The following is a 57322-nucleotide window of genomic DNA, read 5'->3' as shown; positions in this document are numbered from 1 at the left end:
AAATGGAGGATTAGCTCAGCTGGGAGAGCATCTGCCTTACAAGCAGAGGGTCGGCGGTTCGATCCCGTCATCCTCCACCATATTTATGCCGGCCTAGCTCAATTGGTAGAGCAACTGACTTGTAATCAGTAGGTTGGGGGTTCAAGTCCTCTGGCCGGCACCACCATTTTTTTCGGTGGGGTAGCGAAGTGGCTAAACGCGGCGGACTGTAAATCCGCTCCCTCCGGGTTCGGCGGTTCGAATCCGTCCCCCACCACCATTTGAAACTTATGCATAAAGCATAAGGAAGAGAGACATACTAATAAATGTTATTGGGCTATAGCCAAGCGGTAAGGCAACGGACTTTGACTCCGTCATTCGTTGGTTCGAATCCAGCTAGCCCAGCCATGAGCCATTAGCTCAGTTGGTAGAGCATCTGACTTTTAATCAGAGGGTCGCAGGTTCGAATCCTGCATGGCTCACTCTCTAAATACAGAAGTTGTCTTGTTTATTCAAGGCTTCTTTTGTTTTTTGTGATTCTGGAGAAAACAGATAGAAATTTACAGCTTATCACCCCAATTTCTCAAAATTGGGAGAAGCAAGCAGTTCAAGGAAGCGAAGGATTGAGGGAGTGAGCGTACAACCGTACGTGACTGACCGAGAGACAGAGCTGATCCAGAGATGTGCAGCTTATCACCCAAGTTTCTTAAAATTGGGAGAGGCAAGCAGTTCAAGGAAGCGAAGGATTGAGGGAGTGAGCGTACAACCGTACGTGACCGACCGAGAGACAGAGCTGACGCAGAAATGCGCTGCTTATCACAATTTTAAGCGGAAGTAGTTCAGTGGTAGAACATCACCTTGCCAAGGTGGGGGTCGCGGGTTCGAATCCCGTCTTCCGCTCCAACATTATGGGGCCTTAGCTCAGCTGGGAGAGCGCCTGCTTTGCACGCAGGAGGTCAGCGGTTCGATCCCGCTAGGCTCCATTCTTCATGAAACCAGTATTTTGCCAATCGGCAGAGTGCTGGTTTTTTTATTTGGTAAAAATGCTGATCGCTAATCATCCCTTGCCATTTCACAGGGCAAGGGATGAAGAGAATATTAGGAAGCCGTGGATCAATGGCGATTCAACCAGCTTTCAAGAGAGTGAATCGCGAACCCTTCAAACTGTTCGCAGTCTCTAAATGAATATTGAGTTCTTTGGAGCTGTTCCTCCATATAAGCATCATTTTTCCCGGCGAATGACAGATAATCGCCTTCCAAGGATGGGGCTGTTTCTATGCCGATCCGCACTGGTTTTCCGGCTCGTTCGGAATAGCCGATTTCCTCTTCTGACAGTTTGATGATACCATTCTGTCCATTTGCTTCGTTTCGGTAGGCCATAATGGTTACTGCATCCGTTTGATCAATGAGCCATTCAGATAAGATTCCTGTTCCGTACAGGTTTGAAAAGTGCCAGTCATCAAACCAAAATGGAATATCGATGCCGAGCTGCAAGCCGAGCCTTGAGGATTCAAGAGAGGCGAGAGATATGCTCCGTTGATATTGCTTGACGATTATATCGTTTGCTGTATGCCACCGTGGGAGAAGATAGGGTTCAATATCCAGGTGGACGCCTTTAAAGCGTTCCTCTCCGTCAGAGCCCGCCTGGTAGTTCTCCAGCCAGCCAAAGAAGGATTGGATCGGTTTTGTTGAAGTTGCCCAGTTTGGAGCTCCGTCCAATGCATGCACTTCGATATTATTTTTGCTTGCTTCCCTGATGAAGTCATGATAGATGGCATCAGGAATATCCTCATTGATTTGCAGGTAGAGCGATTTTACATGATGCTCAACGAGAAATGACAGGATTCTTTCAGGCTGCTCAGCAATCTGAGAGGTGTCCCAAAGCCATGTTGTGCGCGGCAAGTCATTTTGGGCTGCCAGCAATGGTTTTTCCTTAAAACCGACTGACACGAGTAAAAGAGCGGCGGACAGTAAAAACAAGGTTGATTTTTTAGACATGAAAAGGCTCCTCACTCCCAGGAAAAATCGGTACTGCACCTTTATTATCGGCTGTTTATCCCTAAGTTACATATTCCCGTTTTACATAAGGAAAAAAGCGAGCATCGCTATGGGTGTATCGCAATTGCATAACTATACAAAGAAATGTCAAGTTGAGCCACTGCTTAGAAAACGGTTACAATGTGGGGAACAGACATATTAAATTGCTATTTTGACAGAGAGGTAGAGGGGGAGCGGGAAAAATGGATAAGCCGATTACTATACTTGGTGTGCCGATGGATCTGGGTCAGCAGCGGCGTGGTGTTGACATGGGACCAAGTGCAATCCGTTATGCGGAGTTGGTGAAAAAGCTTGAGGCACTAGAGTTTGATGTAATTGACTTGGGGGATGTTTCGGTAGAAGCTGGCGGACATGAAATCAACCTGCTGCCGCAGCTGCGCAATCTTGAAGCAATAGCCATGACAAGTGAAAAGGTGGCAAAGCAGGTCAGCGGGATTGTCGCAGACGGGAGAATGCCGCTCGTGCTCGGCGGAGATCATAGCGTGGCAATGGGAACATTGGCAGGGCTTGCGAAAAACAATCCGGATCTGGGGCTGATCTGGTATGATGCACATGGCGATCTGAATACCGATAAGACGTCGCCTTCTGGTAATATTCATGGCATGCCGCTTGCTGTAAGTCTTGGTCTTGGCCATGAACTGTTAACCAATATCGCAGGATTTGCCCCGAAAATAAAGCCGGAAAATGTCGTGCTGATTGGTGCCAGGGATTTGGATCAGGGCGAGCGCGAGCTGATACGGCAATTAAAGATCAAGACGTTTACAATGCATGAAATTGATCGTTTAGGGATGACCATGGTTATGGAGGAAACCATTGAGTACCTGAAAGAAAAAACGAATGGTGTCCATCTATCTCTGGATTTGGATGCACTGGATCCCCATGATGCACCCGGGGTGGGTACGCCGGTAATTGGGGGTCTCAGCTACAGGGAGAGCCACTTGGCAATGGAGATGCTTGCCGAGGCACGTATCGTCAAGTCACTGGAATTTGTTGAAGTGAATCCGATCCTTGATGAGAGGAATCGGACAGCTGAAGTAGCTGTTGCACTGATTGAGTCGGTGTTGGGGGATCATTTGCTATAAGGCACAAAAAAAGCAGTGCATTCATGCACTGCTGCTTTGTTGTTCAGTAATTAAAGCATGGTATTTATTTAGAAGCTTGTCCAACTTGTCGCTGACCCTAACCACCCGATCATCAACAAAAGAAGAGGCCAATCCCAGTGCTACCATTTCTGAGCGCAACTGTTCGATACGATATAGAATCTCTTCCGCATTCACAGGGGGCAAACCTCCATCCCATCCATATTTTAACTATTATATACCCCAATTCTAATAAAATCAAACCTGTTTTGTGTGATTTTTGCTACAATAAAGGAAGAGCTATTTTTAGAAAGCCTTATATTCTATTTTTACGGTTTGTACAGTAAAACCTAATACGGAGGCAAGGGAAGAAATATAAGCGGGGCGGAGAGAAAAAAATGAAACCTTTCATTTTTTGAAACGTATGGAAGGTAACCGCAATGGGGCGGAGGTATAGAGAGAAAATGGATGCGATTGTTAACCAAAGAATCAAGCAAGTGCTAAAGGGTGACCAAGATGCATTTGGGGAAATTGTGGAATTGTATAAGGATAGGGTCTTTCAATTATGTTACCGTATGCTGGGGAATCGCCATGAGGCGGAGGATATTGCCCAGGAAGCCTTTGTCCGGGCATACGTGAATATACACAGCTTTAAGCAGAACCGCAAATTTTCCACATGGATTTACAGGATTGCGACCAATCTCTGCATCGACCGGATACGGAAAAAGAAGCCGGATTATTTTCTGGATGCAGAAGTGGCAGGAACCGAAGGGCTGACCATGTACTCACAGATCGCGGCAGAAGGAAAAATGCCGCACGAAGAAGTGGAGACACTGGAGCTTCAGGAAATCGTTCAGCGCGAAATATTGCGCTTGCCGGACAAATACAGGACAGTCATTGTTCTGCGGTATATTGATGATTTGTCTTTGAATGAAATAAGTGAGGTACTCGAGTTGCCTTTGGGAACGGTTAAAACTAGAATACACAGAGGGCGTGAAGCGCTTCGAAAGCAGCTGCACAATATGTAGGAAGGGTGAAGCAAAAGTGAAGACATGTCCTGAAGAAATCGTTCTCTTCATGCAAGAATATTTGGATGGTGACTTGTCTCATGATAATGAGCAGTTGTTAAAGGAACACTTGCAGAAGTGTGAAGAGTGCCAAAAGCATTTCCAGGAGTTAAAAAGAACCGTTGCTTATATCAAAAGCAGTTCTTCTATAAAAGTTTCAGATGGTTTTACTGCCGGCGTCATGGCTAGGCTGCCAAAAGAGAAAAGCAGTATGGGGGCAAAACGCTGGATGCGCAGGCACCCTTTGCTTGCCGCTGCTTCCCTTTTCATCATTCTGATGGCAGGCAGTCTGTTCGGTATGTGGAATGAAGATCAAAAATTTGCCTTTACAAAACAGCCGGACCTTGTCGTTGAAAATGATACTGTAATTGTTCCCGAAGGAAAAGTGGTTGAAGGGGACCTTGTCGTCAAGAATGGCAATTTGCGGATCGAAGGAGAAGTAAATGGGAATGTCACTGTGATTAACGGTGATAAATATATGGCATCGGCAGGAAATGTGACAGGGAATATAGAAGAGATCGACAAAGCGTTTGAGTGGATTTGGTATAAAATCAAAACGGCAAGCAAGGATCTTGTGAAAAAGATAAATGAATAGGCAGGGGCTGCGCTTGCAGCCTCTTTGTGCTGGAAATAATGTCGGAGGTCGAAATATCGAAGCGGCAGACACTTGATGCATGCTATTGCATGAATAGGCGCGGGCGAAAAGTATATGTTATAATGTAAAGGTTATATGATTCCATTTTTACGATGGGTCCTTTGCTTTGATCAAATAAATGGAGGAAAGAAAATGCCGTTTGCAGACCTACCCCTCTTGCATTATTTGTCCCGCATAGTGGATATATTCCTCGTATGGTTTGTTATTTATAAGTTGATTATGGTAATACGCGGCACAAAAGCGATTCAACTTTTAAAAGGGATATTTGTCATTATTATCGTATGGTTAATTAGTGATTTTTTAAATTTGAATACACTGCACTGGCTGACGCAAACAGTGATCACCTGGGGGTTCCTGGCGATCATCATTGTATTTCAGCCTGAAGTCAGAAGAGCGCTGGAGCAGCTGGGACGAGGCAAGTTTTTCGCAAGGAGCGGCATCCAGGAGGAAGAAGAACGAAAACAGCGGGTCACTTCGGTCATCGATGCAGTGAACTATATGGCAAAACGGAGGATCGGTGCCCTGATCTCGATAGAAAGAGAGACGGGAATGGGCGATTACATAGAGACGGGTATTCCGTTGCAGTCACTCATTTCGTCTGAACTCCTGATCAACATCTTTATCCCGAACACTCCGCTCCATGATGGGGCAGTGATCATTCAAAAAACGCAGATTGCGGCGGCCGCATGTTATCTGCCGCTGTCCGAAAGCGCCTTTATCTCCAAGGAGCTTGGAACAAGGCATAGGGCAGCGCTCGGGATCAGTGAAGTGACGGATTGCTTGACAATTGTCGTTTCCGAGGAGACCGGAGCAGTTTCTGTCACCAAAAACGGTGAGTTATACAGAGACCTGTCCAATGAGCAATTCCATGATCTGCTGGAGAGAGAGCTTATATCAGAGAACAAAACGAAGCAGTCTTCCTCATCCAGATGGAAAAGAAGGGAGAAGGCCTGAGATGAATAAGTTTATGGACAATCCCTGGTTTATCAGGATTATTGCATTAGCCCTGTCAATCCTTTTGTTTGTCTCCATAAATGACATCGGGAAGGGCACGGAAACAAATCCGAATGGCATGGAAAGCGTTGATTCGGAGACAATTCCCAACGTGCCTGTCAGGTTATATTACGATGCTGAAAACCTTGTCGTCACCGGCATACCTGAGACGGTCGATATAAAGGTGGAGGGCCAGAGAAGATTTGTGGAGGCGGCAAAACGCCAGCGGGACTTTGAGGTATATATCGATTTATCCGATGTGGAAATTGGCAAGCACCGTGTGCCGGTTTTATATAAAGATATATCGGAAAAGCTGAAAGTTAAGGTGGAACCGGGTTATGCGGATATTTCCGTCCAGGAAAAAGTAACGGATGATTACCGCGTAGAGGCCGAGTTCAACAGGAGCATCCTGGCAGATGGATTCGAGGCGGATAGCCCGGAAATCTCTCCAAAAACGGTGAAGATCACGGGAGCAAAAGATGTGATGGATCGGATTGCCTATGTGAAAGCAACAATAGATGCGGGCGGATTAATCAGTGAAACGATTAAGAAGGATGCGCCGGTCAATGTGCTTGACAAAGAATTGAACAAGCTTGATGTAATTGTACAGCCTGGTTCGGTATCTGTGACAATACCGGTTAAAAACCCAAGGAAAACCGTTCCCGTCAAAATAAAAACGACTGGAAAGGCCAAGGATGATATGACGATCAGCAGCATGACTTCTGAAATTAAGGAAATTGTCATATTTGGCCGAACTGACACGCTGGAGGCAATCAAGGAAGTTGAAGCCGTGGTTGACATTAGCGATGTCAGCGGAGATACAGAGAAAGAGGCATCGATCAAGCTGCCGGCAGGTGTCAATAAGGCGATGCCGGAAAAAATAAAGGTCAAAATCAAAGCTGATCAAAAAACGGGAGAAACAACCCTGAACGATGTGCAGATCAAAGAAACGGGACTGGATCCCAATCTTGAAATTAAAATTCTTGATCCGGAAAGCGGGAAAGTCTCCGTTACGGTGACGGGGCAGAAGACAGACGTTGAGAAGGCGGCAGCTGCCGGAGTCTCTGTTACCATGAACGTCAGCGGGCTGGCCGCCGGAGAGCATGATGTCGATCTGGCGGTAATCAATCCGCTTGCAGGCGTCCAATACAGCCTGTCGGCGAAGAAAGCTAGAATCAGTCTGATAGAGAAGGAAAATGTCTGATACAAACTGCCATTGTCACCGCTAAGTATGGCTAGGCGCAAGCCCAGGCCTTTCAGCGTATGATATCCAAGATGATAATTGAATGATAAAAACAGATGGAAAGACAAATGAGCCGGTAGTTTGCATCAGTGACACTTGTCTGAGAAGGAGCGATAGATTCAATGGGTAAATACTTTGGAACTGACGGAGTAAGAGGGGTAGCGAATACGGAATTGACGCCGGAACTGGCTTTTAAACTTGGACGCTTCGGCGGCCATGTACTGACAAAAAATACGGAACGCCCCAAAATACTTATCGGGCGGGATACACGGATTTCAGGCCATATGCTGGAAGGTGCCCTGGTTGCCGGATTGCTGTCAACAGGAGCCGAAGTCATGCGTCTCGGTGTAATTTCGACTCCCGGTGTTGCATACTTGACCAAGGCGCTCGGCGCTAGCGCGGGTGTGATGATTTCTGCTTCCCACAATCCGGTCGAGGACAACGGCATCAAATTTTTCGGACCGGACGGATTCAAACTGTCGGATCAACAGGAAGAAGAAATAGAGGATCTGCTTGATCAGGAAGAAGACACGCTTCCGCGTCCATCCGGCGGGGATATTGGAGCTGTCAATGATTACTTCGAAGGCGGCCAGAAGTATCTGCAGTATTTGAAGCAAACTGTTGACGAAGACTTTTCCGGTATCCATGTGGCCTTGGATTGCGCCAATGGAGCGACACATGCACTCGCCACTCATGTTTTTGCCGACCTTGATGCCGACATTTCCACAATGGGATCGGCTCCGAATGGCCTGAACATCAATGACGGCGTGGGCTCCACTCATCCTGAAAAGCTTGCAGAGCTTGTAAAAGAAAAGGGAGCGAATGTCGGGTTGGCATTCGATGGTGACGGGGACCGCTTGATTGCAGTGGACGAGAACGGCGACATCGTTGACGGAGACCAAATCCTCTATATATGCGGCAAGCATTTGAAAGAGGAAGGCAGACTCAAACAGTCCACTGTCGTTTCGACTGTCATGAGCAATCTTGGGTTCTACAAAGGGCTTGAAGAATTGGGAATCAAAAGTGTGGCAACTGCTGTCGGCGACCGTTATGTTGTCGAAGAGATGAAACAGAATGGGTACAATCTCGGCGGAGAGCAATCCGGCCATATCGTATTTCTCGATTATAATACGACCGGCGACGGCATTCTTACCGGCCTGCAGCTCGTGAATATCATGAAGCTTACAGGTAAACCGCTATCTGAGCTTGCAGGCGGAATGCGGAAATATCCGCAGAAGCTTGTCAATATCCGGGTCGTGGATAAGCATCATGTAACCGATAATGAGAAGGTCAAAGAGATCATTTCCCAAGTGGAAACAGAGATGAACGGAAATGGACGTATTCTTGTCCGCCCATCCGGAACGGAACCGCTTGTCAGGGTGATGGCAGAAGCTCCCACCGCTGAAGCATGTGAAGACTATGTCCGCCGTATTGCAGAGGTAGTCGAAAAGGAAATGGGAATCGAGTAAAAAAACGCCGTGCACAGTAAAAGACTGTGCACGGCGTTTTTTTTATTTACCTGGCCCTAGGCGGTTGAAGGAGCTCGAGGACATTCTGGGCCTGCTGAAGATGGAGCCGCATCGCATACTGGCTTGCCTGAAGCAGAATTTGAGCTTTGGTCATTTCCATTATCTCCTTTGCAAGATCCGCATCGCGGATTCTCGATTCAGCCGCTGCCAGATTCTCTGACATCGACATCGCATTGGAGTTTGCGTGTTCAAGTCTGTTCATATAGGCCCCAGTTTTTGAGCGCTCGGTCGAAACATTCGAAAGGGCGTTATCCACTTTGGATATCGCTTCCGATGCTGACTCTCTTGAAAGCAGGTTTACGCCATCCAGTCCGAGATCTGTGAGATTTCCGATCGTTAACTCAATCGATTGATTGCTGTTTGCACCTGTCTGGATGGAAAACTTTCCTTTTGATCCGTCAAGCAGCGGCATGGAGTTGAACTGGTTTCCCGTTGCAATTTTACCCAACTCATCCCGCAGTTGCTCAAATTCTGATTGCAGCGATTGCCGGTCTGTGTCCGTATAGGTGTCATTGGCGGCTTGGACGCTTAACTCGCGCATGCGCTGGAGAATGGCGTGCATTTCATTCATGCCGCCTTCTGCCGTCTGCAGCAAGGAAATCCCATCCTGTATGTTTCTGCCTGCCATATTGAGACCACGGATTTGTGCCCGCATTTTCTCAGATATGGCCAGGCCTGCAGGATCATCGCTTGCCCTGTTAATACGCATGCCGGTCGATATCCTCTCCATGGATCGCTGATAAACAGAAAAATGCTGATTCATCCCCCGTAAAATCGTAAGGCCTAGAGCATTCCATTGACCAAGTACTTTTCTCACCCCCCATAGTGTCCCTATAGGCTATATCGGTAAAGTTCAGAAAGTTTAGAGGTTTACGACCTCATTATAAATGAGTTTGTCATTTTCAAGGTCGATAATCTTCAGCCGGTTTTCCTTTTTAATATAAATACTTTTGAATTTTTCCGTTCCTTGTAAATCTTCATAAAGGACAATGCGATTTCCGGGATTATCACTTTCAACGCGGCTATTCAGATTTTTTTCTCCAGCCTTTTCTTCAACAAGGGCATATTCAGGAAGGTCCGTTTCTGACGCTTGTTCTTGGCCGGCATCCGCTCTATCTTCTGACTCGGCAGTATCGACGAGGTCTTCGCTCTCCGTTTGTTCTTCTTCCATTCCGGTCTGGTCCGCAGCAGGCTCCTCTGCCGGGGTATTTTGTTCCACAGGTTGCGCCGAGTCTTTCTCTCCTTGGGCAGAGCAGGCTGCCAAGAAGACGATGCTGGCTGTAATCAATAGCCATTTCTTCATGATGAATTCTCCTTTTTTCTCAAAATAGTAAAACACACGGGTACCATTATAACCCACCTCATGGAGAGGCTCAAAGCAACAGCATGCCGGAATTTTATTTTTCAGGAGCCCGGAAATCGTATTAAGAGGGAGTCGGAATCTGCCGATAAATAAAGAAAAGTAGCATGAATGGGGAAATTGAGATGAAGCTGACATTGGGAAAGAAACTGGCAGGTGTTTTTGCAGTAATAATCGGAGTTATTTTGCTAACAAATACGGTCGGAATCGGCAGTTCTTATAGCTTGAACAAGAATGCAAAGACGATCAATGAACAAATTTTACCCAAGGTTGAAACGATCAATGATTTGCAGGCACTTACGCAAAAAGTGCAAGAGACGACTTTGCGGCATATCATGTCGAAAGATCGTTCTTTCGAGGAGAAGTATGAGCAGCAGCTTTTGAATGATAAGGCGAGGGCAGAAAAGCTATTGGGAGAGTACAAAAACATGCTCCGTACGGAAAAGGAGCAATCTGCACTTAGAAAGGTCAATGAGACATGGGAAGAGTATACCCTCCTTATCGATGAAGTCGTTAAGATGAGCATTGATGGCAACGACGGCAAAGCGGCCGAAAAAAACTTTGAGGCAATTATATTACAGGATGAAATTCAAGCCGAATTGGAGCAGTTAAGCGATAATCACCGACTAGAGGCGACCGAAATCGAAACGCAGGGAGCCGCTCTTTACAAAAAAGTGCTTGCTGTGATGGCGTTCAGCATGTTGGCAGCCATTCTTATCTCACTGTATTTCACCTGGTATTTGCGTAAGACGATACAACGTCCCATTCTTTTCTTGTCAGAGAAGCTAAAGGGCCTGGCGCAAGGGGATTTAACGATAGAACCGGCGCTCATTCGATCTAAGGATGAAATCGGTGAGTTGGGAAGTAACTTTAATCTTATGCTAGAACAGCTCCGAAAGCTGATAACTGAGCTTCATCATCATATTGAAACAGTTGCCTCGACATCATCTGAGCTTGCATCAAGCGCCGATGAGACGAGCCGTGCAGCGAGCCAAATCGCAGAATCGATTATGGAAGTGTCAGAGAGAGCGGCAGAGCAGCGGGAGAGTGCGAAGACAAGCAGCCAGGTGGCAGCTGAAATGAACGAGGGCATGAGCCAGGCGGCTGCATCGATTCATTCTGTTTCTGACTATGCAGGGGCAACGGCCGCACAAACCCAAACTGGCAAAGGCAAGATGAAAGAGACAGTCGCAAAGATGGACGAAATTTATCGTTCCTCCAGATTCAGCGTCGAAGCGATAGCATCTTTGCATGGTAAATCCGCTCAAATCAGCTCAATTGTATCGCTGATCAATAATGTCGCTAAACAGACGAATCTCCTTGCACTGAATGCAGCAATTGAAGCGGCAAGGGCGGGAGAGCATGGAAAAGGGTTTGCAGTCGTAGCCGGTGAGGTCAGCAAGCTTGCGGGGGAATCTGAAGCGGCTGCACAGAGAATTTCGGATATTATTGGAGAAATCCAGCTGCAGGTCGATGAAACAAGCACGGCAATTGAACGGTCCGGCCGGGATATATCGGGCGGTATTGAACTTGCGAAAGAATCCGGACAGCGTTTCGAGGAAATCGGAAGTATGATCAGGGAAATCTCCGGCAGAACGGAAGAAGTTACCGCCATCAGCGAAGAAGTCAGTGCCGGAACAGTGAGCATGCAGGAAATGATCGAGGCCATTGCTTCCAAGTCCGAAGAGGTGGACAGGCAAACACAGACCGTAGCCGCGGCTGCTGAACAGCAAAATGCAACAATGGAGGAAATTTCCGCATCTGCAAGCCTTTTAAGCGCGATGTCTGATAAACTGAGAGAAATGGTATCCGCCTTTAAATTATCATAGGGAGCGATTCGAGAATGGAGGCAAATGTTGATTGGCTGGAGACAAGTGATGGAACGGACATCTATGTCAGAAGCTGGACAAGTGAGGATAGACCGAAAGCGATACTGCAAATCTCCCACGGGATGGCCGAACATATCGAACGCTATGCGGAGTTTGCTGAATTCCTTGTTAGCAACGGTATCTATGTATTCGGCAATGATCATAGAGGACACGGGAAAACGGGAGAAAAGGCAGGAGTGCTCGGGTATTTTGCAGACGTGGATGGCTTTGACAAGGTTGCCGGTGATTTATGGAACGTGAACACGGTCATTCATAAGCGATATCCGGAGGTGCCGGTTTTTCTGCTCGGGCACAGTATGGGCTCTTTCCTTGCGAGGCGGTACATCCAGAAGCATGGGGAAACAATCAGCGGAGTGATCTTATCGGGTACTGGCGGCAGTCCGGGCCTTGCCGGCAAGCTAGGCAAACTGATTGCAGCATACGAGAAGAAGAAAAAGGGTGCGAAAACACCGAGCCCGCTGCTGGATAAGCTGTCGTTCGGTTCCTTTAATAAAGGGGTCTCCAATCCTGATACGCCGTTTGACTGGCTGACACGGGATCAGAAAGAAGTGGAGAAGTACAGAAACGACCCTTTTTGCGGATTCATCTGCTCATCGGGCTTCTTTCATGACCTTTTAACCGGACTTGAAAAGATTCATGATGACGGACTGATCCGCAAAGTGCCGACGCAACTGCCGATTTTGGCGGTCAGCGGAGACCGGGATCCGGTCGGTGGCTATGAGAAAGGGGTGCGAAAGGTGATTGCCCAATACGAGAGACACGGGATGCAAAACCTTGAACACCGTTTCTTTCCGGGGGCCAGGCATGAAATTCTTAATGAGACAAACAAGCTGGAAGTATATGATTTCATCTTAACCTGGCTACAAAAGCAATGATTAAAAAACCAAGCAGCCGCTTGGTTTTTTTCTATTGGAGGTATTTTGGATGAGGCCGCTCTTCCTGCTTGTCCGTAATCTCGTTGAAAATGGTGTTTGTCTCCGGCGTAATCGAAAATTGGCTGGCTTGAATCAGTTCGGCGAGCCGCATGATATCTTCTTTGGTTGCAGGCTGTTTCTCAGGTTTCAGTTCATAGCCCAGCAACCCATTCGCTTCAACAGTGGCGGTCTGGACATCTTGAATGGAAGTAATCCCCGCTTCCCGCAATCGCATTTCAAGATGATCCACCGTCAAGCGCAGCCTGGTCAGGTTTTTCACAACCAATTGGCCATTCTCGATTACCGGAACGGCTTTGCCTGTAATGACGTTTTCCATCCGATTTGATCGTAATTGGAGCCATTCCGTAAAAATAAGCGACAAAATCAATATGCCGCCAAGAAGGAATGTCGTCCAGACACTCTTGTCCGCGATGGGGGTGACAAGCAAGGTTCCGAGGCTAATCATGATAATCGTCTGCGGCATCGTCATCTGCGAAATAGATTTCCGGCCGCCGACCCTCAAAAGTACGGTCCCTGCCAAAAAGACAAGCAGTGTTTTCCAAATTAAATCTAAGTCCATGCTAACGCCTCCTTGTCTTTAATATGGACTGCAGAGAAATCGTTATGCAGCTGGAGACAAGAACGGATTCTGCTTCCATGCATATATTCATTATTGACCCCAAAAAACGTATTAGTGTATGATTGAACATGTTCAGTTTAGAAATGAAAGGAGCGAAGAGGAGAGATTGCTAGAAAAGCGCCAGGACTGATAGAAATGCGGAGCCTCCGCACGTACGTGATATCCGGCTGCAGGCGTTAGAGGCTCGAGGTCATAAGCCAAACAATGGTAAAGGCAAAAAGCGCCTTTTCCATTGCTCGTCTTATGCTTGTCGCCTCTGGGCAAACGCCTTCCGCACTTAAGATATCCGGCTGCAAGGGCCAGCCCCTCGAGGTCATAAGCCAAGCCGGGCTGAAGGCAAAAAGCGCCTTCTTCCCGTCTTGTCTTATGCTTGTCGGGGCTAAGCAGGCCCTTTCCGCACTTAAGTGATATCCGGCTCCGGCGCCTAGCCGCTCGAGGTCATAAGTCAAATGATGATGAAGGTTGGAAAGCACCTTCTTCATCATTCGCCTTATGCTTGTCGCGGCTGATCAAGGCGCCTCCGCACTTACTATCAGTCGACGAGGTGGGGGTTTATCGAGTTTTCGGCGGGTGCCCCCCGGCTGTGTCACACAGTCGTATTCCTTTTTTCAAAACATGCGAGGCGACTCGGTGGACAAAGAAAAGGGATGTGCACATCAGATCAAACTAAACAGAGATGAGGGGGCAAGTATGCCCCCGCGCTGCTTGCCCTCCATTACAGGAGGAACTGACTATGTGCGGAATTACAGGTTATATTGGAACAAATGATGCAAAGGCCATATTGCTGAACGGATTGGAAAAGCTTGAGTACAGGGGATATGATTCAGCTGGGATCGCCGTGAAAAATGTGGACGGCGTCCATGTATTCAAGGAAAAGGGCAGGATTGCCGACTTGCGCGCTGCCGTAGACGAGGATATCTTTGCTGCTGCAGGAATTGGTCATACGCGCTGGGCGACCCATGGTGTGCCGAGCAAGTTGAACGCCCACCCGCATCAAAGCGCATCGGGCCGTTTCACACTTGTCCACAACGGTGTCATTGAAAATTATTCGTTACTGAAACAGGAGTACCTGGCAGATTTGTCTCCAGTCAGCGATACGGATACAGAAATTATCGTCCAATTGGTCGAGCGGTTCGTGAACGGGGGCTTGGATGCAGAAGAAGCTTTCCGAAAAACGCTTGGGCTGCTGAAAGGATCCTATGCGATCGCCATGCTCGACAAGGAAGACAATGATACGATATTTGTTGCAAAGAATAAAAGTCCGCTGCTCGTTGGAACAGGCGAAGGGTTCAATGTGGTGGCGAGTGACGCGATGGCGATGATCCATGTCACGAAGCAATTTGTCGAGCTGATGGATAAAGAAATGGTCCTTTTGCATAGGGATGGTTTCGAGATTCAAACATTGGAAGGCGAAGCGGTGACACGTCCGGCATATGAGGCGCAACTCGATGCCGGCGATATTGAAAAAGGGACGTACCCGCATTACATGCTGAAGGAAATTGATGAGCAGCCGCTCGTCATGCGGAAAATTGTGCAGGCTTATCAGGATGTGCAGGGCAGCCTTGAGATTTCTGCTGACATTTTGGAAGCAATGCGCAGGACGGACCGGATTTATATCATCGCCTGCGGAACAAGTTATCATGCCGGTCTTGTCGGCAAACAGCTGATCGAGAACCTGGCGAAGATTCCGGTTGAGGTCCATGTGGCCAGCGAATTTGGCTACAATATGCCGCTTTTGTCGGAAAAGCCGCTATTCCTGTTTATTTCCCAAAGCGGAGAAACAGCAGACAGCCGGGCGGTGCTTGTCCGTGTGAAGCAAATGGGCCATCAGGCATTGACGATTACGAATGTGCCGGGGTCAACATTATCCAGGGAATCAGACTATACATTGCTCCTTCATGCTGGACCGGAAATTGCTGTCGCTTCGACGAAAGCCTATACGGCCCAGATTGCAGTGCTTGGCATTCTGGCGGATGCTGCTGCGAAGGACCGGGGCTTGGCAGAGGACTTTGATCTTATGCATGAACTGGGACTTGTTGCAGTCGCAATGGAAGCACTTTGCGAGTCTAAAGAAGAGTTTGAAAGAATCGCGAGCGAATACTTGCCATTCACGCGCAACTGCTTCTTTATCGGCCGTTCCATCGACTATTTCGTCTGCCTGGAAGGATCATTGAAACTGAAAGAGATCTCTTATATCCAAGCGGAAGGATTTGCCGGCGGAGAGTTGAAACACGGCACGATTGCCTTGATTGAAGACGGAACCCCGGTCATTGCACTGGCAACCCAGGAAAACGTCAACTGGAGCATCCGCGGCAATGTCAAAGAAGTGGCCGCCCGTGGAGCAAACCCATGTATCATTTCCATGAAAGGACTCGACACAGACGAAGACCGCTTCGTCCTGCCGGAAGTCCATGAATTATTAACACCTCTTCTCTCTGTTATTCCGCTCCAGCTCATCGCCTACTACGCTGCTCTTCATCGCGGATGCGATGTAGATAAGCCGCGGAATTTGGCGAAGAGCGTTACGGTGGAGTGATGGTCAAAAATTAAGTAGCAAGATTTGTGTTGTCTCTATTTAGAATTAAGGTTCCTAAAATAAAATAAATGGTTCTTAGATAAAATTAATGTGCCCAATCCGAAGGTTTCTCCGGTATTCTTCCCGGCAGGCCTTCGGTTTTTTTATGTAAAATTCGGTGGTATTCCAATCCAATCTGAGTCCAATCGTTTTTTTAAATCATGTATTCCTTCAATCTCTTGTCCAGTAAGGGTTCTAGTCTCTCGGTTGGCTTCCCCACGCTAAAAAGTTGGTACCCAATGCTTTATAGTTGGTATCCAAACAGCAAAGGAAGCGGGAATAGCAGCGGGCAGTCTATTTTGTATTCAATCTTTACTCAATCGGTTTTTTGAATGAAAACTCTAGGCTGGGTCCATTAGTGATCTAGTCTTTTTGTTTTGCAAAATTTTTGTCCAGACGCTTCTTTGCTATCAGCCAAAATTAAGTGAGACCAATATGTTCATTATTTCGTAGATAAGTAGTAAAACATATTTTATAGGAGAGATGATAATGAGAATTTTATATTCTTTGCTATTGCTTGCAGGGTTATCTTTAATTGTAGGTTGTCAAAATAGCCAAGATAATACGATGGTTCTTTTAGATGAAAAGGTTAAAGATATCAACGTATCTAAATCAGGCGGAATTGGTGACATGAATCAAGAAATTACTTTTTCAATCAAAGATGAACAAGCAATTAAAGTGTTTGAAAAGGCGATAAGAACCGCAGTTAAACAGCAATCAAATATCACTGGAACAACCCCTGACTATGATGTAATGGTTGAATATGAGGGCGGATTTCCTACTCATGCCATTCACTTATGGTTGGGAAAGGTAGATGAAAAAAGTACCCTTATGTACATGGTGGGAGAAGGTGAAACTTACGTAACATCATCGAAGACTACAAATCAACTAAGAAGATTAATAATTTCGGAACAATAAGGTGATTGTGATTTAATAGAAGTGAATTGTTTGAACTGTTGTGTAATAGTGGAGAAACAAATGATTTAAAAATAGAAGAAGATGTTGGAGCTGATCCGATTTTGGGGTAGTAGGGTGCGGTTGCAATCTTCGAATTAGAAGAAATTCCGATCTCAGAAAGATTAAAAGAGGAATTGCTTTCTTGGGCAATAAAGTATGGGGAATGGATTGATTGGAACAAAGATATATTGTTTCCTAATGGGATTGAACCGGAAGATGAATTTAATCAATTAGGTTTTCATTAACCAGGAAGGTAGAACAAGAAATTGGCTGTAGATATAATATAAAGTTCATACCATATACCAGTGTGACATGTTATGCAAATAGGAAAAACGATTTTGGATTGAGTGAGGCCAATAAAAATATGAGGTGACATTTATGAAAGAGGGAAAAGAAAAAAGGATTGCCATTGACGAATTCGGAAAAGCTTTTTGAGTGGAGAGTTTTCCACTATATATCAACAAACTCAGAGATATGCATATGATTTGGTCATTATGAAAGATGGTCAATCCTATCGTGATGCACCGACTAAAAATGACAACTATTATGCTTTCAATAAGGAAATACTCGCTCCTTGTGATGGCGAGGTAATATATAGTAATAGAAGACGTGAAGGACAATGAGCCAAGTGAAATCGATGAAAGTCAGCCAGAAGGAAATTGTGTTGTGATTAAACATTCAAATCATGAATACAGCATGCTTGCCGATTTAAAACAAAACTCGATTCTTGTTTAGATTGGAGATCATGTACAATAGGGACAAGTCATTGGATTATGTGGAAACTCCGGGAATTCCTCGGAGCCTCATTTGCACTTTCAAGTCATGGATTCGTCTGATTACTATACAGGTAAATCTATTCGTATCCAATTTGAAGGCGAATCTGAACGAATTCAAGGAGACGTTGTTTCACCATATAATTAAACTATTTAGTATAAGAACTTAATAATTTCCCTAAAAGTATAGTGAGCTGTAGTTATTAATGCGGATATCTGAGTGTTTCAAAATAATTTGCAAGTGAGGTCATAGCGAATGGATTTAAGAACACAAGAATTGGTTGAGTTTACGCAGAAAAAGTTCGGACTAAGTAACTATTATTTACATGAACAACAGTTTTATCGGAGTGTAGATATCTTCAATGAGACAATTTATACATTGTCCATGGAGTGGTTCCCCAATGATGCTGTACAAGATGATGATGGACTAAATCCAGAGGGGACAGTAAGTTTTGAACTCAACTTGAAAAGTCTAAAATTTATACGTATCTTTGCAAATGGCAAGCCTTATGCAGAAGACGGGATTACATTTAGCAATCATAATAAGGAAGCCGTTATAAAATGGATTGAGAGCGAAACAGCATTAACATATGGGGAACAATTCAAATTGATAAGAGAAGATGAAGGGGAACTTTACTTTATGTCGTGTTTTAATGGTGTTGCCGTTTCACCACCTGGATATATTGACATCAAGTTTAATGAAGAAGGGAAGCTCGCTATGTTTTCAATTTATGGTCAATTTCCTTCAAAAGAGCTAGTTAACGTAGAAAAGTATGCTCTTTCGCTTGATCGATTAGAAGATTTGGGAAAGGAACAATTGAAGTTGTTTGAATATCCTTCCTATGAACAGAAAAAATTATACCCTATATATGCAATTGAAGAGATTTTTGTTACAAATGATGGGGCAATAACGATTCCGTTTGAGGTTTTTGCAGATGAAAATTATTTGTTGAGAATCGATCAAACGATTTATTGGGATAAACCAACGGACCAACTGTTTGAACGGAAAGAAATCAAATGGATTGAAGATCTTACAGCAGAACAAGCATTTTCCTGTGAACCATCTCCTGATTCATTCCCAATTACAAAGGTAGAACAAGAGAAATGTATGATGGCAGTCAAGAATCTTTTACGCAAAGAGTATCCTAGTGATTCAGGAAATTGGAAATTAATACACCTATATCGTGATAAAGGATATATTCACGCTACATTGAAAGCGAATATTCAAGATGTTCGTGTGTTTCAGCGGAAAATAAAGGTCTTCATAGATCCAAAAAGTTTTCAAGTTGTTAATTACATGGATAGTAAACCAATGTTGGAAACCTTTGACGACTTTCAAGCACCTGACAAGGTAACATTCACAAAAGAAGAAGCCTATAAAAAACTTAAAGATTTGTTTGAGTTAAAATCTTACTATGTGTACGACTTTAAACAAAGACAATATGTTTTATGCGGGAAATTAGATTGCAAGTATGGGGTGAATGCATCAAATGGGGAAGTGATAGCGTTAGATGATTTGTAGTTTTAGAGGTTAAGGAGTTAGGGAGTGAGATTATGAAAAGAGGAAGCAGCTTTGAATTTCCAAATAAATACGGTAGTTTACTTCAAGCTGTGCAAAAACCTATTGATGTTACAGCATTTAGTTGGCGAATTGGAAACGGTGAATCCTATATCATAGTTGAATTAATGAGTTAGATAGAGAGCTATTCCCAGTGGATAAAGAAGTAATAGAAGAGAAAACAATAGGTATTAGCCTTCGCAGGCAAAGCCAGCGCCCTTGGTATAGCTGGCTTCTTGGTTTGGTACTCATGGGCGCAGAGAACATTGTGTAGTTGCATAGCAATCTTGTGTATTATGCTTTTGCAAAATACAAATGTTCCAGTCACTTAGAAAAACCCCCCCTTTAGACAAAAATGATCTAGAGAGGCATTCATCTCATCGCAACTTTATCTCAAACTACAATAATAATAAACCCTTATTGCTTTTTTTGAACTCCTTTTCAGGCAAACCCAATATGTCTGTATTTTTAGGTATATGGCCAAGTATACGCAGCATTGTAACAATTTGTCCTTTATGATGGGATTCATGAGTAATTGAATGGATTAGCAATTGACGTGGTGTTTTTCTCATAATGTTCCCTAAATGACATCCAGTTTCTCGGGCTGCCGCTTGGTTAGGGTTAGCATAATAGCAAAATAAAAAGCAGACGAGTTAGATTTGTCGGTACCGCACTTCTAATTTGCCGTCTGCCTGCACCCCGTTATATAGTAATCACCACTTTACCTTGGGCGTGACCTTCCTGAAAGTAGTTGAACGCCTCAGATATTTCATTTAACCTAAATCGCTTATCAATTATCGCTTTTACCTTACTGGTCTCAAGTAATTCTTTTACATCATTTAAGTCTTTTTGCCTGGCTCTCTGCAACAGGCTGCTAATTTTCTTGTTTCCGGTCATTGAAATAAAAGGTCCAAGAAATAATGTTTTATAAAGTTGAGATTCGGAACCTCCTACATGAACAAAATTTCCATTTGGTTTTAATACTCGTGTATAAGCTGAAAGGGAATTAGAGCCATTCACGCCAAGAACCAAATCATAATACTCCTGATGTTGAGTGAAACGCTCTTGTGAGTAATCAATGATATGGTCGGCCCCTAGCGAACGCAGTATTTCTACATTTCTTGTACTGCATACACCTGTTACTTCAGCACCGAATGCTTTAGCAATTTGTACCGCAAAAGTACCAACGCCACCAGATGCACCATAGATCAATACCTTATGTCCCGATTTAATTTTCCCTTTGTCACGGAGTCCCTGTAAGGCAGTCACACCAGCCATAGGAGCAGCAGCTGCTTCCTCAAAGGAGATGTTGTTTGGCTTTAAGGCTAAAGCATATTCCCGGACTGTTACATATTCAGCAAACCCGCCCCACCCACAACCGGAGAGGTCGCCAAATACTTCATCTCCTGCTCTAAATTGCTTAACATCTTTCCCAACGGCTTCAACCGTACCGGCGATGTCACCCCCCGGAATCAAGTATTTTGGTTTCGTCAGTCCGAAGGCAAACCGGGCTAAGAAAGGTTTGCCTTGCAAAAGAACGACGTTCCCAAAGTTTAAAGATGCTGAATGAACCTTTACCAATACTTGATTCTCGGCAGGGAAAGGTTTTTCCACCTCTTTTAACTCAAGTACATCAGGTGAACCATATTTATTGCAAACGATCGCTTTCATAAAAATCCCCCCAATTTAAAATCTTTGCTAAACAAGATACCTTATACTTCTACTTTGGAAAGCTATTGTTTCTCTATATTACCATTCCCTTGACATTAATCTGGCTCCTTATTGGCTATGTATTTAATCTTGGAAGTAATACGATTGCCGCGATTTCAGGTCCAGCTTATTTCCTTATTGCATACTTTGGAATTGGCGGGTTTAAATCACTGTATCCAGTTGCAATTGGGTTAGGAAGCACAAGGACGCAATTCCTAAAAGTGTTCTATGGTGTTGGTATACTAGGTGTTATTTTAAGTGTATTTTTTCTGAATATACTGCAGTTCGTTTTGAAAACTCTTTTCTTACACTGGGATGTCACAGCAAATATCTTACATCCAGGAGTATTATTAGTAAACCAATACCAATTCTTTACTTACTTTTGGATTGACCTCATGCTTGGATTGTTTCTGGTTGGAGCTTCTTTTTTTATGTACAGTATTAATTTTAGACTAGGAATGCGGAAGAGTCTCATCGTTCTTATGCTGTTGTCGTTTATTGGGATGACTCTTTATTATGGTGGTTTTTTGAAAAATAGTATTGAGTGGTTTTTAGGGCTGGATATAGATGTATTAAGAAAGATCCTAATTAATTTATTTGGCTTATGTGGCATTGGGGCATTGCTGTTAACCTATCCTATCATGAGAAATGCATCTCTAAAGCCTAAATCAATGAAAGAATAACGGGCTAGTAGATGAAAAAGTGTGAAAAGATTAGGAGAGGCAGGCGGTGCATTATGCTATTCCATAAACGCACCAATCCATGTAGTAATACCTTTACGTTATAAAAGGAATCTTGCCCTTCTATAGAGAATTGTGAATAAAAGGGTCTGTCGGTTTAGATTGAAATCTCATTAAGGGAGGAATTGCTGTGGAGCAAGCAAAGCAAATGATGAATGAATGGCTGCAGCACCGGAATGTGCTGGAACAATTACTTGAATCCATCGATGATGAGCATATTGATTTTAAACCATGGGAAGGTGCTATGACGCTCGGAGAACTGGCGCTGCATGTTGCTGGATGGAACGATGTATTCGTTTCGATGGTTAAGACGGAGGAGTTAACCCCGCCAGACATTCCCGAATGCAAGACGATGGAAGACGTGCGGAAAGCCGTACAGGAGTTTACGGAGAAAACAAAAGCCACATATGAATCATTGACGGATGCAGACTTAGAAGCCGAAAATAGTTCCTCTCATCCAAAACTTAAAGGTCTCAAAAAGAGATATCTTACTGCAATGTATGATCATGAAATCCACCATAAAGGCCAACTATTTATGCTCGCACGTATGGTAGGTGTAAAAGAAGTTCCGTTTTTTAGGTAGACCACCTAGTTGCCGCTCCTCTGTAATCTAATAAAACCTGTTTACTTTCCTCAATCACGCCATATAAATAGCTATATGGTATAAGTACAGTACAATCATCTTAAGTTAATAAGAAGAGGTTGATAATAGGCAGGTAAAATAAAGGGGCCCTTGTTTGTTCTGCAGGACATATAAGGGCCATAAAACTATATATGCACAGTTATAATCAATTAGAGAAGGAGAATTTTTTTGAATGTAAAGCCTGAGAACCACTTGAGGCCAGCAATGGCTGATAAACCTCATATTACTAAAGGATGGGGATATGCTGCAGCTTTTGCACTGTTGCCGTATGCGGTTTTGAAATCACTTTGGGCATGGGGATTAACAATAGGATTGACAACCGAGCAGGCTGTGCAAGATATGGCGGCGTTCAGTGATACCTTAGAGGAAGGACCAGTTTTTCTTTATCGATTATATACAGTTGGAATAGACTTCACAGCTGTCTTGGCAATACTAGCCTCGCTATTTGCTTTAGCTTTTGTGACATCCTGGGGTGAAAAACTGCCAAAATGGTTATTGATCATATCAGGATGGTCAATCGGAGTGCTGACGGTTCTCATTAGTTTCTTAACAGCCCTTCAATTTTTAGGTGTACTTCCAAAAGGATATGCTGAAGGATTGGCAATTTGGGTGTACGTAATAACCTATGGAGGATTGTTCTTTTGGGGGATAAGTGTATTTTTAGCGACTCTGTCGTTCCAGCGCCGTGTTAAAAACAAGCAGTAACATCAAAAAGTTGGTTTATAAGTCAGGTTACTTTTTAATGAAGTGAAACTAGGCGGCAAACCTTTTTTATAAAGAGGAGGACTTGAAATAAAGCGGTCCTTTATACCACTCTATCCCTTTAAAGAAAACATAAGGAGAAATAGCAATGAAAAATCCATTTGTTGATTTTAGTGTCGCAATGGTTACACCGTTCACTTCCAACGGGAATCTTAATGTGGACGTAATACCTGTGTTAATTGATTATTATAAAAAGAATCATGTACCATCATTGTTGATTAGCGGCAGTACAGGCGAACAACACTCAATGACTATAGAAGAGCGGACTATATTATTTCATAATGTAAAAAAAGCGGCGAAAGATGATCTTCTTCTTTATGGGGGAGTATCAGCAGTACAAACAAAAGATGCACTAGCACTCGCTATTTCCGTTGATGAAATTGGGTTTGATGGAATCATGTTGGGGTTTCCGCCGTATCTAAGGATTAATCAAGAGGAAGCCTTTAATTATGTAGCAAGAATTTGTTCAAATACATCTTTACCGATTATGCTTTATAATAACCCGCCTAGAACAGGGTTTAATTTAAGCGTTGACACATTAATAAGATTGGTCAATGATTTCCCGCAAATTATTGCATTAAAAGAAGCAGGCGATCCAGCTAATATAAAGGTTGTAAGAGAGCAACTTGGTCCTGAATTTATTGTATTAACTGGTTCCGATCAAACGATGGTCGAGGATGCTGCACTAGGATATAACGGGATTTCAAGTGTTATAGGGAATGTATTCCCTAGCGAAATTCATCAAATAGTTAAGCGGATAAAGTCTGGTAATTTAGATGGCGGGAAGGAACTGCATTTTAAATTGTCCCCCTATATAAAGACTATTACGGAGATTGGAGCACTTCGAACAATCAAGTATATTTTAGAAAAACAAAATATACCTGTAGGCATTTGCCGGGAGCCCATTTCAACGTTAAACAGAGAAGAGAAAAAAGAAATTGATCAACTTTTTGAAAATCGTTAAGATTGATTCGAACAAAAATGGTTAACCGGAAGTATCTGGTGATCTTATTATACGAACGGGCAGTTTCGTCGCACAAACGTCAATAGCTTTTTTGATTTCAGGTTGGATCCATTAGAGATTCGGCCTTTTTTTTTGTCCAATCATTCATCAACGCCAGGTCACCAATTGTTTAACAGTATTCTTCTGTGGGGAAAATACACAGCAAGGCCTTGCCGATAAAACAGCTGTCTGCTATGCATTCACTCATCCCATCCATACATAACTTGAACGGGGGCGTGGCATGGTTGAAGCTTCAAATACACTGTAAGCATGAGGAGATCTGCCTACCATGGAAAATAACCCATCCTATTTTTATCAGTTTCTAGAACCGGTATCCGAAGAACTTTCCCAAATGGCCAACGAGCTAGAAAAGAGTATTTATTCCAGTCCACAGACGATGTTGATGCACGCACGGACATTTGTCGAAGCGATTTTGCAACGGGTAATGAATGCAGAACACTTGTCAGGTGAGGGGAATCTTACACTCAAAGACAGGATTGATCTGCTGGAGAACAAGAGCTTGCTCAAAAAGGAAGTCATCGATGCGCTGCATCAGGTTAGGATGAACGGCAACGCGGCCGCACACGAAACGAGGGACTTCCGGTATTCAGAGGCCCTCCTTTCTTGGGAGGCGATCTATACAATCGTCCGGTGGTATGTGAAGAAATACTGTCCTCAGGATGTGGATGTGAAAGTGCCGGCTTATGAGGATCCTGAGCCAACGAAGGGCGACGAATCAGAAGTGTCCGAACTTGAAGCTAGACTGCAAAATATGGAAACCCTGATCCGTTCAAACCTTGAACAGCAGAAAGGACTTAACGAGGAACTCGAGGCAGCTGCAGGTTCAGGTACCCCCGAAGATGCATTGCCGGGTCTCGCATCGGTTCGTACGATCGTGTATAAAGACCGAAGTCTGGAAGTCCCGTATTTCCTTCGGGACGCATACCTGCTGCCGCAAAGATTTGAGAACTCGGAACGTTTTCTCGCAACGCTTGGGTCTGAACAGGAAGTGAGGATTATGAGCGAACTGCCGAATAATCTGGAGGGGCTGCATAACGATGTGGAAGATTTCAATGAAAAAAGTGATGAACTGTTATTTAAAGAATTAAAGCATTTCATTGAAGAAGAGACCGCCAGGCGTGAAGTCGAATTGGCGCATCCGGGGAAGCTCATCCTGTTCTACAGGATGGACTATATCATCGTCACCGACCAATTGGCGAATATTTCTCTGACTGAAGAGGAATTCGACGGCAGTCCAAGTCTCTTCCGGCAGCTGCACGAAGACCAGATTGAAAGGGTGGGCCAGCTTCCAAAAGACCTGGCCACCTTAACCAAATACGACAACGTTGATTTCGATACAGTAGAAAAATTGTTCGGGCAATTAAAGGAAAAATAACTTTATAGACGGAGTGTGCCTGCGAGTATGGGTACTGAGCACGTAAGCACATAAACGTGATAGGAGACCGTCCAGTTATTTTGCCGGTCTCCCTTTTTTCTTACACTTGCACTTCACTCATGAACGCATGAGTATTATCTTCTGTATCTTTAAAAAACACCATCCAAGTTTCCGTTTGTCCCATTTTTGTTACAACATGTGGTTCGTCAATAAAAGTAACTTCCTTGTCTGCTAAGCGCTTATAAGTATCTTTAATATCGTGTACATGAAAGTATATGACTGAACTCGGATGGTCAAATTCCTCTTTCTCTGGAAGTGATAACATGAGCCGCAATCCATTGCAGTCAAAGAAAGCCATACGATCTGTGTTAAATAAAAGAGAGAGACCTAACTTCTCCTTATAAAAATCTAACGCTCTATGTAGATCTTTGACAGGTACACCAACTTGTCCAACATTAGTAATCAGTCCAGCTTCCATAAAAAGATACCTCCTTCATCTTATTCTCTTATTCGTGGGTTGAGTCTCCCTGAACTTTATAATATTCTAAAAATGAACAATATTCCTCCCTTTTCATCTGCCCATCTGGCCTTATTTAACGTAAATATATAAAAATGAATCCAAGGAATTGCCCATTTACATAAAATCATCTACTTTCTTTGGTGAGAGGAGGGGTAATCAGTTCTCTAACAAATCAATTCGATAAGCCCAAAGATGAAGAATGAAGAAAAGCGTTTTATTTTTTCCAAGCTCAATTCGCTGAACTCATGGAGGGGAATTATACGGAGGTCATTATATAAAGTTATAAAAGTGAGGGATAAAGGAATGAAACACGCACTGGTTGTTGGAGGTACAGGAATGTTATCCAACACATCGCTTTGGTTGGTGAGTAAGGGCTATCATGTTTCTGTGATTGGACGTGCCCCTAATAAGATGGAGAGTTTAATAAGCAAATCAATAGATAAATCACTAGTAACACCCCTACTAGTTGATTACAGTGATGAAGTCTCATTAAAAGAGAAGTTGAAAAAGACTATAGAGCAGGATGGTCCAATTCAACTAGTCGTTGCCTGGGTTCATTCATATGCTGAAAGTGCAGTAGAGATAGTAGCGAGAGAAGTATCAAATCGAAACGATAAAACATGGAAGCTATTTCATGTATTGGGGAGCAGCAGAAATCTAATTGAGGTCAAAGAAAAGGTTAGACTGCCTGATAATACTCAATATCACCAAGTGCAACTGGGTGCCGTCATTAAAAATGGTCATTCAAGATGGCTTACAAACGAGGAAATTTCACAAGGAGTGATTGATGCTATTGAAAATGGTAAATCCATAAATATCATTGGAGAAATTCCAAGGTACCCATCTTAATCGGGTTTGAGTGTTCAACACAAAAGACACGATGAAGTATGAACAATACCATTTAAGCAGAAGGTATTTACCGGTGATTTATCGAAATAGTAACTATTCTAAAGGGGGGACTATAATGGCGGAAGTAATCATCCAGAATAAGACGATTAAAGAGCTTGGTGAATTAAAGCTCGTCGGTTTTCGCGTTTTGTGTGCAGGCGACCAATATGTAGTTGAAATACCAAAAGCGTCGATAAGGTTAGCCGAGCGTATAAGTGAAATTAAAAGGGTGATGGATCCAAACATACAAATCGGTGCATTTATTGTAGATAATCAAACGTTTGATGAAGACGGTTACTGGATTTGTGTTGAAGTCAAAGAGTATGAGGACGTTCCGATTGATATGGTGACTCTGACGATACCCCCGCAAAAATATGCTGTTCAAAGACATATAGGTCCCAATACCAAAATAGCAGAAGCATATAATGACTTACATACGTGGATTGAAGACAACAATTATAAGAGGTTGAAAAATAAATGGCATGTAGAAAGGTTTTACGAATGGAATGATGCTGAAAAAACAGATGTAGAGCTATTTGACACGATTGAATAAAAAGCGCGATTGTAAAGCAACCCAGGAAGGAATAAATGAAAGCTTACGTGGATTATCAATAATTAACTATCCTTTTTATTAATGAAAATTATAACCTGGGAGTGAGACGATGATTAACGTATTAGGTCAAGTGATGGTTTATGTGGATAATCAGGATGAGGCAGTCAAGTTTTGGACAAAGAAGGTTGGATTCAGTGTAATTGCTGAGGAAGATAACGGGCAAGGAATGAGATGGACTGAGATTGCCCCAACAAACGATACAGAAACAAGTATGATTCTGCACAACAAGGAATTTGTTGCGAGAATGTCACCTGAATTGCATCTGGGGACACCTTCTTTAATGTTTTTCTCAGAAGATCTTGATGAATTACATCGTGACCTTTCAAACAAAAATGTCACTGTTGGAGACATTGTAAATATGCCTCAAGGCCGAGTATTTAATTTTGCAGACAGTGAAGATAATTACTTTGCAGTGATGGAGAAAAGGTAAGCCCCCAATTAGCCGGGAAGGAAAGTATTTTTATTATTGTCATGGATAGGATAAAGAGCGTATGAGCAAATAAATCAATTTTATCCCTGATTAAAATAAGAAAGGTTGATGTTTCATGACAAAGGTTGGTATTTTACTTGGCAGTCTGCGAAAAGATTCTTTCTCAAAGAAACTTGCGGCTAATGTAGCTTCCTTATTCCCTGAAGGGTATAAAGCGGAATTTGTCGAAATCGGAAATTTGCCCTTATATAATCAAGATTACGATGATGAAAACAACGCTCCTGCAGAATACACTTCATTTCGTAACAAGATGAAGGAAATTGACGCAGTTTTATTTGTAACTCCTGAATATAACCGTTCTATTCCGGCTGTATTAAAGAATGCCTTGGATGTAGGCTCTCGTCCTTATGGAGCCAGTGTTTGGAATGGCAAGCCAGCTGCGATTATCAGCCAATCCCCTGGTAATTTAGGCGGCTTTGGTGTTAATCATCACTTGCGCCAGCCGCTTGTATTTTTGAATATGCCAATACTTCAACAACCGGAAGCGTACATTAGTCATGTTGCAAACCTTTTGGATGAGAACGGAAAAATTCAAAACGAGGGAACGGTTCAATTTTTACAGTCCTTCGTTGATGCGTTTGTAGAACTGATCAAGAAACATCAATAGCATTGTAAAAGGCATCGGTGTTCGCCTCATTCCGATGCCTTTTTGTATGCAATCAGGAGAAACTTTAACGACCAGTCAAATAAATAAAATAAAAAGAGGTGATTGACAACGGAATACAAAAGTAGTATTATTATCTCGAATTGAAGATAATTTAATTAAAGATAAATTGGGGGTGGGAACTGAAGAGAAAAAGTGAGGATACCCTATCTAATGTTGATTCAGCTTTCAAGGCAATGCTAATAGGTATGATACGTGAACTAATCATACGTTTGATTAGTTTTTGATAAGAGAAAGACATTAGTACAGCTTAAATTTTTTTAAAGGCATATCTCGAATTCGAGATAAAAAAACAATCTAGGAGGATTTTAAGATGATAAATATTGGTTTATTGATCATTCGTTTGGTAGTTGGAGTATTGTTTATCGGTCATGGTGCCCAAAAGCTATTTGGTTGGTTTGGTGGCCACGGGATAAAAGGTACTGGTGGATGGTTTGAATCCATTGGAGTGAAACCGGGAGCAGCCATGGCAATTATTGCAGGGTTAGCTGAATTTATTGGTGGAATATTGTTTGCATTAGGATTTTTAACTCCACTCTCTGGCATCTTGATTACAGGGACAATGGTTATGGCGATCGTCAAAGTTCACGCACCAAATGGATTATGGTCAACAGCGAATGGGTATGAATACAACCTTACTTTGCTTGCGGTTGCAATCGGTATTGCCTTGATTGGTCCTGGTCAAATTGCTTTGGATTCACTTTTATTTTAACAAACTAGGGCAAAATAACGTGCTTTGATTTTCCTTTAAGGAGTGCTGAAAATGAGTAAAAAAACAATGGGTATTCACCATATCACAGCCATTGTAGGCCATCCACAAGAGAATGTGGACTTCTATGCGGGAGTTTTGGGTTTGCGTTTGGTCAAACAAACAGTGAATTTCGATGATCCAGGGACGTACCACCTTTATTTCGGAAATGAAGGCGGAAAACCAGGAACCATTATTACATTTTTTCCATGGCCAGGAGCATATCAAGGCGCCATTGGAGATGGCCAGGTAGGGGTTACCTCCTATGTTGTTCCGACTGGAGCTTTTGAATTCTGGGGAAAAAGATTGGAAAAGTTCAATGTTCCGTATACCAAAATAGAGCGTTTTGGTGAGCGATATTTGGAGTTTGATGATCCGCACGGGCTCCATCTTGAAATTGTGGAAAGAGAAGAAGGAGAAAAAAATCCTTGGACCTCTGGTGAGGTAACACCTGAAGTGGCTATCAAGGGCTTTGGTGGAGCAACTCTTTTATCAGCCCAGCCGGAGCAAACTGCAAATCTGCTTCAAAACGTGATGGGACTGGAATTAGTCGGCAAAGAAGGAGACTTCGCTCGGTATCGTTCAATTGGTGATATCGGAAATATTATCGACGTTAAATTAACGCCGATCGGACGTGGACAAATGGGTGTTGGTACAGTACACCACATTGCATGGCGGGCAAAAGATGACGAGGACCAGCTGGATTGGAAACGGTATGTAGAAAGCAATGGATATGGCGTAACCCCGGTAAAAGACCGAAACTACTTTAATGCCATTTATTTCAGAGAACATGGAGAAATACTGTTTGAAATTGCTACTGACCCTCCAGGATTTGCTCACGATGAATCTGAAGCGACAATGGGGGAAAAATTAATGCTGCCATCACAATTTGAGCCTCATAGGGAAAAAATTGAGGAAGTGTTAGTGCCGTTTGAAGTAAGAGAACAAGACTGATTTTACAAAAGGTGAGTGAGTGCATTGCTTTCAATTGATCCAGCCACAATGTCCGAAAGAGACAATTACAAATTTCTCGTAGGCAGTATCATCCCAAGACCGATAGCCTTTGTGACAACGAAATCCAAAGAAGGTGTGCTAAACGGCGCCCCCTTTAGTTACTTCAACATCGTATCATCCAATCCACCGATGATTTCATTATCCATTCAACGGGCCTCGGGGAAACAAAAGGATACTGCCAGAAACATTATCGAGACAAAGGAATTTGTTGTCCATATGGTGGATGAAGAAAATGTTGAAAAGATCAATAAAACAGCTGCAACCCTGCCGCCCAATCAAAGTGAGATTGACTTGGCAAACTTAACTCCAGTGGAAAGTGTGAAAGTTGCCGTCCCTGGAGTTCAGGAAGCAAAAATCAGAATGGAATGTTCTCTGGAGCATTCTATGGAACTGGGCGGCCTGGATGATCCAGGGTGCGACCTGATTATAGGTAAAATTGTTCAATTCCATATCGAAAGCGATATTTATAACAATGGAAGAATCGATCCACGCGGCTTAGGAGCTGTAAGTCGATTAGCCGGCAATCATTACGCCAAAATTGGTGAGATTTTTGAAATAGAAAGACCCAAGTAGCCATTGAGAAAATAGAGGTGGAAATATGCAAAAAACTGCAGGTATTCATCATATCTCAGCGATGGTAAACGACGCCCAAAGAAATATTGATTTTTATGCTGGTGTACTTGGCTTAAGGCTAGTTAAAAAGACAATAAATTTTGACCGCCCAGAAGTGTATCATCTTTACTTCGGAAATGAAACAGGTCAACCAGGAACACTGATTACGTTCTTCCCGTGGGCTAAACAGTTAAAAGGGCGTATTGGAACGGGGCAGGTTGGTGTAACTAGCTATGTTATACCGAAGGGCTCGGTTTCATTTTGGGAGAAGCGATTACGAAAATTTGATGTGGAGTTTACAACGTCCACTCGTTTTGGTGAAAAATACATTCAATTTTTTGACCCGGACGGACTGCAACTCGAGCTGACTGAACGAGATGGTGGGCTCATAAACACTTGGAACTTGGGTGGAATTGAAGCCGAAAATGCGATAAAAGGATTTGGAGGCGCTGTTCTTCTTTCGGCCCAGCCTTTTAAGACAGCAGAAGTGCTGGAAAATACTTTAGGTCTGGAGTGCATGGGCCAAGAGAGTGAATTCTTACGATTCAAATCCGAAGGAAATATCGGAAATACCATTGATATCCACTTAAAGCCTTCCGTCCGCGGGCTTATGGGAGCAGGAACAGTCCACCACATCGCCTGGAGAGCTAAGGATGGGGAGGAACATCAAAGGTGGAGGGAACTCCTTATAGAAAAAGGATACCATCCGACTGAGATTCTGGATCGAAACTATTTCAACGCTCTTTATTTTCATGAAGGAGGAGGCATCCTTTTTGAAATCGCAACCGACCCGCCAGGCTTTACGGTGGACGAATCCGCTGAGGGACTTGGATCTAAACTAATGCTGCCGTCTTGGTTAGAGTCAAAACGAGAAGAATTGGAATCAGCTCTGCCAACTGTCGAGGTTCGAATAATGAATGGGGATAATTAAGATTGGCTGATGGTGTATTTTCTGGCAAAGATATTGGACCCATTGGATACTCAAATGGGTCCAATATAGTTTTTACTCAATTAGAATAATGCAAAAGGGGAAGAATACGATTATGGAATTTTTAGAGTTGGCGAAGGTTAGACGTTCAGCTATTAATTTTCAAAGGGATGTAAAAATTTCGGCTGCCGAATTAGAAGAAATTTTTGAAGTCGTTAAAACCCACCCTTCTTCATTCAACATCCAAACTACACATTATTATGTAGCGACCTCAGAAGAAAAGAAAGCACAAGTCAAGCAAGTATCACATGGCCAACATAAAACGCTGAGTGCCTCTGCGACGATAATTGTATGTGGGGATTCGGAGGGCTATAAGGATGCCCCGAGATTATACGAGGGAATGAAAATGCTGGGAATTATCGACGAGCTGGAATATAGCGATACCATTGAGGCAATCAATAAATTATACAGCAATCATCCCACATTAATAGAAGAAGATAATATCCGGAATGCTAGTCTATCCGCTATGCTCTTCATGTTGGCGGCCAAGGATAAAGGCTGGGATACTTGCCCAATGCATGTACACAACGTTGACAAGATAAAAGAAATTTATGCGATTCCAGACAACCAAAAACCAGTCTTAATGATTACATTAGGAAAGTCTGTAAAAGATAAAGTCAGGCCAAGAGGGTATCGAAAACCTGTCGGGGAATTTGTTCATTTGATTGATTAATGACAATGCAGGTATGTCAAGAGTCTATATGAGATGCTATAGGATCTGGGGCAGTATCTTCTAGACACAGAAAAGGGGAATCTCCTGATAAGCGGTACATACGGCAAGGAATAAAACCTTTAACTTACAAATGATAAAGCCGATCATCCGAGGAAGGGATAATCGGCTCGTTTCATTACTGTTGCACTTTTTCTGCGATATGATCGGCAGCAATATAGCCAAATGCCATTGCCGGTCCAAGGGTTGCACCTGGTCCTGGATATGTGTCGCCCATAACAGCTGCTGAGCAGTTGCCACAAGCATATAAACCTTCAATGGCAGAGCCATCTTCCCTTACTACCCTGGCATTCTGATCAATTTGTAAACCGCCTTTTGTGCCAATATCACCTGGATAAATAGGGATGGCATAGAATGGTGCCTTATCAATTGGGGCAAGGTTCGGATTCGATAAAGTGGGATCTCCATAATAACGGTCATATGCACTATCTCCACGATGGAAATCTTCATCCTTACCGGATCTTGCAAATTTATTGAAGCGCTCGAAGGTGGCGGTTAATTTTTCGACTGGAACACCCATTTTTTCAGCGAGTTCTGCTGGCGTACTTCCCACCTTAATGTAGCCGTTTTTAATCCAGCGCTTATGGAAGCCTTGACCAGGGAATAAGCCCATAAAGATATACCTACTTTTAGCAGTTTTATCAAGGATAAGCCATGAAGGAGTCGTTTTTGCATCGTTCTTATCGCTTTCATACATGGCATCAATAAACTCGTGGTAAGGCACTGCTTCGTTAACATATCGCTCACCTGCACTATTGACAACCATCATGTTTGGGATGCCTCGATCAGCCACTAAAAAGAACGGCTTCTCACCCGGAGGAACGGCAGACGGCGCTCCCCATACTTTGTTCATTAGATCTAGCTTTGCACCTGCACGAAGGCTTGCCTCGATGATATCACCTGTTTGTCCTTCAGATGCGGATGTCCACTTCGTAGAAGTTGGTTTTGGCAAATATTTTTCTCGCAGCTTTTGACTATGAGAGAATCCTCCTGTCGCAAGAACTACACCACGCTTTGCCTCAAGGTTCATTGTCTTGCCATTGCGCTCAACAACTAATCCTACAACTTTATTATTTTCAATGATTAGATCTTTAAATGAAGTAGAAAGCCACAGTTCTCCACCTGCTTCGGCATAAGATAAGCGTAAACGCCCTACTAATGCTTCCCCTAACGCTGCAGGACGATATCCTGTAAAAATCGTTCTCATCAGACGCATGCCAATTTTTAATGCAGTTGTCTTGCCAATTAATGTCCGTGAAATCATATTCACTTTATGAAATTCGTAAGCGTTCATGACCATTCCATACGTTGGCAGATTGGCGCGTCTCATGTTTTTACGCTCTGCTCCAAGCTTTTTTAGATCAAATACGGTCGGTTCTACTGATCTTCCTTGCGGGAATCCGCCTTCTCTCTCAGGATAGTAATCGGAATAGCCCGGAATATATTCGAATCGGACATAATTCGTGTTGTCATGCAAATATTTTACCATTTCTGGCCCGCGGGTAAGATACGTATCCAAAAGTTCAGACGGTACTCGGTCTCCAACCGTAGCTTTTAAATAGGCCATCCCTTTTTCATATGAATCATCTAAACCAGCTTCTTTTAAGTAATGATTCGTTGGAACCCATATCGCTCCGCCGGATAGAGCGCTTGAACCTCCGTAATATTCAGTTTTTTCCAAAACCAAAGCCGACATACCCTTTAATTGAGATGATAGTGCTGCGGATAATCCTCCTGCTCCTGAACCAACTACTAATACGTCATAACTTGCATCCCATTTCATACTAATTTCCCCTTTTTAGTATATGGTGTATCTCAAAAACTGTATTACATAAGCTTTTTATATATTTGGAGCAAATCTTTCATTTCGGATTCCGTTAAATTTGCAAGAAAGTCCTGCATGAGCCGTATTCTTTGCTCGCGTAATTCCTGTACCATTTGGATCCCTTGATCAGTAATTTCTACATATACCACTCTTCGGTCGTTTGCATCCCGTGTCCTTTTAACGAGTCCCTCCTTCTCCATTTTGTCAATAATGCCTGTGATTCCGCCGGTGGTTATAGATAGTGCGTTGGCGATACTTGAAGCCTTTTGCTTACCTTCTGTCCCAAGCATTTCTACCACTAGAGCATGTGTTACCGGAACCATGTTTTGATTAACTCTGTTCCACTCTTGAGACCAGCGCTTTGTGAGAATGCTGTACATTTCAAAAAGGTCAATTAAATCTTGATCGCGCATATAAACCCTCTTTCTAAAAAATACTTAACAAAAAGTATTTTGGGAATAACTATCTTACTACTAAGTATATTAATTTGAAGACTTAATTTTGTCAAATCTACTCAGCGACTATTTAAACGGGAGACTTTAAAACCCCGACAATCTAATTTCAAACTTACACTGATTCCAATTCGGATCCAGTTTTTCTTGTATATATCCTCTTCAAAGGTGATATAGCGGCCAAGGCAGGTGTCCTGAAAGAAATGTGGAATGTAATAAAGAATGGAATAGGAGAAAGGTTTATACATAGAAAAGCCGAGGTTGATTGAGGGAGAAGTATGAATCTGTCATAAACGAGCACGAACGAACAGGAAAGGCCAAAACGAAGTTGTTATGCTGTGTTCTAGAGAGGAGAGTTTTACATGGAAGGGCTCCAAAGATTGGTGGACAGTATCACGCATATAGAAAACAATTTAGACAGTCCTCTTACGATCGAAGAGATTGCAGCAATTGCCTGCATGTCTAAATTTCATTACCAGCGGATGTTCAGTATGCTGACTGGGTATACCGTAAGCGAATATATCCGGAATCGCCGGATAACTGTCGCTGCTCAAGAATTAGTCAACTCAAAATCCAGAGTGATTGATGTGGCTTTGAAATATGGCTACGAAAGCCCGGAATCTTTTACAAAAGCATTCCGCAAGATTCATGGCATCAGTCCGTCAACTGCGAAAAAACAAAGCAAAACCTTAAAGGCCTTTCCAAAACTCTCTTTTCAAATTTCTATAAAGGGTGATGTAGAGATGGATTACAAGATTGTAGAAAAAGAGGCATTTTCGGTAGTTGGGAAAAGTATACGCACAACGACGATTGGAGGAGAGAATAACCGGGAGATCGCCGCTTTCTGGAACGAATCGAATCGTAATGGCTTCTCAGGAGAATTGGCTAAAAACAGCGGGCCGCTTGGATTAATCGGGATTTGCATGGACTTTGATAAACAGCAAGAGCACTTGACCTATTTAATCGGGGCAGAAAAAAATATTGAGTCCATTCCACAGGATTGGGAAGAGAGACAGATCCCCGCTTCAATGTGGGCTATATTCCCGGTTCATGGTGCCATGCCTGATGCCATGCCAAAAGTATGGGAGCGGATATTCTCTGAATGGTTTCCGTCAACCGGTTATGAGCATAGCGGCGGTCCTGAGATGGAAGTGTATCCGAGTGACGCAGACCCAGCTTCAAGTGATTATTACTCTGAAATCTGGATACCAATTAAAAATAAATAAAGTAGACACTGGAAATAAATCAGACGGTCCTGGCCCTGTATTCTACGGGGCTGGGGCCGGCTGATTTTACAACTGAATTGAGCCTCGTTTGAATTTTTGTAAAATTCCCACTTGCTTGGTAAAATAAATTTATTGGAGATATGGAAAGGGGATATCGAGATGTGGAAGAGCTTGTAATGATTAGACATCGGAATAGTTTATTTTTAACTCTCTTTAAAGAGGGTTTATTTGACTATCTATAATCATTCAAGGACTGCATTTTTGGCTCAAAAACCCTAGTTTGGGGATGGGCGCATTTTGTGTGTCTTTCTCTCTGAAGGAAGAATCATATCTCCTGCTGACGTTAAATATGCGTCCTTCATTTGGAGGGGCTAATGTGAAGAACAATCATTCAATTTACAACGTAAAGGAATCATCCCAATCTATCGTATTTTCTATTAACAAAGGCTTACAAGATTGTAATCGGCCTTTGGTGGTGTCTTTCGATGGCGGGAGCGGCTCAGGGAAATCAACATTAGCATCTGAAGTAGCTTTATCTATAGAAGCAACTATAATTCACTGCGATGATTTCTTCGCAGTAGAGATACCTGATCATGAATGGGATCACTACTCAGTTGAAAAGAAGTGTCGTCGTTGTATTGACTGGGAGAGGGTACGTGCTGAAGCATTACTACCTTTACTAGCGGGTGAAAAAGCAGAATATCATCCTTTTTCATTTTCAACCATGAATGGTTTTTCTTCTGAAAAGGTCGTATTGGAACCTTCAAAGGTAATCATTTTAGATGGAATATACAGCTCACATTGGTTATCCGATTTGATTGATCTTTCTATTTTAGTGGATGTAGCTCCTGATATTCGGCGGAATCGGCATAATCTTAGAGAAGGTACTGAAGATAGGGAATGGCATTTGCGATGGAACCCAGTAGAGGATTATTATTTTTCTGTTCTCCGTTCTCCAGATTCATTTGATTTGGTGGTTGTGAATGATTGAAATGACACTATTCAATTAACGAGCGTGTTAGCGGAATAAAGGTTATTAAAATGATCCAACTTCTTTATAAAAAACGCATACGTATCTAAAAAGACTAACTCCATTTTGATCAATCTTTTTTCAAAATGGAGTTATTTATTAGGTGTTAAAGAAATTCTAGTAAGGAAAAGATTATAAGGTACAATGCTTGCCGTACTGGTGATTTCGTTACTTTTTATTAGTGTCCCGTAGGTGGACTAGTTAAAAATGTTATAATTATTCTGTAAAATATTTCGCGTACTATGGGAAACGGCCATTTCTTAAGGAGGGAAGCAAATGAAATTAGCGATGAAGTATGTCATTCTTTACGTAAACGATTTTGAAGAGACGATGCATTTCTACAAAGAACTTCTCGGTTTGCCTGTCAAAATGCAGCAAGGTACATATGTGGAATTTGATACCGGCGCAACAACGCTATCTATCAATACTCGCCAATCTGTTGCAGATGACATCGGATTAAAGGTGCCTGAAGCATCGAACTCAACTCAAACTTTTGAAATCGGGTTTGTTGTTGAAGATGTTCCAGCAGCAATTGACCAGCTTCGCGGACAAGGTGTGCCAGTTGTAAAAGAACCTGTTACAAAGCCATGGGGACAAACCGTTGCCTATGTAGCAGATCCGGATGGACATTATGTTGAAATCTGCACTTCTGTTGAATAAATTAGTTTTACAAATCTTGCTCAATCCAAAGAAGGAAGAGTAGGGAGCAACGAATACATGCTTTTAAGCCAACGTTTTAATTCATCTTTTAAACGCTGGCTTTTTTTACATGCATTGACATCAAGTGTTTAGAGTTCTTCTCAATTTACTCATTCATTAATCGCTAGCTTCCACTTCTGTTTGCTTCAACCGTTAATCAAACGATTGATTAATTGCTTCCACAACTAGCATTAGCCTTTCAAACGAACATTCATAGAAGCGTAAAAAATATTCTCTACGCTCTTCTTATCGCGCTTATTTTTTTATCCCAACAACACGCAGTCTTTTATAGTCTGCGATCCAACGTTTATTATCTTCGTTATATAAACTGCCTTTCAAACCTTTTACTGTGTTTGCGATGATTTCATCCACAGCTTTTTCAGGTATCCCTGACAGCAGGCCGCTGCCGAACATCTCTAACCAGTTTTTTAAACCATTATCCCCGTCTAAAGGTGTTGGCCGGTCGAATTGTTGTGCAAATATCACTTGAAAGCCGACTTCTTCCATCAAAGAGGCATATTCCCCAATGCTCGGGAAATACCAGGAGAAATCGTTCATGTCATAGTCATATCCTGCTTTATTTCTTTGATGAGTCGTTTCGCTCGTGATTTTTTCTATATTCCCTTTAGCGCCAAGCTCAGCAACAAATCTGCCTCCATGTTTTAATGCTTTGAAAATATGTTGCAGGGCCTGTTTCGGAGGTTTTACCCAGTGGAGGGCAGCATTGGAGAAAACAGCATCAAATTCACCACTGTATTGTAAGGTGAGTGCATCATTCACCTCGAAATTGATAGTCGGGTACTTGTTCTTCGCCTGACGTATCATATTCTCTGATTTATCAACACCAGTAATATGCACTCCCAGATCGGATAGTTCCTTTGCTAAATCACCTGTTCCACAACCAAGGTCAAGAATTCTCTCGCCTTTGTGTGGTGCTAATAAGTCGATCAATTCACTTCCGAACATCGAAACAAAGAAATGGCTTCCATCATATAAATGGGCATTCCAACTGTCTTCTACAAGGTGATTGCTTACCATTTTCATTCCCTCCTACAAAAGGATAATTCAACCTTGGTAGCCCTTATTATATATGATAGGCTGGGTAATGAATATTGGATAAATTCTGATTTAGGATGGGAGATATGTAAAGAATGGGAATTAGAAACTCAGCGAAAGCAGTAATTGTACAAGACGGCCGGTTGCTGGCAATTAAAAAGCAAGATCGTGATGGCTGTTATTATATCTTGCCTGGTGGCGGCCAAGAACACGGAGAAAACCTTCACCAAACATTAAAAAGGGAATGTATAGAAGAGATTAATGTAGAGGTGGAGATTGGTGATCTAGTCTATATCCGAGAATACATTGGAAAAAATCATGAGCATGCTGCGTTTGACTCGGATATACATCAAACGGAGTATATGTTTTTATGTAAAATCAGAGAGGGAAATGAGAAGATAGGCAATGGAAGCGTCCCGGATGACGGGCAAATCGGTGTAGAGTGGCTGCCGTTGCTGGAATTATTGAATTATAGACTATATCCTCAGACAATGCGTGAGTATATTATTGATTATTTTTCCGGCAAGGATGTCCCTGTTTATTTGGGGGACATAAATTAAGCGACAAGACACTCTGCAGCTTGGTAAGGTTAATTTAAGCGGAAATGCAGTGTAATTACGGGCGGGATCCTTTTGCGATCCGGTCCTTTTTATTCTTTGCATAACCGATTGTTTGGGGTAATCCGGGGATATTATATTTGAGTATATTTCATGTTGACATCTATACTATAGGGGGGTATAGTATAAATATAAATAACAAGGAAGTGATGGTTATGGATAAATTTTTACATGATCACCCAAGCCAGCCTAGAACAAAAGATGAGAAGCAAGCGGTCATCAACCGGTTAAAGCGAATTGAAGGCCAAGTTCGCGGCATCCAAAAGATGGTGGAAGAGGATCGCTATTGTGTCGATATTTTGGTGCAAATCAGTGCAATTCAAGCTGCTTTGAAAAACGTCGGCTTTTCCGTTACTGAACGGCACATTAATCATTGTGTCAGCGATGCAATCAAGCAGGGGGAAGGCAAAGAGGCTATCGATGAACTGATGGGTGTATTAAAGCAGTTTTCAAAGTAAGGGGGGAGTAAGATGAGTGATACAGTCCATACAACACTTGGTATAAAAGGGATGACCTGTGCGGCGTGTTCCACCCGTGTGGAAAAAACGTTGAACAAAATGGACGGTGTGGAAGCCCAGGTCAATTTGACAACAGAAAAGGCGTCAATCAATTACAATCCGGAGAAAACATCTCTTGACGATATTTCGAAGAAAATTGAGAATATCGGCTACGGTGTTTTGACAGAGAAGGTTGACCTCGATGTGTTCGGAATGACGTGTGCAGCCTGTTCCACCCGCATCGAGAAGGTTTTAAACAAGCAAGCGGGTGTAAAACAAGCAACGGTGAACTTGACGACAGAAAGCGCGGCGATTGAATACAATCCGGGATTAGTCGATGTTAATGCATTGATAGAGAAAATCAAAAACACCGGTTATGATGCAAAGCCGAAGGCGGAAGCGAAGGACAAACAAACTTCGAAAGAGAAGGAGCTGCAGAGCAAGAAAACCAAGCTGATTGTATCGGCGATTTTATCCGCGCCTCTTTTGTTAACGATGCTTGTCCATTTGTTTAATGTAAACATCCCGGCTATTTTCATGAATCCATGGTTCCAATTTATATTGGCGACACCCGTCCAGTTTATCATCGGCTGGCAATTTTATGTGGGTGCCTATAAGAACCTTCGCAACGGCGGGGCGAACATGGATGTACTTGTTGCACTGGGAACGAGTGCCGCGTATTTCTACAGCTTATATGAGGCTTTGAAGACGATCGGCAACCCGGATTACATGCCGCATCTGTATTTTGAAACGAGTGCCGTATTAATCACGTTGATTTTGTTCGGAAAGTATTTGGAGGCTAGAGCGAAAAGCCAGACAACGAATGCCTTGTCGGAATTGCTTAATCTGCAGGCAAAAGAGGCGCGTGTCATCCGTGACGGCAAAGAAGTGATGATACCGGTTGAGGAAGTTGCGGTCGGGGATCATTTAATTGTCAAACCAGGAGAAAAAATACCGGTGGATGGTATCGTGGCAAAAGGAAGAACGTCCGTCGATGAATCGATGCTTACGGGGGAATCCATCCCAATTGAAAAAGATCCGGGGGCTAAGGTCATCGGAGCCACCATCAATAAAAACGGCTCAATTGAAGTAGAAGCAACAAAAGTAGGGAAGGACACGGCCCTTGCTTCCATCATCAAAGTGGTGGAAGAAGCTCAAGGCTCAAAGGCGCCGATCCAGCGTTTAGCGGACGTGATTTCAGGGTATTTCGTACCGATCGTTATCGGCATTGTCATCGTAACCTTTGCCATCTGGATCATTTTCGTCAATCCCGGCCAGTTTGAACCGGCCCTTGTGGCTGCAATTGCCGTGCTTGTTATTGCCTGCCCTTGTGCACTCGGTCTTGCGACACCAACCTCTATTATGGTTGGAACCGGAAGAGCTGCAGAAAACGGGATCCTTTTCAAAGGCGGGGAACATCTGGAGAGGACTCATCAGCTGGAGGCCATCGTTCTTGATAAAACAGGCACCATCACGAAAGGAAAACCGGAAGTAACCGACTTTTCCGGTGATAAAGAAACACTGCAACTATTGGCCAGTGCCGAGAAAGGCTCTGAACATCCGCTTGCAGGAGCCATTGTTGCCTATGCAACGGAGAACGATATTGATTTTGTTGATGTGGATGATTTCCATGCGATACCCGGACACGGTATCGAAGCGAAAATTGCCGGTAAGCACATCCTTGTAGGAAATCGGAAATTGATGCTTGAGCATCAAATCGATATTGCCGGCGATGAAGAGAAAATGGTTGAATTTGAAACGAATGGCAAGACAGCGATGCTGATTGCTGTAGATGGACAGTATCGTGGGACTGTTGCTGTTGCGGACACGATCAAAGAGACAGCGCCGGAAGCGATCAAACAGTTGAAAGAACAAGGGCTGGAAGTCATCATGCTGACCGGGGACAATGAAAGAACCGCCCAGGCGATTGCAAAACAAGTAGGCATCGACCATGTAATTGCACAAGTACTCCCTGAGGAAAAAGCGGATAAAGTGAAAGAAATCCAAGCACAGGGAAAAAAAGTGGCCATGGTTGGGGACGGCGTAAACGATGCGCCTGCCCTCGTTACCGCAGACATCGGCATTGCGATTGGAACGGGTACAGAAGTTGCTATTGAAGCGGCTGACGTGACAATCCTCGGCGGTGAGCTGCTGCTCATACCGAAAGCGATAAAAATTAGCCATGCCACGATTCGGAATATCCGTCAAAACCTTTTCTGGGCATTCGGCTACAATGCAGCTGGAATCCCGGTAGCAGCAATCGGGTTGCTTGCGCCGTGGATTGCCGGAGCTGCCATGGCACTGAGCTCAGTAAGTGTTGTCACAAACTCGCTCCGTTTAAAACGGATCAAGCTGTAATTTGAAGGAGGTGAGACAATCATGGAAACGAAAGAACTGAAAGTACAAGGCATGAGCTGCGGTCATTGCAAAGCAGCAGTAGAAGGTGCCCTGAAAAAACTCGACGGCGTATCAGCCGCTGAAGTAAGCCTCGAAGCCGGTAAAGTAGATGTCACTTTTGATCAATCAAAAGTGAACGTTGCTGCTATGAAAGAAGCGATTGAGGATCAAGGTTATGATGTAGAAGCCTAAGATAAGCATGTAGGGCTGCCCGGAAATTCAGTGAGAACTGACTTTCTGCGGCGGCCTTTTTGCATGTCTAAGGGGAGGAGGGTTGGTTCTTCAGGATATCTCCGTCCAGAAGAATATATCTCCTTCTTGGTGAATATATCGCCGCCACAGTAAATATATCGGCGTCTCACGAAATATATCAGCGTTTCAGTAAAGATATCGATAACTTGGCCCGTGGGCGATGAGAGGCATGCCCGGAGGAAAGGGTTTTTCTGGCTCTAATTGCATGATAACCGGTGTGCACTCTCAGATCTGAACGAACCAAGGTTCTGTTGAGAAAGGGGCTCCTGATTGATTATGACTCTAAAAATCTGGTCCTTTTCATCTAGTCTGCTCCTGCTGGACATACAATTATAGTATTGTACGGGGTTTTTGTACGTGTTATGATAAACGGAATTATCAGAAAGGGACTCATCCCTTGGAAGGCAGGCTAGATGATGGGGGATAGAAAAGGAGGGCGTGAGACTTTATTGCAAAGCTACGCCGGCTCTCCGGAAAAACAACAGGCATTATATAAGCGCACATTAATCGTTGTAAGCATCTCACAAATATTAGGGGGTGCAGGGTTAGCGGCAGGTGTAACGGTAGGCGCGCTTTTGGCACAAGAGATGCTCGGCACCGAGGCATTCGCCGGACTTCCGGCGGGATTGCTCACTTTAGGATCAGCCGGAGCGGCTCTCACGGTTGGAAGATTGTCTCAGCGGTACGGCCGCCGCACAGGGTTGTCGACCGGTTTTCTCGTTGGAGGGATCGGTGCGATAGGGGTCATCATCGCAGCAATCCTAAATAGTGTCATCCTATTATTTGCCTCCCTGCTCGTATATGGGGCCGGGTCTGCAACGAACTTGCAAGCCCGTTATGCAGGGACAGACTTGGCGAGTCGCAAGCAAAGAGCTACCGCGATCAGTATTACGATGGTTTTTACTACTTTCGGTGCAGTTGCAGGGCCAAATCTGGTCAATGTGATGGGAAATATAGCCCTTTCCATGGGTGTTCCATCACTTGCAGGGCCATTCATACTGGGAGCCGCTGCTTATCTCTCTGCAGGTATTGTCCTTTTCATCATGCTTCGGCCGGATCCGTTTATTATCGCAAAGGCAATCGATGCATCCAATAAGGAGCGTATAGACAAAGAGCCTATAGCGAAAGAAGTACAAGTAAAAGACAAGAAGGGAATCATTGCGGGTTCGATCGTGATGGTTCTGACGCAAATGGTCATGGTGGCGATTATGACCATGACCCCCGTTCATATGAGGAATCATGGACATGACTTGGGGGCAGTCGGCCTTGTGATCGGTTTCCATATAGGGGCTATGTATCTTCCATCGCTCGTCACAGGTGTCCTCGTGGATAAGATCGGCCGCACAGCAATGGCAATTGCATCTGGCACAACTTTGCTTTTGGCGGGTATCGTCGCAGCATTTTCACCTGCAAACTCAATGGTTTCCCTTGTCATCGCCCTTTCTTTACTCGGACTTGGATGGAACTTCGGCCTGATCAGCGGGACTACAATCATTGTTGATTCAACGGATATGTCCACTCGGGCAAAAACCCAAGGAACTGTCGATGTTTTAATCGCGTTGTCTGGTGCCCTTAGCGGAGCAATGTCTGGTGTGATTGTAGCAGGCGCAAGCTTTTTGACACTGTCTCTTATTGGCGGGCTGTCTTCTTTATTGTTGATACCAGTGATTCTATGGGCACGAAAAGAGGAAAAGCAGCCGTTGGAACAGCCGAACTCATTTAGCGGATAAAAAGATATGGTACATCCGAAATGGCAGGTCTTAAACCTGCCCTTTCGGATGTTTTTTCATCCTGTGTATGGCCAACACTGGGCGGGTCAAATGAATTAGTCGTTTCGGATGGAAGATTAAAGATTTGCTATTTACAAGGGATTCAAGTGTCGATTATACTTAATTAAACAATTTAATTAAATATCTTTAAAAAGAACGGGGGTTTTCTCTTTGAAGGAGGAAAGCAATTTAATCCGGCGGAAGAATAGGGATAAGTTGATGGCTTTCCTTTTCTCGAATGGTAAAGCTTTCAAAGCGGAAATGGCGAAGGAAACCGGCATAAGCGTAGTCACCATTAATTCGTTGGTGAAGGAATTAGTGAGGGAGAGTATTCTTATTGAAGGGCCATTGATCCAACAAGGGATGGGGCGGCCTGCTCATGAGTACCATTTTAATTATGATAAAGCGTTCTATCTTCTCCTCTCCATTCAGGAAAAAAATAGTTTGGAGATGAAAAGGGAATTGGAAATAGTCGTGAAAATTGTAAACCTGGAGGGGACTGTGAAAGTTTCGGAGGCAATAGGCTTTCCCCAAATAAACATCAAAACTCTCTTAGAGGTGGTTGAACACTACTTAAACAGAGATTATGAAATTGAAAGAATAGGCATCGCACTGCCTGGTAAAGTCTTTAATGGAGTGGTTACATCAAGCTGGGAAAACGAGTTCGATGGCTGGTATATTGAGCGGGAACTGAAAAAAATTACAGACGTACCGATCAAAGTCCAAAATGACGCGCATTTGATGACGATGGGGTACTGTGCTCACAATAATTTGCTTAAAAGCGAAACTGTGGTAGGCATATTTTATCCTGAAAAAAGTATGCCTGGCATAACGATCTTTTCAAATGGTGCGATTATTGAGGGGCAAAAGGGGTTAGCCGGAGAGGCGAAATACCTTCCAATTCTTATGGACCGGCCAGCACCTGAAACTGGGACTGAATTGTCCGGGAATCTTTCGGAAATTATGGCTATTTATAACGCCGTAATAGCGCCGAGCAATTTTATCATATCCTCTGAAAGAGTAGATGCAAAAATTATGAGCAAAGCCATTGATTCCAATCAATTGTTGCCAAGACAACCAAACAAGCCTGTCATCTCTTTTAATCAAGATTTCGAAGGGAGTATTACTCGAGGGTTAATATGGTTGGTGACAGAGGGCACTATTTATGAGATTTCAAAAGAGGCACACCCCAAAATCTAAAACTTTAGCGAGGTTTCAGCATGGCTACATACCTTTTGTTACTTATTTATTTGGCTTTTATCAGCTTAGGTTTGCCCGATTCTTTATTGGGGGCAGCATGGCCCGTCATGCAACCGGAATTAGGGGCTCCGCTCGAAACTGCGGGGTACTTATTTATGACGATTGCGGGCGGCACCATTCTTTCCAGTCTCGTGAGCGGCAAGGTCTTAAAACGTTATGGTACCGGAAAAGTCACAGCTGTCAGTGTCCTCATGACTGCTTGTGCCTTGCTCGGATTTCAATTTGCTCCATCAGTAGCATGGCTGATGGTTTGCGCAATCCCACTCGGATTAGGGGCAGGAGCTGTTGATGCTGGGCTGAACGATTATGTCGCTGCCCATTATAAGGCGCACCATATGAGCTGGCTGCACTGTTTCTGGGGAGTCGGTGCTACTCTTGGCCCGATTATCATGTCTCACTTTATTTCAGAAGATGGTGCTTGGAGAAGTGGTTATTTCGTTATATCCGGCCTCCAGTTCGCATTAGTGCTTATTCTCTTTTTCACTTTGCCTTTGTGGAACAAGGTGAATACGATGACCAGCAACAACGTGGGAGAAGTGACAGCTGAGGGGAACCAAGACGAAAATGCAGATAAAAAACCACTGCAAATTAAAGGAGTAAAGCTGGCATTGTTATCCTTTTTGTTTTATTGCGGGGTTGAGTCAACGGTAGGCCTTTGGGGGAGCAGTTTCTTGGTAGAGAGTAAAGGGCTGAGCGCAGCAGCGGCTGCAGGTTGGGTATCCTTTTACTACGGAGGAATAACAATTGGCAGGCTGGTAACAGGCTTTATTACGTTCAAAGTGACGAATCGTACATTGATTCGCTATGGGCAATTCACAGCATTAACAGGTGCATTGATTCTGTTGTTGCCTCTGCCGGCTATTTTCTCGCTGGTTGGCTTTATCGTAATTGGACTAGGGCTGGCACCTATCTTTCCTTGTATGTTGCATGAAACGCCAACTCGCTTCGGGAAGAGTCATTCCCAGACCATCATGGGTTACCAGATGGCGATTGCCTATACGGGAACGACATTTATCCCGCCTATCCTTGGCATGTTGGCCTCGCGTATTTCAACCGGAATACTGCCAATATGCATCCTTGTTTTTACTGTGGTCATGCTTCTAAGCTCTGAAAGACTGAATCGATTGTTGAGGAAAAAAAGCTTGTTTAAGAGAGAAGTAAACATAACAACATAGAGAGGAGACCGTGCATGATTAAACTGGTTTTAACCGATATGGATGGGACATTTTTAAACAACAATGGTGACTTTAACAGGGATCTTTACAAGAAAGCGGAAAAGTTAATGCAGGAAAAAGGAGTAGCTTTCGCTCCAGTTACCGGCAAGCAATGTGAGCGGGTAGAAGAGTTATTTGGCGATGACGCAAAGGATCTGTGGATTTTGGGAGACAGTGCCACCCGAATTAAACATAATGGTGAATTTGTTTACGAAAGTTTGCTCAGCAATCAGCTGGGGTTGGACATCATCCGGCAGCTCGAGAAAATCAGTCCGGATCATACGATCATTGCATGCACGAAAGGTGGGGCAATAATTAAGGACGGTCTCTCTTCGGAAGAGGCGGCAATAGTCCGGAGATCGTATGCTCAGGTAAGCCGAATTTCTGATTTCCGGGAGATTAATGAGGATTTTGTTAAAATCACCATTCATGATCCTTCCCTCCGTTGCTTTGAAACACGGGAAAAACTATCCGGTTTTTTTGAAACAGCCTATATCGTCGCGTCTGAGGCCGCTTGGATTGATATTGCGAACGCGAACGTACATAAGGGAACCACCGTTGAACAGTTGCAACGTTTGCTCGGCGTTACCCCTGAAGAGACGATGGCGTTTGGAGATGGATATAATGATATGGAACTCATGGGACGCGCTGCTTATAGTTTTGCTGTCCGGAATGCGGTCGAGGAGTTAAAGGATGTTTCCGCGTATATAACTCGGTCAAATGAAGAGGATGCTGTAACAAGAACGATCATTCAATTCTTATCCCTACAGTAAGGAGTGTAGGGGGAGCAGCTGTATAAAATTCAATTGAAGCAAAAATAGCCCCCATAAAGCTGCCCCTTCGGATGCTTTATGGGGGCTAATTGGATGAGACTTAGAGATTCATATCAACCAAAATTTTGCACTGACTACGGTCTTTTGTTAATCGTTCAAAGCCTTTGTCAACGATGTCGTCTAATGAAATCTTGCTTGTGATAACCGCATGTCCGTCGATTGCACCGTTTGACAATAGTTTAATGACCTCAGGGAATAAGCGGATGTAAGCATAAGACCCGCTGATTTTTGCTTCCGTCATGACAATCATATTCGGATTGAATTCTACTGGTTTTTCCCAAACGCTTACGACTTTAAATTCACCGCCAGGCCGGACGGAACGAACTCCACTTGTAAATGTAGCTTGAACCCCAGCAGCATCAAAGGCCACATTTACACCGCCATTTGTTTTTTCTCGGATATAAGCCGCTGCGTCGGTATCAACTGGGTTGATGACGTGTGTTGCTCCAAGGTCTAAAGCCTTTTGCCTGCGTTCATCGGATACTTCCACAATAAAGATTTCACTTGCTCCTGCAGCTTTAACGGCTTGCAACAGCAATAATCCGATCGGTCCGGCGCCAAAGATTGCTGCTGTATCGCCGAGCTTTAATTGGCTTTGACGGACTGCGTGAACCGCAACAGCTGTTGGCTCAACAAGTGCACCGAGTTCCAAACTCATATTATCCGGTAAGTGGAAAACATTCTCCTCCTTAACGACTGCATACTGTGCAAACCCGCCAGAGATCGTATAACCATATCCTTGGCGGCTTGTGCATAAGTTTACAAAACCTCGCTGGCAATTATCACATTTGCCGCAAGGAATAAGCGGTTCAACGGCTACTCGGTCACCTATTTTTGCATTAGTTACCCCTTCTCCGACTTCCACTACTACACCAGAAAACTCATGACCCAAAACCGGTTGTGTCCGTATTTCATATGTACCTGCTAAGTATTCGTGCATATCACTTCCGCAGATGCCGGCATATTCTACTTTTACCTTTACCATTCCTTTTTCAAGGGTAGGTAGTTCCGCCTCTTCCACTCGAATATCTTTTGCTCCATAAATTTTCGCTGCTTTCATCATTTTACCTCTTCCCTTATTGTTCAGTTATTTGAAGTCCATTGATAATAAAATTTACGGCTAAATCAGCCATTTGCTCGGATGACAAGTCGGATTGTAAATGGTTTAAATACGAATTATTAAGCGAGAACATCAATGTCCCCATAATAAAATTTATTGCGGCATCAACCGATGGAAATTGTATCAGCTTTTGATTCCTGCATTCTTGCAAAATGACCCGAAGCTGTTCCCAAGAGGGAAGAAAAACATCCTTCAGTTTCTCCAACCTCGGACTATTCATCACTAACTCTTGCTGCAATATATTAAATAATTCATATTCTGCACTTCTAAAATTCACGAATTGTCTACAAAAGTTCTCAAGCGCACGTAATGGATTTGATACATCATAGGCCATATCCGCAAACAGTTGCCGAATAGGTTCAAACACTTCAAGAAACACGTTTTCCTTACCGCCAAAATGATAGGATACGAGAGCCAAAGATACATCTGCGTTCGTGCAAATTTGTCTGACAGTAGTTCCTTCATAGCCTTTTGCTGCAAATAATGACTTTGCCGCACGGAGAATTTGATCTTTTACTTCTTTGTTATCATTGCCTTTGCTCTGTTGGAATTGACTCATTCCTTTCATCATTAATTGAACAAGTGTTTTGAACGGTTGTTCAATTGATAGTATACGCTTGGTGCATTTCTTCGTCAATAAATTGAGTGGAATGGATCGATTGAGAGGCGAAAGGTGGGTTAGTAATGAAAAAACCGACGGAATTAATCCTCGTCGGTTTCAATCGTTTTGATAATTTTAGCAGGAACTCCGCCTACAATAGCATTTGCTGGGACATCCTTGGTCACTACTGCACCAGCAGCGATGATGGCCCCATCACCAATGGTCACGCCGGGTACGACAGTAGCATTTGCTCCAACCAAGACATTTTTGCCGATCCTAATCGGTGCAGGATGCAAATTGCTGCGTTTTTTCGGAGTCATGTCATGATTGAGGGTAGCTAACACGGCATTGTGACCAATAAGAGCTCCATCACCAATCGTAATGCCGCCCTGGTCTTGAAAACGACAGCCAGAATTGATAAAGACATTTTTGCCTATTGAGATATTCTTCCCGCAGTCCGTATAAAGGAATGGAAAAAGATGCTCGATATTAATGTATTGGGTGTTTTAAACGGCATTGCTGCTGTGCTGCCTATCATGGCAAAGCAAAAATCAGGGCATATTATTGCAACAGATTCAGTGGCAGGACATGTCGTCTATCCTGATTCAGCCATATATTGCGGTACTAAGTTTGCTGTACATGCAATTATGGAAGGATTAAGACAAGAACAACGAGAAAATAACATTAAATCAACCATCATCTCACCAGGAGCAGTAGCTACTGAGTTATATAAAACCATTAATGACAAACAAGTTTCTGAAAATCTTCATGAAGCACAAAAAGAATGGGGCTTGGTTCCGGAAGATATTGCATCTGTGGTTGTTTTTGCCATCGACACACCTGATCGTATGGCAATCAGTGATATGATCGTTCGCCCGCCTACACAGCCTGTTTGAGCAGTTTTTTGTTCGTTTTTCTCTCTGAGCCTGCTGCTTCTACTAAGTTGCAGCAGACTAGATGCAAAGGAAAAAGAGCCTGTGAGAAAATTGTTGGCGCTGGCTTTCGCTATGATGATTGCCATCACCCTTGCAGCTTGTGGGGATGGTTACAGTGAAGGGAATAGAAAAAACCGTTATAACGAAGCAGATCGAATAGAGAGAGGAGGATCAGATAAAATTGAAGAAGGCCTTAGCGACCTCAATTACTGCCATCTTTTTACTAGCGGGTTGTTCTGAAAATGGACAGAGAGATTCCTTAACTGGTTTGGAAGATACACAACTAGTATCAACATTGCCTGTTCAAGATATAGAAGTTATTGCGGAAAATCTGAATGTCCCATGGTCTATCGAAAAGCAGGACAATACATTTTATTTAACCGAAAGATCAGGAAGTATTGTTAAAATAGATGGTGGAGAAGCAGAACGGCATAGACTGGAGCTTAAGCAGGAGATATCAACAGCTGCGGAGGCAGGGCTGCTTGGATTTGTGCTAGCGCCCGATTTTCAGGAATCGGACGCAGCGTATGCGTATTATACGTATAAAGACCGTTCAGGACAATTTAATCGTATTATAACTCTTCGCTTGGAAGATAACGTCTGGAGGGAGGAGAGTTTGCTTCTTGATAAAATTCCAAGTGGTTCCTATCATCATGGAGGAAGGCTAAAGATTGGGCCAGATGGAAAACTCTATGCAACAGCTGGGGATGCTTCTGAACGTGAAATTGCACAAGACCTTAATTCATTAGGCGGAAAAATTTTAAGAATGAACCTTGATGGATCTATACCAAGTGATAACCCGTTTCCAGATTCATATGTCTATAGCTATGGACATCGGAATCCTCAAGGGATTACCTGGCTTCCTGGTGGGACAATGTATGCTAGTGAGCACGGGAACAGCGCAAATGATGAAATAAATAAAATAGAAGCTGGCAAAAATTATGGATGGCCTTTTATCGAAGGGCATGAAGAAAAAGAAGGAATGGTTTCACCACTATTTACTTCTGGAGATGAGTCAACGTGGGCACCGTCCGGGATTGATGATCATAATGGTAAATTGTACGTTGCAGCATTAAGAGGGACTGCTGTTTTAGAATTTGACCTGGAAACAGGCGAATACCGTAAAGTGATAACAGGTCTTGGCAGAATTCGAGATGTGCTCATTGAAGATAATACCCTTTATTTCATTAGCAATAATTCAGATGGGCGCGGAAATCCACAGGAAAGCGATGATAAATTATACAAAATTTCGCTTTCCGCACGTAGTTGAACACATCATATCATGCAGTCTGCGAAGTGTATTGGAAAAGGGGAAAACTTGTCTTGGGCCGGATTATCCCCAATGTATGTCCAATGTTTTTTGCAGCAATGGAAATGATTATACAAATTTATCCTCATAATAAAAAGAAGCATGCTTTATTTTCAGCATGCTTCTTTTTGATTAGTTATTTTTCCGGTTTAATATAAGGAACAATCTCGGCAGTGGCTCCTACGGATGAACCGCGGATAAACTCCTGATTTTCCAGTGCCTTAAAGTTTTTCGTTTGTCCCGTAGTCATGACACCTAAAATCGGTACATCATCAAACGGTTTCTTTTTATTTGAAGCGAGAAATGTTTGGATCGTTTCGTCATCGGGATGGAGTCTTTCAAGCGCGTCAACAAACCCCTCATACGCATCTTCGGGTGAAGTCCCTGGATCAAATCCATATATCTCCTGCACACCACTAGGCCCTTTGCTTTCATCGACAAGCGGTGAAGTCATATACAGCCAGACGATGTTCAAGTTATCAGGGATTTTCGCTTGGATATCTTGCCAAGTATACGGCCGGTCGAAAGAGATGGCGACTTCCGCGACATGATCTTCCATCTTGGAAACGCCCTCCAAGTCATGTTGAACGGCAAAATAGTTCTTGATCGACGGATGATAGAAAGTCGCTACCTTGTTCTTCGTCTGCTTGTCATACTCGTAAAACTGGGTATCCGACCAATAGAAGCCCGGGGCCAGCTCATTATAGTCAATATCAATGCGAAGCCAGTCATACGAGCTTGTGAGCGTGCTCCATTGCACTACGTAACCATCGATGTTTTTGGAGCGGTTCGTCACAATATTGCCGCCAAACATAGATGAATTGCTCGTTACTTGAGAGTCGATGCGAATATTTGGCTCGGATACCGCATGCTGCAGAAAAAGCCTGTCGTGGAGCCTTGCCGAACCTTTTGCAGCAAAGTGATTGCCGACCTTATAGAAAATCGGCAACAGAATCAGCACAACAATCATTACAACAAGCACGGAGATGCCTATGATTTTTAGCAGTTGCTTTCGTTTCGCTTTTTTTAAAGCGTCTTTTAATGTATTGTCCATCAATCGGGTCCTCCTGTTTTGGCATGAATGGATTTGCGGGCACGGTATAACTTCTGTTTGACACTGGACGGTTTGATGTCCAGGATAATGGCAATTTCTTCATAGGAAAAATCGTAATAATACTTTAAGAAGAGGATTTCTTTGTACTCCTCAGGCACGTCTTTTAACAGGCTGAGGATTTCATCCATATTCAGAATCACATCGAACTCCCGATCGGTATGCTCAAGTTTTGCATATATCTCCTCCGACAGGGAGAGGTTTTGCTGCTCCTTTTTTCTTTGCAAGTCAATATGCTCGTTTAGTGCCACTCTGAAAAACCATGGACGGAGATTGCTTTCTGTCAGGTCAACGAGCAACGTATACACTTTATAAAATGTATTTTGGATGATATCTTCTGCATCTTCCTTCTTGGCCCCCTTTGCTCTTAGCAGCCTGAACACCTCTTCACCCAGGCTGATCAGATAGGAGGCGAGCGCATCTTCTTTTTTCATTTGTAGCCTCCTTCACTTAAAACAACGGATGGGGATGAAGAAATGTATACACTCCAATTCCATTATACGTTTTCTTGCAGGTATTAACGGACAGAAGAATGCCACGATTTTTAACAAAAAATGTCCTGTATAGTTGATAGCGAACCTTATAGAACTCCGGTATCTTTAAGATACAGGGAGATGATAAATATGATCGGCATGAATATTAGGGTATTCCGTAAAAGACATAAGCTGAGCCAGGAACAATTAGCTGAAAAGGTGGATGTGTCACGACAGACAATAGCCAAATGGGAAAACGGCGAAGCCATTCCGGATGTTGAGAAATGCATGATCCTTTCAGACGTTTTCCAGATCACCTTGGAAGGGCTGACTCGGAATATGAGTGAGGCGGAGGCGAAAGGGATTGGCCCGGTAGGAAAACAGTTCTTTGGTGTTGTGAAGGTCGGGGAACGGGGCCAGATTGTCATTCCCAAACTGGCGCGTGAGATGTATCAGCTCCAGGCTGGCGACAAACTGGTTGTCCTGGGGGAAGATGCGACAAAAGGGATTGCGATTTTAAAAAGTGATCATTTCCTGGAATTCGCAGAAATGATTCGCCAAGCCGAATTAACCGATGAGGAATCGGAATGAGTAAAATTGTATTTTTCTCAATACCCGCCCATGGTCATACAAATCCAACAATCCCGGTTGTAGCCGAGCTAGTAAGAAGAGGCCATCAAGTTTGGTATTATTCCTTCCGAGAGTTTCAGGAAAAGATCGAAGGAGCAGGTGCTGCATTTATTGCTTGTGACGGCTTCCTGCCAGAGTTGACCCAGAAAGAACTGGAACGCAAGGCTGGAAAAGACTTTGCATCATTGATTGAAATGATTGCTGACACGACCATTGCTTTGGAAGAAAAGGTAGGCATAGAGCTGGAACAGATCCAGCCGGATTGCATTATTTCAGACTCTTTATGCTTTTGGGGGAAACTATTTGCGCAAAAACAGAAGCTCCCTTATATCTGCTCGACTACTACCTTTGCGTTTAATCAGTATACTGCAAAAATGATGAAGCGGGGATGGCCGGAAATGCTGAGGGTGATAGTGGGCATGCCGCGGATCAATAGGAAAATGAAACTGTTGAGGGACCATGGCTACGATGCAAAGAACTTCATCTCCATTGTCCAAAACGATAATGAAACCGACACAATCGTTTATACTTCGAAAGAATTCCAGCCGATGGCGGAGACTTTTTCCGAAAGGTATGCTTTTGTCGGTCCCTCCATTAAGCAACACATGCCCGTACAAAAGAACAAAGTGGGAAGAAAGGCTGTCTATATCTCTCTCGGAACGGTCCTGAACCAAAATCATGACTTCTATCAACACTGCATGAAGGCATTTGCAAATTCGGACTATGACGTCACAATGGTTGTCGGAGAAAAAACGGAAATTGCTTCTCTTGGCAAAATACCGAAAAACTTTACTGTGGAAAACAAGGCAGATCAGATTGCTGAATTGCAAAAAGCGGATGTATTCATTACGCACTGCGGGATGAATAGTGTGAATGAAAGTCTGTACTTCGGCGTTCCGATGGTTTTATTTCCGCAGCACAGTGAGCAGGCGATGGTTGCTGATCGGGTCGCAGAATTGGGCGCAGGAATAAGACTGAAAAGAACAAAACCGCAAAACCTGCAAGAGGCGGTACAAGAAGTGCTGGGAAATCACGGATATGCACAAAAAGCGGAAAGACTGTCAGATACCTTCCGGAAGGCCGGCGGCACAGTGAAAGCGGCAAATGTGATCATTGCCAGAATTGAAAACAAACCCGAATGAACTTTACGCTTTTGCATGATGAAAACACCCAATCAATTATGTATGATGGATAAAAGGCAACTCTGCATAGCTAGTTTGCATCTGTCGGGTATGTTCAGGAAAATCCCAATCAAACATATGCCAAATATGTTGATCGGCGATGTGTCGGAAGGAGGTAACTTCAAATGCTTTGGTTTCCGTTGTTTGAAAATGATGTGCCTGCAGCACTTCTCCGCCCATAGTGCGAGGAGGTATTACCCTCTCTCCGCTAAGGGCATCCATTGATCATAATGTGATATGCGGAGGGTGCAAAAATGAAAAAGACATGGGTAGGTTCTATCTGTCTCGCGGTGGCCGCAAGTATCTGGGGCGGCATGTATGTAGTCGTGAAGGTAGTCGTAGGTGTGATTCCGCCATTGGAATTGGTGTGGATGCGTTATGTAATTGCAATCCCGGCATTGCTCTTCATAGGCACCTGGAAAAGGCGATCATGGCGAGTCCGTAAGGGGGACATCCCGCTTATCCTCCTGATTGGGATCATTGGCAATACCATCTCCATCGTTACGCAAGAGTTGGGGACGAGTCTGTCATCTGCACAAATGGGGGCCATTGTAACTTCCTCTACCCCCGCTTTTATGGTGGTATTTGCCCGCCTCCTGCTCAAGGAGCGGCTTGATTTTAAAAAAGGAATATCTGTTTGTTTGGCGACGATAGGGGTATTGCTTATCGTCGGAAACGGCCAGATAGACTTGTCCAATCAGCTTGGAGGGGTCTCATTGCTTGTGGCCGCTTTAACATGGGCGCTAATGTCCGTTCTGTTGAAGCGGGTGCCGGGCACGTATTCTCCGATTGTTGTCACTACCTATTCTGTTTTGGTCTCCGTCATTTTGTTGACTCCTTTCGTGGCGGGACGTCTGGCTCATATTGACTACGACCGGCTGATGAACCCGGAGATTGGGGGCGGCCTGCTTTACCTGGGAATCGTTTCTACGGCCTGTGCATTTGTGCTATGGAATTATGGTCTACAATTGTTGAACGCCTCAGGAGGCGGTATCTTTTTCTTTTTTCAGCCATTGGTCGGAGCATTTCTCGGCTGGCTCTTATTAGGAGAGAAGATTGGCGGGACGTTTTGGGCAGGGGCTGCGCTTATTCTCATCGGTGTTTTATTGGTGATACGGGACAAAAGAGAATAACAGCTGGCAGCTGCTAAAGATTTTTGAACATAAAACGGGCGGATGTGGGTGTCCTTCTCCAATGTCCTCCTTTTTTAGGGGGATGCATCTGCTTGGTGAGTAATGATATAAATAAGATAAGCACTTGAAGGAATAGGAGGAGATTGTAGTGACAGAAGCAACGGATCACATCAGCAAGGAAGAACTTTCACTTGAACAGCGCGAAAACTTGATCGGCATATTGCAAAGCCGTTTCGAAAAAAACATGAACCGCCATGAAGGCATGAAATGGGCCGAGGTGCTGAAAAAGCTGGAAGCAAATCCCGAAAAATTGCGGTCGCTCTATGAAATGGAAGAAACCGGCGGCGAACCGGATGTTGTTGACTTTGACAACGAGAAGAATGAATACATATTCTATGACTGCTCAGCGGAAACTCCGAAGGGCCGGAGAAGTATCTGCTACGACCGCAAAGCGCTGGAGGCACGGAAAAAGCATAAGCCGGAGACCAGCGCGATGGACATGGCGGCAGCGATGGGGATCGAGATGCTAACGGAAGAACAATACCGGTTCTTGCAGACATTGGGTGAATTTGATTTGAAAACATCAAGCTGGGTGCAGACACCTGAAGATATTCGCAAACTTGGTGGTGCTCTTTTCTGTGACCGCCGCTTCGGGCATGTCTTCCTGTATCACAACGGTGCGGACTCTTATTATGGCGTGCGAGGGTTTCGGGGATTGTTGAGGATCTGAGCCCACTATCAACTTATATAAATTAATGCGAAGAGGATGGATGTAAAGTGGTACCTGTAGGTAGGACACTCGAAAAAAAGAGTGTTCAACCTGCAGGTGCTTTTTATATACTTGAAATTAAGAATATGGGATTAGGGGATAACATGAGCAAAGTAACTTTTTCGTCCGAACAGGTAAGTGCA

General features: G+C 43.5%; 58 protein-coding genes, 7 tRNA genes and 2 pseudogenes. 51 read left to right on the top strand and 16 right to left on the bottom strand.

Annotated elements, in window-relative coordinates; all coding sequences use genetic code 11:
- The first annotated feature begins 4 nt into the window (after positions 1 to 4).
- From AC0TWI_RS18265 to AC0TWI_RS18235, 7 genes are all read left to right on the top strand, one after another.
- A tRNA-Val gene (locus AC0TWI_RS18265) sits at positions 5 to 80 on the top strand.
- 7 nt (positions 81 to 87) lie between these two features.
- Positions 88 to 163: transfer RNA gene (locus AC0TWI_RS18260), tRNA-Thr, on the top strand.
- An 11-nt stretch (positions 164 to 174) separates the two neighbouring features.
- A tRNA-Tyr gene (locus AC0TWI_RS18255) sits at positions 175 to 259 on the top strand.
- A 53-nt stretch (positions 260 to 312) separates the two neighbouring features.
- Positions 313 to 387: transfer RNA gene (locus tag AC0TWI_RS18250), tRNA-Gln, on the top strand.
- 1 nt (position 388) lies between these two features.
- Positions 389 to 461: transfer RNA gene (locus tag AC0TWI_RS18245), tRNA-Lys, on the top strand.
- A 346-nt stretch (positions 462 to 807) separates the two neighbouring features.
- A tRNA-Gly gene (locus tag AC0TWI_RS18240) sits at positions 808 to 882 on the top strand.
- A 7-nt stretch (positions 883 to 889) separates the two neighbouring features.
- Positions 890 to 962, top strand: a tRNA-Ala gene (locus tag AC0TWI_RS18235).
- A 130-nt stretch (positions 963 to 1092) separates the two neighbouring features.
- Here the strand turns inward: AC0TWI_RS18235 and AC0TWI_RS18230 are convergent.
- A complete protein-coding gene (locus AC0TWI_RS18230; protein ID WP_488127771.1) occupies positions 1093 to 1977 on the bottom strand; it encodes an amidase in 885 nt (294 codons plus the stop codon).
- Between the two features lie 242 nt (positions 1978 to 2219).
- On the opposite strand from AC0TWI_RS18230, the gene rocF reads away from it, so the two are divergent.
- The gene (gene rocF, locus AC0TWI_RS18225; RefSeq protein ID WP_488127770.1) at positions 2220 to 3119 is read left to right on the top strand and encodes an arginase; all 900 of its coding nucleotides are present in this window, start codon (positions 2220 to 2222) and stop codon (positions 3117 to 3119) included.
- A 21-nt stretch (positions 3120 to 3140) separates the two neighbouring features.
- On the opposite strand, the gene AC0TWI_RS18220 is transcribed toward rocF, so the two are convergent.
- Entirely contained in the window at positions 3141 to 3314 is a 174-nt protein-coding gene (locus tag AC0TWI_RS18220) for a Spo0E family sporulation regulatory protein-aspartic acid phosphatase (RefSeq protein ID WP_488127769.1), read from the bottom strand.
- A gap of 266 nt (positions 3315 to 3580) precedes the next feature.
- Between AC0TWI_RS18220 and sigW the strand changes: the two genes are divergently transcribed.
- From sigW to glmM, 5 genes are all read left to right on the top strand, one after another.
- Complete coding sequence (gene sigW / locus AC0TWI_RS18215; RefSeq protein ID WP_488127772.1) at positions 3581 to 4144, top strand: RNA polymerase sigma factor SigW; 564 nt, start codon at positions 3581 to 3583, stop codon at positions 4142 to 4144.
- Between the two features lie 16 nt (positions 4145 to 4160).
- Entirely contained in the window at positions 4161 to 4778 is a 618-nt protein-coding gene (locus tag AC0TWI_RS18210; RefSeq protein WP_488127768.1) for an anti-sigma factor family protein, read from the top strand.
- Between the two features lie 192 nt (positions 4779 to 4970).
- The gene (gene cdaA / locus AC0TWI_RS18205) at positions 4971 to 5792 is read left to right on the top strand and encodes a diadenylate cyclase CdaA (RefSeq protein WP_488127767.1); all 822 of its coding nucleotides are present in this window, start codon (positions 4971 to 4973) and stop codon (positions 5790 to 5792) included.
- 1 nt (position 5793) lies between these two features.
- Entirely contained in the window at positions 5794 to 7035 is a 1242-nt protein-coding gene (locus AC0TWI_RS18200; protein ID WP_488127766.1) for a CdaR family protein, read from the top strand.
- Between the two features lie 161 nt (positions 7036 to 7196).
- Positions 7197 to 8543 (top strand): phosphoglucosamine mutase, encoded by a 1347-nt coding sequence (glmM, locus tag AC0TWI_RS18195; RefSeq protein ID WP_488127765.1) that lies wholly within the window; start codon positions 7197 to 7199, stop codon positions 8541 to 8543.
- A gap of 46 nt (positions 8544 to 8589) precedes the next feature.
- On the opposite strand, the gene AC0TWI_RS18190 is transcribed toward glmM, so the two are convergent.
- Entirely contained in the window at positions 8590 to 9420 is an 831-nt protein-coding gene (locus AC0TWI_RS18190) for a flagellin (protein ID WP_488127764.1), read from the bottom strand.
- Positions 9421 to 9465: 45 nt separating this feature from the next.
- Positions 9466 to 9906, bottom strand: coding sequence for a hypothetical protein (locus tag AC0TWI_RS18185; RefSeq protein ID WP_488127763.1), 441 nt, complete (start codon positions 9904 to 9906; stop codon positions 9466 to 9468).
- A 182-nt stretch (positions 9907 to 10088) separates the two neighbouring features.
- Between AC0TWI_RS18185 and AC0TWI_RS18180 the strand changes: the two genes are divergently transcribed.
- Entirely contained in the window at positions 10089 to 11792 is a 1704-nt protein-coding gene (locus tag AC0TWI_RS18180) for a methyl-accepting chemotaxis protein (protein ID WP_488127762.1), read from the top strand.
- Between the two features lie 14 nt (positions 11793 to 11806).
- Positions 11807 to 12727, top strand: a complete 921-nt coding sequence (locus AC0TWI_RS18175) for a lysophospholipase (protein WP_488127761.1) — start codon at positions 11807 to 11809, stop codon at positions 12725 to 12727.
- Between the two features lie 31 nt (positions 12728 to 12758).
- On the opposite strand, the gene AC0TWI_RS18170 is transcribed toward AC0TWI_RS18175, so the two are convergent.
- Positions 12759 to 13346, bottom strand: coding sequence for a DUF421 domain-containing protein (locus AC0TWI_RS18170; protein ID WP_488127760.1), 588 nt, complete (start codon positions 13344 to 13346; stop codon positions 12759 to 12761).
- A 793-nt stretch (positions 13347 to 14139) separates the two neighbouring features.
- On the opposite strand from AC0TWI_RS18170, the gene glmS reads away from it, so the two are divergent.
- From glmS to AC0TWI_RS18145, 5 genes are all read left to right on the top strand, one after another.
- Complete coding sequence (gene glmS / locus AC0TWI_RS18165; protein ID WP_488127759.1) at positions 14140 to 15942, top strand: glutamine--fructose-6-phosphate transaminase (isomerizing); 1803 nt, start codon at positions 14140 to 14142, stop codon at positions 15940 to 15942.
- A gap of 528 nt (positions 15943 to 16470) precedes the next feature.
- Entirely contained in the window at positions 16471 to 16899 is a 429-nt protein-coding gene (locus tag AC0TWI_RS18160) for a YhfM domain-containing protein (RefSeq protein ID WP_488127758.1), read from the top strand.
- 173 nt (positions 16900 to 17072) lie between these two features.
- A complete protein-coding gene (locus tag AC0TWI_RS18155) occupies positions 17073 to 17183 on the top strand; it encodes a hypothetical protein (RefSeq protein WP_488127757.1) in 111 nt (36 codons plus the stop codon).
- Positions 17184 to 17967: 784 nt separating this feature from the next.
- Positions 17968 to 19233, top strand: a complete 1266-nt coding sequence (locus AC0TWI_RS18150) for a hypothetical protein (protein ID WP_488127756.1) — start codon at positions 17968 to 17970, stop codon at positions 19231 to 19233.
- A gap of 32 nt (positions 19234 to 19265) precedes the next feature.
- A complete protein-coding gene (locus AC0TWI_RS18145; RefSeq protein ID WP_488127755.1) occupies positions 19266 to 19406 on the top strand; it encodes a DUF2691 family protein in 141 nt (46 codons plus the stop codon).
- A 261-nt stretch (positions 19407 to 19667) separates the two neighbouring features.
- Here the strand turns inward: AC0TWI_RS18145 and AC0TWI_RS18140 are convergent.
- Together AC0TWI_RS18140 and AC0TWI_RS18135 are read right to left on the bottom strand one after the other, a co-directional pair.
- A pseudogene (locus tag AC0TWI_RS18140) lies at positions 19668 to 19835 on the bottom strand (DinB family protein); the annotation flags it as partial.
- A gap of 136 nt (positions 19836 to 19971) precedes the next feature.
- On the bottom strand, positions 19972 to 20940 hold the full coding sequence (locus AC0TWI_RS18135; protein WP_488127754.1) for an NAD(P)-dependent alcohol dehydrogenase: 969 nt from the start codon (positions 20938 to 20940) through the stop codon (positions 19972 to 19974).
- Between the two features lie 65 nt (positions 20941 to 21005).
- Between AC0TWI_RS18135 and AC0TWI_RS18130 the strand changes: the two genes are divergently transcribed.
- The 5 genes from AC0TWI_RS18130 (at position 21006) to AC0TWI_RS18110 (ending at position 25523) form a co-directional block, all read left to right on the top strand.
- Entirely contained in the window at positions 21006 to 21662 is a 657-nt protein-coding gene (locus AC0TWI_RS18130; RefSeq protein WP_488127753.1) for a hypothetical protein, read from the top strand.
- Between the two features lie 187 nt (positions 21663 to 21849).
- The gene (locus AC0TWI_RS18125) at positions 21850 to 22302 is read left to right on the top strand and encodes a DinB family protein (RefSeq protein ID WP_488127752.1); all 453 of its coding nucleotides are present in this window, start codon (positions 21850 to 21852) and stop codon (positions 22300 to 22302) included.
- 264 nt (positions 22303 to 22566) lie between these two features.
- Complete coding sequence (locus tag AC0TWI_RS18120; RefSeq protein ID WP_488127751.1) at positions 22567 to 23067, top strand: hypothetical protein; 501 nt, start codon at positions 22567 to 22569, stop codon at positions 23065 to 23067.
- Between the two features lie 145 nt (positions 23068 to 23212).
- Complete coding sequence (locus AC0TWI_RS18115; RefSeq protein WP_488127750.1) at positions 23213 to 24088, top strand: dihydrodipicolinate synthase family protein; 876 nt, start codon at positions 23213 to 23215, stop codon at positions 24086 to 24088.
- A 328-nt stretch (positions 24089 to 24416) separates the two neighbouring features.
- A complete protein-coding gene (locus AC0TWI_RS18110) occupies positions 24417 to 25523 on the top strand; it encodes a DUF4145 domain-containing protein (protein WP_488127749.1) in 1107 nt (368 codons plus the stop codon).
- Positions 25524 to 25623: 100 nt separating this feature from the next.
- On the opposite strand, the gene AC0TWI_RS18105 is transcribed toward AC0TWI_RS18110, so the two are convergent.
- The gene (locus AC0TWI_RS18105; RefSeq protein WP_488127748.1) at positions 25624 to 26001 is read right to left on the bottom strand and encodes a VOC family protein; all 378 of its coding nucleotides are present in this window, start codon (positions 25999 to 26001) and stop codon (positions 25624 to 25626) included.
- 345 nt (positions 26002 to 26346) lie between these two features.
- Here AC0TWI_RS18105 and AC0TWI_RS18100 point away from each other — a divergent pair, with 345 nt between their 5' ends.
- From AC0TWI_RS18100 to AC0TWI_RS18060, 9 genes are all read left to right on the top strand, one after another.
- A complete protein-coding gene (locus AC0TWI_RS18100) occupies positions 26347 to 26892 on the top strand; it encodes a short-chain dehydrogenase (protein WP_488127747.1) in 546 nt (181 codons plus the stop codon).
- Positions 26893 to 27007: 115 nt separating this feature from the next.
- Positions 27008 to 27484, top strand: a complete 477-nt coding sequence (locus AC0TWI_RS18095; protein WP_488127746.1) for a GyrI-like domain-containing protein — start codon at positions 27008 to 27010, stop codon at positions 27482 to 27484.
- A gap of 109 nt (positions 27485 to 27593) precedes the next feature.
- Complete coding sequence (locus AC0TWI_RS18090) at positions 27594 to 27974, top strand: VOC family protein (protein WP_488127745.1); 381 nt, start codon at positions 27594 to 27596, stop codon at positions 27972 to 27974.
- Positions 27975 to 28089: 115 nt separating this feature from the next.
- Positions 28090 to 28641, top strand: coding sequence for an NADPH-dependent FMN reductase (locus AC0TWI_RS18085; protein ID WP_488127744.1), 552 nt, complete (start codon positions 28090 to 28092; stop codon positions 28639 to 28641).
- 370 nt (positions 28642 to 29011) lie between these two features.
- On the top strand, positions 29012 to 29410 hold the full coding sequence (locus AC0TWI_RS18080) for a DoxX family protein (protein WP_488127743.1): 399 nt from the start codon (positions 29012 to 29014) through the stop codon (positions 29408 to 29410).
- A gap of 51 nt (positions 29411 to 29461) precedes the next feature.
- Positions 29462 to 30400 (top strand): ring-cleaving dioxygenase, encoded by a 939-nt coding sequence (locus tag AC0TWI_RS18075; protein ID WP_488127742.1) that lies wholly within the window; start codon positions 29462 to 29464, stop codon positions 30398 to 30400.
- A gap of 24 nt (positions 30401 to 30424) precedes the next feature.
- A complete protein-coding gene (locus AC0TWI_RS18070; RefSeq protein WP_488127741.1) occupies positions 30425 to 31033 on the top strand; it encodes a flavin reductase family protein in 609 nt (202 codons plus the stop codon).
- Positions 31034 to 31058: 25 nt separating this feature from the next.
- Entirely contained in the window at positions 31059 to 32003 is a 945-nt protein-coding gene (locus AC0TWI_RS18065) for a ring-cleaving dioxygenase (protein ID WP_488127740.1), read from the top strand.
- Between the two features lie 112 nt (positions 32004 to 32115).
- A complete protein-coding gene (locus tag AC0TWI_RS18060) occupies positions 32116 to 32733 on the top strand; it encodes a nitroreductase family protein (protein ID WP_488127739.1) in 618 nt (205 codons plus the stop codon).
- A gap of 175 nt (positions 32734 to 32908) precedes the next feature.
- Here the strand turns inward: AC0TWI_RS18060 and AC0TWI_RS18055 are convergent, their stop codons facing one another.
- Together AC0TWI_RS18055 and AC0TWI_RS18050 are read right to left on the bottom strand one after the other, a co-directional pair.
- On the bottom strand, positions 32909 to 34573 hold the full coding sequence (locus AC0TWI_RS18055; RefSeq protein WP_488127738.1) for an FAD-binding protein: 1665 nt from the start codon (positions 34571 to 34573) through the stop codon (positions 32909 to 32911).
- Between the two features lie 44 nt (positions 34574 to 34617).
- Positions 34618 to 35028: a MarR family winged helix-turn-helix transcriptional regulator gene (locus AC0TWI_RS18050; RefSeq protein WP_488127737.1), complete on the bottom strand. Its 411-nt coding sequence runs from the start codon at positions 35026 to 35028 to the stop codon at positions 34618 to 34620.
- Positions 35029 to 35429: 401 nt separating this feature from the next.
- Between AC0TWI_RS18050 and AC0TWI_RS18045 the strand changes: the two genes are divergently transcribed.
- From AC0TWI_RS18045 to AC0TWI_RS18035, 3 genes are all read left to right on the top strand, one after another.
- Complete coding sequence (locus AC0TWI_RS18045) at positions 35430 to 36293, top strand: AraC family transcriptional regulator (protein WP_488127736.1); 864 nt, start codon at positions 35430 to 35432, stop codon at positions 36291 to 36293.
- Positions 36294 to 36669: 376 nt separating this feature from the next.
- Positions 36670 to 37284 carry a uridine kinase family protein gene (locus AC0TWI_RS18040; RefSeq protein WP_488127735.1) on the top strand — a complete coding sequence of 205 codons (615 nt, stop codon included), beginning with the start codon at positions 36670 to 36672 and terminating at the stop codon, positions 37282 to 37284.
- Positions 37285 to 37599: 315 nt separating this feature from the next.
- Complete coding sequence (locus AC0TWI_RS18035) at positions 37600 to 37983, top strand: VOC family protein (protein WP_488127734.1); 384 nt, start codon at positions 37600 to 37602, stop codon at positions 37981 to 37983.
- 294 nt (positions 37984 to 38277) lie between these two features.
- On the opposite strand, the gene AC0TWI_RS18030 is transcribed toward AC0TWI_RS18035, so the two are convergent.
- Complete coding sequence (locus AC0TWI_RS18030; RefSeq protein WP_488127733.1) at positions 38278 to 39060, bottom strand: class I SAM-dependent methyltransferase; 783 nt, start codon at positions 39058 to 39060, stop codon at positions 38278 to 38280.
- A 113-nt stretch (positions 39061 to 39173) separates the two neighbouring features.
- On the opposite strand from AC0TWI_RS18030, the gene AC0TWI_RS18025 reads away from it, so the two are divergent.
- The 8 genes from AC0TWI_RS18025 to AC0TWI_RS17990 all read left to right on the top strand — a co-directional run bounded on the left by AC0TWI_RS18025 (position 39174) and on the right by AC0TWI_RS17990 (position 47857).
- Positions 39174 to 39638, top strand: a complete 465-nt coding sequence (locus AC0TWI_RS18025) for an NUDIX domain-containing protein (protein ID WP_488127732.1) — start codon at positions 39174 to 39176, stop codon at positions 39636 to 39638.
- Positions 39639 to 39850: 212 nt separating this feature from the next.
- Positions 39851 to 40153 (top strand): metal-sensing transcriptional repressor, encoded by a 303-nt coding sequence (locus AC0TWI_RS18020; RefSeq protein WP_488127731.1) that lies wholly within the window; start codon positions 39851 to 39853, stop codon positions 40151 to 40153.
- Positions 40154 to 40165: 12 nt separating this feature from the next.
- The gene (locus tag AC0TWI_RS18015; protein WP_488127730.1) at positions 40166 to 42550 is read left to right on the top strand and encodes a heavy metal translocating P-type ATPase; all 2385 of its coding nucleotides are present in this window, start codon (positions 40166 to 40168) and stop codon (positions 42548 to 42550) included.
- A gap of 21 nt (positions 42551 to 42571) precedes the next feature.
- On the top strand, positions 42572 to 42781 hold the full coding sequence (gene copZ / locus AC0TWI_RS18010) for a copper chaperone CopZ (RefSeq protein WP_488127729.1): 210 nt from the start codon (positions 42572 to 42574) through the stop codon (positions 42779 to 42781).
- Between the two features lie 476 nt (positions 42782 to 43257).
- Complete coding sequence (locus AC0TWI_RS18005; protein ID WP_488127728.1) at positions 43258 to 44571, top strand: MFS transporter; 1314 nt, start codon at positions 43258 to 43260, stop codon at positions 44569 to 44571.
- A gap of 210 nt (positions 44572 to 44781) precedes the next feature.
- Positions 44782 to 45810: an ROK family protein gene (locus tag AC0TWI_RS18000; RefSeq protein WP_488127727.1), complete on the top strand. Its 1029-nt coding sequence runs from the start codon at positions 44782 to 44784 to the stop codon at positions 45808 to 45810.
- Between the two features lie 20 nt (positions 45811 to 45830).
- Positions 45831 to 47045, top strand: coding sequence for an MFS transporter (locus tag AC0TWI_RS17995; protein WP_488127726.1), 1215 nt, complete (start codon positions 45831 to 45833; stop codon positions 47043 to 47045).
- Positions 47046 to 47059: 14 nt separating this feature from the next.
- The gene (locus AC0TWI_RS17990; protein ID WP_488127725.1) at positions 47060 to 47857 is read left to right on the top strand and encodes an HAD family hydrolase; all 798 of its coding nucleotides are present in this window, start codon (positions 47060 to 47062) and stop codon (positions 47855 to 47857) included.
- Between the two features lie 100 nt (positions 47858 to 47957).
- Here the strand turns inward: AC0TWI_RS17990 and AC0TWI_RS17985 are convergent, their stop codons facing one another.
- From AC0TWI_RS17985 to AC0TWI_RS17975, 3 genes and pseudogenes are all read right to left on the bottom strand, one after another.
- Complete coding sequence (locus AC0TWI_RS17985) at positions 47958 to 48977, bottom strand: 2,3-butanediol dehydrogenase (protein WP_488127724.1); 1020 nt, start codon at positions 48975 to 48977, stop codon at positions 47958 to 47960.
- A 16-nt stretch (positions 48978 to 48993) separates the two neighbouring features.
- Positions 48994 to 49596, bottom strand: coding sequence for a TetR/AcrR family transcriptional regulator (locus AC0TWI_RS17980; protein WP_488127723.1), 603 nt, complete (start codon positions 49594 to 49596; stop codon positions 48994 to 48996).
- A 143-nt stretch (positions 49597 to 49739) separates the two neighbouring features.
- A pseudogene (locus AC0TWI_RS17975) lies at positions 49740 to 50114 on the bottom strand (acyltransferase); the annotation flags it as partial.
- A gap of 3 nt (positions 50115 to 50117) precedes the next feature.
- On the opposite strand from AC0TWI_RS17975, the gene AC0TWI_RS17970 reads away from it, so the two are divergent.
- A complete protein-coding gene (locus tag AC0TWI_RS17970) occupies positions 50118 to 50534 on the top strand; it encodes an SDR family oxidoreductase (protein ID WP_488127722.1) in 417 nt (138 codons plus the stop codon).
- Between the two features lie 220 nt (positions 50535 to 50754).
- Positions 50755 to 51843, top strand: a complete 1089-nt coding sequence (locus AC0TWI_RS17965; protein ID WP_488127721.1) for a PQQ-dependent sugar dehydrogenase — start codon at positions 50755 to 50757, stop codon at positions 51841 to 51843.
- Positions 51844 to 52018: 175 nt separating this feature from the next.
- Here the strand turns inward: AC0TWI_RS17965 and AC0TWI_RS17960 are convergent, their stop codons facing one another.
- Positions 52019 to 52936: a sigma factor regulator N-terminal domain-containing protein gene (locus tag AC0TWI_RS17960; protein WP_488127720.1), complete on the bottom strand. Its 918-nt coding sequence runs from the start codon at positions 52934 to 52936 to the stop codon at positions 52019 to 52021.
- The gene (locus AC0TWI_RS17955) at positions 52936 to 53427 is read right to left on the bottom strand and encodes an RNA polymerase sigma factor (RefSeq protein WP_488127719.1); all 492 of its coding nucleotides are present in this window, start codon (positions 53425 to 53427) and stop codon (positions 52936 to 52938) included. The genes AC0TWI_RS17960 and AC0TWI_RS17955 overlap by 1 nt, the downstream gene beginning before the upstream one ends.
- Positions 53428 to 53616: 189 nt before the next feature.
- Between AC0TWI_RS17955 and AC0TWI_RS17950 the strand changes: the two genes are divergently transcribed.
- The 4 genes from AC0TWI_RS17950 to AC0TWI_RS17935 all read left to right on the top strand — a co-directional run bounded on the left by AC0TWI_RS17950 (position 53617) and on the right by AC0TWI_RS17935 (position 57140).
- A complete protein-coding gene (locus AC0TWI_RS17950) occupies positions 53617 to 54057 on the top strand; it encodes a helix-turn-helix domain-containing protein (RefSeq protein WP_488127718.1) in 441 nt (146 codons plus the stop codon).
- Positions 54054 to 55238 (top strand): macrolide family glycosyltransferase, encoded by a 1185-nt coding sequence (locus AC0TWI_RS17945; RefSeq protein ID WP_488127717.1) that lies wholly within the window; start codon positions 54054 to 54056, stop codon positions 55236 to 55238. Before AC0TWI_RS17950 ends, AC0TWI_RS17945 begins: the two co-directional genes overlap by 4 nt.
- A 293-nt stretch (positions 55239 to 55531) precedes the next feature.
- Positions 55532 to 56410, top strand: a complete 879-nt coding sequence (locus AC0TWI_RS17940) for a DMT family transporter (protein WP_488127716.1) — start codon at positions 55532 to 55534, stop codon at positions 56408 to 56410.
- A gap of 148 nt (positions 56411 to 56558) precedes the next feature.
- Positions 56559 to 57140 (top strand): DUF4256 domain-containing protein, encoded by a 582-nt coding sequence (locus tag AC0TWI_RS17935; protein WP_488127715.1) that lies wholly within the window; start codon positions 56559 to 56561, stop codon positions 57138 to 57140.
- Positions 57141 to 57322 lie beyond the last annotated feature (182 nt).

It is taken from the genome of Lederbergia sp. B243.17 (genome assembly GCF_057657925.1).
The sequence above is the reverse complement of the archived record's forward strand: the minus strand, read 5'-3'. Positions and strand labels throughout refer to the sequence as shown.

Coding starts and splice junctions, on each gene's coding strand:
- AC0TWI_RS18230 (WP_488127771.1), bottom strand. CDS start 1,977: ATGTCTAAAAAATCAACCTTGTTTTTACTGTCCGCCGCTCTTTTACTC.
- rocF (WP_488127770.1), top strand. CDS start 2,220: ATGGATAAGCCGATTACTATACTTGGTGTGCCGATGGATCTGGGTCAG.
- sigW (WP_488127772.1), top strand. CDS start 3,581: ATGGATGCGATTGTTAACCAAAGAATCAAGCAAGTGCTAAAGGGTGAC.
- cdaA (WP_488127767.1), top strand. CDS start 4,971: ATGCCGTTTGCAGACCTACCCCTCTTGCATTATTTGTCCCGCATAGTG.
- AC0TWI_RS18200 (WP_488127766.1), top strand. CDS start 5,794: ATGAATAAGTTTATGGACAATCCCTGGTTTATCAGGATTATTGCATTA.
- glmM (WP_488127765.1), top strand. CDS start 7,197: ATGGGTAAATACTTTGGAACTGACGGAGTAAGAGGGGTAGCGAATACG.
- AC0TWI_RS18185 (WP_488127763.1), bottom strand. CDS start 9,906: ATGAAGAAATGGCTATTGATTACAGCCAGCATCGTCTTCTTGGCAGCC.
- AC0TWI_RS18180 (WP_488127762.1), top strand. CDS start 10,089: ATGAAGCTGACATTGGGAAAGAAACTGGCAGGTGTTTTTGCAGTAATA.
- AC0TWI_RS18175 (WP_488127761.1), top strand. CDS start 11,807: ATGGAGGCAAATGTTGATTGGCTGGAGACAAGTGATGGAACGGACATC.
- AC0TWI_RS18170 (WP_488127760.1), bottom strand. CDS start 13,346: ATGGACTTAGATTTAATTTGGAAAACACTGCTTGTCTTTTTGGCAGGG.
- glmS (WP_488127759.1), top strand. CDS start 14,140: ATGTGCGGAATTACAGGTTATATTGGAACAAATGATGCAAAGGCCATA.
- AC0TWI_RS18160 (WP_488127758.1), top strand. CDS start 16,471: ATGAGAATTTTATATTCTTTGCTATTGCTTGCAGGGTTATCTTTAATT.
- AC0TWI_RS18150 (WP_488127756.1), top strand. CDS start 17,968: ATGGATTTAAGAACACAAGAATTGGTTGAGTTTACGCAGAAAAAGTTC.
- AC0TWI_RS18145 (WP_488127755.1), top strand. CDS start 19,266: ATGAAAAGAGGAAGCAGCTTTGAATTTCCAAATAAATACGGTAGTTTA.
- AC0TWI_RS18135 (WP_488127754.1), bottom strand. CDS start 20,940: ATGAAAGCGATCGTTTGCAATAAATATGGTTCACCTGATGTACTTGAG.
- AC0TWI_RS18120 (WP_488127751.1), top strand. CDS start 22,567: ATGGCTGATAAACCTCATATTACTAAAGGATGGGGATATGCTGCAGCT.
- AC0TWI_RS18115 (WP_488127750.1), top strand. CDS start 23,213: ATGAAAAATCCATTTGTTGATTTTAGTGTCGCAATGGTTACACCGTTC.
- AC0TWI_RS18110 (WP_488127749.1), top strand. CDS start 24,417: ATGGAAAATAACCCATCCTATTTTTATCAGTTTCTAGAACCGGTATCC.
- AC0TWI_RS18105 (WP_488127748.1), bottom strand. CDS start 26,001: ATGGAAGCTGGACTGATTACTAATGTTGGACAAGTTGGTGTACCTGTC.
- AC0TWI_RS18100 (WP_488127747.1), top strand. CDS start 26,347: ATGAAACACGCACTGGTTGTTGGAGGTACAGGAATGTTATCCAACACA.
- AC0TWI_RS18095 (WP_488127746.1), top strand. CDS start 27,008: ATGGCGGAAGTAATCATCCAGAATAAGACGATTAAAGAGCTTGGTGAA.
- AC0TWI_RS18090 (WP_488127745.1), top strand. CDS start 27,594: ATGATTAACGTATTAGGTCAAGTGATGGTTTATGTGGATAATCAGGAT.
- AC0TWI_RS18085 (WP_488127744.1), top strand. CDS start 28,090: ATGACAAAGGTTGGTATTTTACTTGGCAGTCTGCGAAAAGATTCTTTC.
- AC0TWI_RS18080 (WP_488127743.1), top strand. CDS start 29,012: ATGATAAATATTGGTTTATTGATCATTCGTTTGGTAGTTGGAGTATTG.
- AC0TWI_RS18075 (WP_488127742.1), top strand. CDS start 29,462: ATGAGTAAAAAAACAATGGGTATTCACCATATCACAGCCATTGTAGGC.
- AC0TWI_RS18065 (WP_488127740.1), top strand. CDS start 31,059: ATGCAAAAAACTGCAGGTATTCATCATATCTCAGCGATGGTAAACGAC.
- AC0TWI_RS18060 (WP_488127739.1), top strand. CDS start 32,116: ATGGAATTTTTAGAGTTGGCGAAGGTTAGACGTTCAGCTATTAATTTT.
- AC0TWI_RS18055 (WP_488127738.1), bottom strand. CDS start 34,573: ATGAAATGGGATGCAAGTTATGACGTATTAGTAGTTGGTTCAGGAGCA.
- AC0TWI_RS18050 (WP_488127737.1), bottom strand. CDS start 35,028: ATGCGCGATCAAGATTTAATTGACCTTTTTGAAATGTACAGCATTCTC.
- AC0TWI_RS18045 (WP_488127736.1), top strand. CDS start 35,430: ATGGAAGGGCTCCAAAGATTGGTGGACAGTATCACGCATATAGAAAAC.
- AC0TWI_RS18035 (WP_488127734.1), top strand. CDS start 37,600: ATGAAATTAGCGATGAAGTATGTCATTCTTTACGTAAACGATTTTGAA.
- AC0TWI_RS18030 (WP_488127733.1), bottom strand. CDS start 39,060: ATGGTAAGCAATCACCTTGTAGAAGACAGTTGGAATGCCCATTTATAT.
- AC0TWI_RS18025 (WP_488127732.1), top strand. CDS start 39,174: ATGGGAATTAGAAACTCAGCGAAAGCAGTAATTGTACAAGACGGCCGG.
- AC0TWI_RS18020 (WP_488127731.1), top strand. CDS start 39,851: ATGGATAAATTTTTACATGATCACCCAAGCCAGCCTAGAACAAAAGAT.
- AC0TWI_RS18015 (WP_488127730.1), top strand. CDS start 40,166: ATGAGTGATACAGTCCATACAACACTTGGTATAAAAGGGATGACCTGT.
- copZ (WP_488127729.1), top strand. CDS start 42,572: ATGGAAACGAAAGAACTGAAAGTACAAGGCATGAGCTGCGGTCATTGC.
- AC0TWI_RS18005 (WP_488127728.1), top strand. CDS start 43,258: ATGGGGGATAGAAAAGGAGGGCGTGAGACTTTATTGCAAAGCTACGCC.
- AC0TWI_RS17995 (WP_488127726.1), top strand. CDS start 45,831: ATGGCTACATACCTTTTGTTACTTATTTATTTGGCTTTTATCAGCTTA.
- AC0TWI_RS17990 (WP_488127725.1), top strand. CDS start 47,060: ATGATTAAACTGGTTTTAACCGATATGGATGGGACATTTTTAAACAAC.
- AC0TWI_RS17985 (WP_488127724.1), bottom strand. CDS start 48,977: ATGAAAGCAGCGAAAATTTATGGAGCAAAAGATATTCGAGTGGAAGAG.
- AC0TWI_RS17980 (WP_488127723.1), bottom strand. CDS start 49,596: ATGAGTCAATTCCAACAGAGCAAAGGCAATGATAACAAAGAAGTAAAA.
- AC0TWI_RS17970 (WP_488127722.1), top strand. CDS start 50,118: ATGCTCGATATTAATGTATTGGGTGTTTTAAACGGCATTGCTGCTGTG.
- AC0TWI_RS17960 (WP_488127720.1), bottom strand. CDS start 52,936: ATGGACAATACATTAAAAGACGCTTTAAAAAAAGCGAAACGAAAGCAA.
- AC0TWI_RS17955 (WP_488127719.1), bottom strand. CDS start 53,427: ATGAAAAAAGAAGATGCGCTCGCCTCCTATCTGATCAGCCTGGGTGAA.
- AC0TWI_RS17950 (WP_488127718.1), top strand. CDS start 53,617: ATGATCGGCATGAATATTAGGGTATTCCGTAAAAGACATAAGCTGAGC.
- AC0TWI_RS17945 (WP_488127717.1), top strand. CDS start 54,054: ATGAGTAAAATTGTATTTTTCTCAATACCCGCCCATGGTCATACAAAT.
- AC0TWI_RS17940 (WP_488127716.1), top strand. CDS start 55,532: ATGAAAAAGACATGGGTAGGTTCTATCTGTCTCGCGGTGGCCGCAAGT.